Below are 57671 nucleotides of genomic sequence, written 5' to 3' on the forward strand. Positions count from 1 at the left end.
TTGGAAAAAACGGTCAAATTGACCACCACTTTCCAGTCTAAATTGACCACCGATTTCGGTGCAAACTGACCACCTAATTCCAGTCCAAATTGACCACCTAAAATTTAGGATAAATTAGACATTAAAAACAGTTACTTTTTTTCATGTTGTTAGCCCATACATTCGTACAAAAAATACGGATTATGGCAAACAAAGTAACAGACATGAGTAAGATTAGAAAAGTAATTAAATTTCACTGTAGTGGTAAGAGTAAATTGTTTATTAGCATTTACTTATCACTTTCAAGAAATACGGTAAAGAAATATATTTCTTTATTTGAACTTCTAGGCTTAAGTTTTGAAGCTATTGATGCCAAAACAGATGCCGAACTTGAAGTTTTATTTTCACAGAATACTGTTGAAAGCATAGATCCTAGACTACAAAAGCTTCATGATTTTTTTCCACAAATGGAACGCGAACTCAAGAAAGTTGGTGTTACCGTCCAGCACATGTGGGAGCGATATATTGCTATACACCCTGATGGTTTTAAGAGTTCTCAATTTAGACATCACTTTAAAATATGGGGTAAACGCGTTAATCCAGTAATGCACATGAATCACAAAGCAGGTGATAAAATGTATGTGGATTATGCTGGAAAAACACTTTCTATTGTTGATAAAGATACAGGAGAGATTAAAGAAGTTCAGTTTTTTGTTGCCATACTAGGCGCAAGTCAACACACGTATGCAGAAGCTTCAATGAGTCAACAAAAAGAAGATTTTGTGACTTCGGTAGAGAATGCTATGCGTTTTTTTGAAGGTGTTCCTGCGGCAATTGTTCCCGATAATCTAAAGTCAGCCGTAATTAAGAGTAGTCGTTTTGAACCTACAATTAATGAAACCTTAGCCGATTTAGCAGAGCATTACGAAACTACCATATTACCTGCAAGAGCTTACAAACCAAGAGATAAATCATTGGTAGAAGGAGCTGTAAAAATCTTGTATCGAAGAATTTATGTACATCTAAAACAAAAACAGTTCTATAGTTTGGAAGAATTAAATCAACAAATATGGGATTTATTAGATGTTCATAATCACAAAAAGCTCACAGGAAGACCGTATTCTCGCTATGAATTATTTATAGAAGATGAGAAGCAAAAACTACGTCCATTACCTCAAGAACGTTTTGAAATCAAGTACCAATCCTTCGCTACAGTAATGCAGAACGGTCATGCATTATTAAGTCAAGACAAGAGTTATTACAGTGTTCCGTACCAATACGTGAGAAAAAAAGTAAAACTTTTGTATACCAAAACTTCGGTTGAAATCTTCTACAAATACAACCGAATCGCTATTCATCCCAGAAATTACAAACCTTACCATTACACAACTATTGCTGAACATTTAGCTAGCACGCATCAGTTTGTTGCTGATTGGAGTGCTAGTCGTTTTATTGATTGGGCAAACAGTATTGACCAAGCTGTAGCGGATTATATTATCCAAATTATCGAAAGTAGAAATCATCCAGAGCAAGCATATAAAAGTTGTTTAGGAATACTAAACTTTGAGAAGAAAGTAGGAAAACAACGATTAATCAACGCTTGTAAACGTGCACTCGATTTTAGGATTTACAGTTTTAAAGCCATCCAAAACATTTTAGAAAACAACTTAGACAACGCTGAGAATGAGCAAGAAGAAGAATTTGAATTACCAAATCACAACAACATCAGAGGAAAAAACTATTACAAATAAATTAAAATCAAATACTTATGAATGAAATCACCACAACCAAAATGAAACAAATGAAGCTTTATGGCATGCATAACGCTTTTAAAACCGCTATTGAAAGTGGAAAAACAGATCATTACACGCTAGACCAATTTATCGCAATGCTCATTGATGCTGAATGGGATGAAAGACACAATCGTCGCATTGAAAGAAGTATTAAAAACGCTCGATTCCATTACAAATCTAATATTGAAAATATCAATTTTGATGCTTCACGCAATCTGGATAGAAACGTGGTGTTGAGATTAGCTGCATGCGATTTTGTTGAGAAAAATCAGAATGTATTAATCACAGGAAGTACAGGAGTAGGTAAAAGTTTTTTAGGAACCGCATTAGGTTATCAAGCTTGCATCCAAGGATATAAAGTCAGTTATTATAACACATCTAAGTTATTCGCTAAGTTAAAAATGGCTAAAGCCGATGGTTCTTATCTGAGAGAATTAGCCAAAATAGAACGACAAGACGTCATTATATTAGACGATTTTGGACTTCAAGCGTTAGATAGTCAAAACCGAATTACACTTTTGGAAATCATTGAAGATAGACACAATAATGGTTCTATAATCGTAACTTCTCAAATACCAGTACAAGGTTGGTACGATATAATCGGAGAAAAAACCATAGCTGATGCCATTTTAGACCGACTCATACATCAATCCCATCGCATTGAATTACTAGGCGAATCCATGAGAAAGAAAAGAGGAATTAACAAAGAGTAATTTTAGTATATTTGAATCACAAATTAACACAAGAAAAAATGTAGTTTTTAATGAAAAATGGAGGTGGTCATTTTGCTCCGAAATTAGGTGGTCATTTTGAATTGGAATCAGGTGGTCACTTTAAATTGGAATTGGGTGGTCAATATCACTGGAATTTGCATTAACTAAAAGTATAGAAAAACTATACCATATGTTTTTTTAAAAAAAGAACAGGGAATAGTAGGAAAAGGAAAAGGGATTTTAGCGTTTATTTTATTTCGATTTATTTTTTTGGAATTTCACTTAAACCAATACTTTTTAAAAATTCTTCATTTTCTTTTCTAACAATTTCAATGTATTTCTTTTCAGAAATTACGTTGGTGAGATCTTGTTTCGAAATTTTAATTTTCGAATCTTTTAAAATTTGACTCACAACAAAAGTTACTTTGTCGTCTTGTAATTCCATTATTAACCCAGGCAGTCCGTCATATCCTTTTGGTCCAAATGATATTGGAATTTCAGGATAAAACCAAGCAACTATTTCCTTTTCTTTAATTACATCGTTTATTAATGTTCTTTTTATTGTTGTTGCTTTATAACAAGGTTTATTATCAATCATTTTACTTTCATTATGAATTGTCCAGTCATAGCGAGTTGTATCATTTATAAAATATTTTTTTTCTGCAAAATAATTTATTTTAATTTTTAAGTTTTTCTCCGTATTGATGTAAAAGTCACTACTTCCGCAGAATGATTTGGCTAATCTTTTAATTTTTTCATCTTCATACAATTTGTCTTTAAAATAAAAAAAAGATTCATTTCTGTTTATGTCTAGCTGAAATTCAGTAATTTTTATTGCTTGATCTAAACCTTTATAAATATAATTAACTTTACTATTTTTTATTACTTCTTCACCTTCAATTGAGCCATAAGTTGGGTATGTTTTATATATAATGGAATAATTTTCTTGTGAGTAACAAAAACGAGTTAATAAAATAATTATTAGGATTTTTTGATTAATTTTTTTCATTTTCTATTTTTTCTATTTTTCTGGGAACACTCTTTTTAAAAACGAATTTTCCCACAGAATATTATAATTTTCCCAAGTTAAATTCAACAAAAGTGTAGTTACTTTTATTCTCAAAATTAGGTTTAATAGTTGCAATCAAGTTTTGAGAAAAAGAAATAACAGGAAATAATAGGAAAAGGATTAGGGATTTTGGTGTTTAAAAACGCGTAAATAGTTAAAATCTGTTTAATTTTTTTTTAGTTTGTTTTTCAATTACTTTTTCAAGCTCATTTATGTAAACGTCATTTATGTCGGATTTTGTATTAAGCTCAATTTTATTCACTATCCAAGTTCTCTTTGCTTCCGATAATTCTAAAACCAACCCAGGTAAACTTGGGTATTTATTTGGACAATAGGGTAGCGGAATTTCAGGACAATACCAAGCAATAACTTTATAAGCATGATCTTTACCTCTTGCGTGAAACTTCCATTCTGTTTCTGCTTTGTAGCATGTATACCCAGAAATTACTTTGGTCTCGTTAGTGTATTTCCAAACAAAATTACTTGAATCATATTTTATTACATACTCATATTCGCTATTTATTTCGCCTATCTCATGACTAACTCCTTTAGCTTTATCTGTGTAGAATATAATATGTCCATAAAAATTACCTAATATTAAATTATAATTATTAATATCAATAGCATCACTCGGTAATTTTTTCAGGCCTTTAAAACAAGACACACTGTCTTTGTAGTGTAGTTCAAATGTAAAGTTTTCAGCCATTTTAATTTTTTCAAGTTCAAACTGATATTGCCATAAACTTTTTCTTTTTAATTCCTCTGTTGCTTCAGATTCGTTATAAAAAGTACTATAAGTGATTTTTCCTTCGTTTGTTATTTTTTGACTAAAACTAAATAGGCTCAAAAATAAAAAAAATTGTGTTGTTTTCATTTATTATAATAAGGAGCCCTAGGGCTCCTTTATTTACATTCAGCATTATTAATTATTCGATTGATAGTTTCTTTTTCTTAACAGTGTCTCTGAATCGAGGGTTGTCACAGTTACTTTGGTCATAGCAGTAATCTACAAAATCCATCCATTGTGAATTTGTTGGGTCAGGTCCGACAACTTGTCCATCTGCCCATTGGTTACATTGGTCACAATCTGTTAAAACTGTTTCATCAATTAGTTTTTTATCCTCAATCTCATTCGCCATACCAGCAAATGAGAATGCTACTAGTGCTACTGCACTAAAAATCATTTTTTTACTCACGAATTATTATTGTTTTTTTAGTGTTCATGAATCTTCGATTTTATTCTTTAAATTTTTAAAATTAATACTTTGTTTTGGTTAACCAAAACAAAAGATGAGAGAAAAAAAACGATTTTTCGCATAATTCATTGTAATTTACAATTATTTAACACGCTAAAAGCTACAAAAAATAGAATGATTTAATATTGAGGTTGTTAGAATAATTGTAGTTTTAGTAATTAATTTTGATTGACTAAATCTTCCATTGCTTTGTTGAAAATTGTGGTCATTTCTTCTTCAGAAATTGTTTTTTCAGTAGGTATTTTTATATCAGGCATTGAATTGAATTTTTGAATTTTTTTTAAATAAAACTTGATTTTTGAATTTTTTTGATTTGCTTCAAATACTAAACCAGGTAATCCATAGAAAATATCTGGACCATATGGATAAGGAAATTCAGGGCAAAACCAAGCTATTAATTCAATTATACCTTTTCCTCTAAAATCATCAAAAGGGAAGCTGGTTTTAGCTTTATAACATAAAAAACCGCTTATTATTTTCGATTCTTTAGTGATTTCCCAATTATAATGATCTATCCTTTTTTTAACAAAGTAAATATCTCCAAGTAGTTCTGTTTTATGAATAACATTGCTTTTTTTATTATCGTAATAACGAGTGCCATCCCCACCACCCATAGTTATTGCCCTTTTGTTAAAGTTAGGGGTGTTTACTTTTTCAATATACATAAAAGAAGCAATATTTTCATTTATTAATAATTGATATTCAACTAATTCAAAAGATTTATTCATATCAATAATATTGTTTTTAATAGTAATATCTTTGAGATTATTTAACTCTTCTTCGTTTGGGGTTGTTATTTTTCCATATGTAAATTCAAGTTTCTGAGAAAAAACACTTAGGGAAAATAAGTATAAAATTATTATTAAATTATAGCTTTTCATTCTTAATTTTAAAAAATTTTACTTTAGGCTTTTCATATCGAAAAGCCTAAAGTTTTTAATTATTAACCAACAAAAACTGGAGCTAATAGTATAGCTCCATTATTGTTTGCATCTACACAAGTATTATAATAAAATGTATATGCTTCAGCAAATTGTGATGAAGACATTGTATTTCCATAATAGTTTGATTCTGCAACGGTAGAAGCCATAGCATATGAACTACAATTTGTTTTTACAACAATTTTTTCTTCTTTCTCTTCCACTTCATTCGCCATACCAGCAAATGAGAATGCTACTAGCGCAACTGCACTAAAAATCATTTTTTTCATTCTTTAAATTTTTAAAATTAATACTTTGTTTTTGGTATACCAATGGCGAATTTGGTATAAAAAATTTCAAAAACAAAATTTCAATTTCACATTTAACTAAAAGTATAGAAAAACTATACCAGTTTGTGGCGCTAACAATAGTTCTTGTATTTTCATTTCTTTTAAAAAGCTTTTTGCAAGGAAAAGAAGAAAGAATTTTTGTATTTAGTTAATCTTGAAACATTTCTTCTTCTAATTTTTTAATTAAAGAGGTATATTCCTCGTAAGACAAAATTTTAATTTTATCTGGAAAGTATATTTCTTTCGGACAATCTTTTACAATTTTAGTCGCAGAATAAACTTCAAAACCTTGTTGAAGAAAAAGAATAACACCGGGTAATCCTCCAATACCGTCTGGTCCATAAGAATATGGTAAATTCGGACAATACCAAGCGATTATATCAAATGAGTTTTTACCATCAGTTGTGTACTTAGAAGTTGCTTTAAAGCATTTTAGATTATTAATAATTTTAGATTCATTATGCAATTGCCATATAGGAAATTCTTCCTCTATTAGAAAACTATTTTTCTTTGCTACAAATTCACTGTTTTCGGTATATTTTTTATTATTGTGTATGTAAATAATTGCATCATCTGGAACATAAGCTGTTCTATTTAAAATCTCTTCGCTAGTTAATTTATTCGTTTGTTCAAAAACTGATACTTCTTTGGTAAAAATTAACTCAAATTTTAAATTTTCTAAATACTTATTTGTACGTCTAATTTCTTCTGCATTTGATGTAAATTCAGGTATAATTCTTTCCATCCTATAGGTAATACAAATTTTTTCTTGTGAATTTGCACTTATAAAGAAAAGTATAAAAATTATTTTTTTGATCATTTTTTTAAGTTTTAAAAGAGTTGAGACGCAATTTGCATCTCAACTCTTCGATTGTTTTATGGTTCTAATGAAACAGTTCTACTTCTACATGCGTGATAAACCTTTTGAGCTTCTACCGCAGCTTTAGTTTCATTCATACCATCTGCAATTAATTTGTCTTTTGCAGCCTTATATTCTTTTTGACATTCTTAAACTGTACCGTCATTCGCCATACCAGCAAATGAGAATGCTACTAGTGCTACTGCACTGAAAATCATTTTTTTCAATTCTTTAAATTTTTAAAATTAATATTTTGTTTTTGGTATACCAATGGCGAATTTGGTATAAAAAATTTCAAAAACAAAATTTTGATTTCACATTTAACTAAAAGTATAGAAAAACTATGTCACTTGGTATGGTTAAACATAACCCCTTCGTTTGACTTCTCTTAAAATTGTAGTTTCGTTAATTTCAAGTGCTTTTTTAATTTTACTAATTCGCTTATTTATACTTACCTCTGTTAGTTGAAGTTCATTAGCAATTTCCTTAATTTTATAACCATTAGCTAAACAGGTAATGATGGTTCTATTGGTTTCATTAGCAAGGGTTTCATAACCCCATATTTCATTAACTTTGTTATCTACAGAAGAACTTCTAAAAATTTCTCCTTGCCATATTTTTTCAAAAGCAGCTATATAATCTTCAGCTTTCATATCGCTTTTTACAGCAATTCCATCAGGTTTTAAGTTTTGTACTAAGTCAAAAAGAGTAAAGTTTTCAAGAATAGCAGTATTTATAAATGTTTTGCAATTTGGCATTTCTTGATTGAGATATTTACATAAATCACTTCCATTATGTATATCTTTTTCGGCGTATCCAGGCATAGAAATGTCAATTACCGCAAAATCAAAAGTGCTATTTTTCAATTTTTTACGTTCAATTTCATTGACAGCTTCTTTGCAATTTATAACTGTTGTAAAAGAGTGTTTTTTATTCTTAAATGCGGTTTCAAAAAAGAATTTAAATGGCTCAAATATAGATGCGTGATCGTCTGCGATAAGTATCTTCATTACATGGGGGAATAAGCGCGAAAGTTAATTAAAGAAATTTAGAAGTGTTAACTATCTATTTGATTTTAACAAAAAGTATAGAAAAACTATATCAGCTATAATTAATGATTTCATTTTTTTAAGTTAAATTTCTTTAATCCATGTTCCTGATTTTAAGTTTGGAGTTTAAAGTTGACTTTTGAACTTGCCCTTGTATTTGATTTTCTAAATCTTCGTAATTACAATTTCCACACGTCTATCAAATTGGCTGCCTTTACCTAAGGGTTGGGTGTTGCCGTAGCCTTTGAAGGTCATTCTTGATTTGTTTATGCGTTTAAAACTAAAGTATTTGTATACTGATTGTGCTCTGTTTTTTGAAAGTTCTCGTTTTTTGGTATCTCTATCAATGGCTTCTTTTTGAAAACTTGGCGTACAACACACGTGACCTTGAATTTCAAATTCAATGTTTTTGTATTTCATTAAAAGTTTGCCAACCCTATCTAATTCTTGTTTCGCTTTATGGGTTAATTTACTACTTCCTCTATCAAATAAAACTCTTTCTAAGTAAATACGATCACCTACAACAGGGTCTTTTGGAATAGTACTGTAAACACCAGGAATTCTTAACTCTTCAATCGTGGTTGGTTTAAAATTCACTACTACGTCAACACGTCTGTTTTTGGAACGCGCTTCAGGAACATTTTCTTGTAAATCTTCATCCAACATAATCCTTCCTTTTCCTTCCAAAGTAATAATAATTTTACTTTTGATGCCACGCTCCACAAGTTTGTCTTTAACCGTGTTGGCTCTTCGTGTTGATAAAACAAAATTGTATTCGTCTTTTCCTCGGTCATCACAATAACCAAAGATTTCAACTGTTTCTACACGAGAAGTGTCAATTTTCTTAACGAATGCAACAACCGATTCAATTTGAGCGTCTTTTAAATTGAATTTATCAAATTCAAAATAGATGGAATGTACTTCTTCTTCTTGACTAAAAGCAAAAAAGGAAACAAAACAAAAAAGTAAAGATGTGAATTTTTTCATGTGTTTATTTTTTCAAAAGCGAGCTGTAGTCTGTTTTGTTAGCTAAAACGGATTGTGCTCTTTTAATTTCTAGATTATTTTCTGCAAAAAATTGATATAATCCTTCACGATATTGGTAACGAATCAGCAATTCTTCTTGTAAAAGACGCATGATTTCTGTTTTATTTTTGGATACTTCTTCGTCTTCACTTTTCAATAAAGCTTGTTTTAAAGCGTCATATTGGGTTGCAATTACACCGTCAATTTTTTCTTTTTTAGCTTTTTCCAACACGGTTTTAAGAGCCACTTCCGTTTCGGTCTCTAAATTGTATTTCTCTTGCTTAATAAAGGTTTTAAACGCAGTAAAATCAGCTTCAGTGATGGTTGGAATTCCTGTTCTATTGGGATTTTGGAAATATAAATTGGTAACAAAATCAAAAATAGCGTCATTTTTTACCAATGCATCCGTAGTTGGACTGGTTTTAGTTGCTTCCAAAGCGATGTCAGGCAATACGCCACCACCATCTTGAACGGTTCTGCCGCCTTTGGTTTTGAAAGAGTTGAATTCGTTTTGTTGAATTTTTATTGCTTTTCCATCTTTGTCTTTTCTGGTGTAATCCAAGGCTTGAATACATCTTCCAGAAGGGGTATAATAACGCGAAATGGTTACTTTTACCTGTGTTCCGTAAGATAAATTCAACGGTCTTTGTACCAATCCTTTTCCGAAACTTCTACTGCCCAATACAACTGCTCTGTCTAGATCTTGTAACGCGCCAGCCACAATTTCTGAAGCCGAAGCACTTTTTCCATCTACAATCACTACAATTGGAATTTCTAAATCTAACGGTTCGCGCGTCGTTTTGTAAATATTATTGTGTTTTGGGTTCTTTGATTTGGTAGTTACAATGGTTTCGTTTTTTGGAACAAAAAGATTGCAAATATTTACTGCTTCGTGTAACAATCCACCTGGATTTCCCCTTAAGTCTAAAATGATTTTAGTAGCTCCTTTTCCTTTTAAATCTAAAAAGGCAGCTTTGGTTTCAGCGCTGGCTTTTTCAGTAAATTTAGAAAGCACAATATAACCCGAATTGTCTGCTAAAAGCGAATAAAAAGGAACGGCTTTAATTTCTACTTCGTCCAAAATTAAATTGGTCTTGCTTTTTTTGCCTTGACGGATATATTCCAAAACCACAACACTTTTCTTAGCACCGCGAAGCAACTGAGAAGCATCTTCTTTGTAGTCTTTCAAGCTCACATCGCCAATTTGTATGATTTCATCACCTGCTTTTAATCCTGCTTTGTCGGCAGGAAATCCTTTGTAGATTTCTTTTAAAAATAAACGACCTTCTTTGCGTTGAACCATGGCGCCAATTCCAGTATATTCTCCCGTATTGTTGATTTTGAATTTCAAAACGTCTTGCTCATTGAAAAAGACGGTATATGGATCCAATTCTGAAAGCATGTTTTTTAAAGCCACATCCATTAATTCACCAGGATTGGTCTCATCAACGTAGTTTTGGTTCACGGTTTTAAAAGCAGCTGTAAAAATTTCGATTTGTTTGGCAATTTCAAAAAAATCGTTTTTGAAACTTACGGCTGTAAATAGAAATAGGGTAGCCAATATAGGAAGGAATACTTTTCTTTTGAAGAACAATTTCATAGTATTTAAAAATTGATTTCTAATATTTTACGAATGTAAAGAATAATGCGCAAAAATTAAACCAATATTTCGGTTTACTTCAGATTTGCTACAAATTTTTCGAAAAGTTGTACGGTTTTTTCATTAATTTCCTGAAAACTCAGGCGATCTTTACTTTGGTAAAGCAACATAAAAACATGATTTTTTTCTATGTTATCATGTAATAAATGTTTGTTTAATCGATAAGCTTCACGAAGTAAGCGTTTGAAATAGTTTCTATCAACCGCTTTTTTAAAATGTTTTTTAGAAACCGAAACGCCAATCTGCATTTTTTCTTTTCCATCAGGATTTTCCACAAAAACCAAACGCAACGGATATTTAGAAACTGATTTTCCTTGCGAAAAGAGTAAATCTATCGCGGTTTTGCTTTTTAGTTTTTCGTGTTTTGGGTAATCAAATGCCATGGCGCAAAGGTATAAAAAAAGCCATCGTTTTTTGCGATGGCTTTTTATTGGTAATTTTTGATTTATTTTTTCTCGTAAACGTTGTTCTCTAAATTCACATCAGCCATTAATTCGGATGGATCAATAACCAAAGCCACAATAGCACTTTTGGCTTTATTAATCTCAAAACTGAATGTTGGATACGCCCAATCCCAAGGTTTTAAGACCGTTCTTTCTAATGGATATGGATTTTCTTTTTCCCAACGCATCAATGGATTTGGAATGTAGAAAGTTTCTTGCGTTCCGTCTTCATAAACCACTAAAACATCAATTGGCATTGGCATTCTTCCAATTCGTTCCAATGTAATTTTTGTTTTTCCAGAAACTTCTTCAATGGCTTTGATTCCGTAATCGATGGTGTTGGTCGTTTGTGTCCAATCCAACAAATACCAATCCAAATTGGCGCCAGATACTTTTTCAGCCGAACGCTTGATATCGTTTGGTGTTGGATGTGTAAATTTGAAATCGTGATAATAACGCTTGATGGTTTTCATTAAATTTTCAGCTCCAATAACATAGCCTAATTGCGCCAAAAAGATTTCTCCTTTGCTATACGCCGAAATGCCATACGCCATATTTAAATCAAAACGATCCGCATGAGTAGAAAGCGGTTGTTCTTTACCTGATTTTACTAAATAACGGTAATTGTTGTAAGCACTTTCAAAAGGATTGTTTCCATCTTCTTTTGAAGGCAATACTTTTTGCATGGCTAAATTGGAAATGAAAGACGTAAATCCTTCGTCCATCCATTCGTGTTTGGATTCATTGGTTGCCAATAAATGTTGGAACCACATATGAGCCAATTCGTGAGCCGTTACACCAACTAAACTTGGAAAACTTCTGTTGCCTGTAATCAAAGTACACATGGCATATTCCATTCCGCCGTCGCCACCTTGAATAACTGAATATTGTTTGTACGGATATTCGCCAATAGCAGCATTAAAATATTCCAATAATTCCGCGGTTTTAGCTGGAAGATTTTTCCAATTTTGAATGTCTTTCACGTTTTTCTTGTAGAAGAAATGCAATTCAACATTATTTGGACCTAAAATTTTATCGTGAATGTATTCATTATCAGCTCCCCAAGCGAAATCGTGAACATTTGGTGCCACAAAATGCCAAGTCAAGGTTTTGGTTTTCTTTGGATGCACCACTTTTACGCCTTCATCTTCGTAACCGTGACCAATTTCGTTTTTGTTTTGTAAATAACCCGTTCCACCGATAGTGTAGTTTTTATCAATCGTGATTTTTACATCAAAATTTCCCCAAACACCGTGAAACTCTCTTCCAATGTAAGGATCAGCATGCCAACCTTCGAAGTCGTATTCCGCCATTTTTGGAAACCATTGCGACATCGATAACGCCACGCCTTCTTCCGAATTTCTTCCCGAACGACGCACTTGTAAAGGCACTTGACCGTCAAAAGTTAAAGTGAAAGTCGTTTTTTGTTTTGGTAAAATAGGTTCGTTTAGGGTAACTTCTAAAATAGTTCCAACGCTTCTAGTTTTAGCAGCCACACCATTTTGTTTGAAATCTGAAATTTTTAAATAGCCAATTTCATTTGGTTTCAAAGTGCTAATTCTACTTTCTTTTACTTCTTTGTCAGCCACTTTAAAGGTTCTGACCATACGTTTGTCAGGATCAGAAATGGCTTGTAAACGCGCATCCATTTCGCTTCCCGGTTGGAACGCATTGAAATACAAATGGTAAAATACTTTGTGTAACGTATCTGCAGAATTATTGGTATAAATTAATTCTTGTTTTCCTTTGTATTGGAAGTTGTTAACGTTCATATCCACGTCCATTTTGTAATCGACATGTTGTTGCCAATAACCTGGATTGGGATTGTTTTGTGCAAAAATTCCCAATGAAAAACAAAGGGAAAGCAATAGGATTTTTTTCATAATGTTATAAATTAAAAATGCCATTCCAAAAACAATTTTTCAGAATGACATTTTAGTATAATTGTAATTACTTCGCCATTTTTTCTGCCAATAACAAGGCATTGTAAGCATTCACGATTCTTCCAGACTTAGAAATATCAGAGAATTTTACTTTTTGTTTTGTTTCGCCAACCAATACTTCATTTTTCATTGGTGTGCCGCTTTCCATGATAATTTGTTTTACTTGAACCGCAGTCAAACTTGGATAGTACGAACGAATTAAAGTTGCCACACCAGCCACATTTGGAGAAGCCATTGAGGTTCCTTGTAAATATTCGTAAGTGTTTAATGGCGTTGTTGCGTAAATTTTATCACCAGGAGCAAAAATATCTACATTGTTTTTTCCGTAGTTAGAAAAACTAGCTACCATTTTTGAACCGTAACTTGGTGAAAGTGCGCCAATGATTAATACGTTTTTAGCGTATTCTGGAGAGTTATCATACGTATCGTTTGGATATTTATTAGTTACATCTAAATCGTATGATTCATTTCCAGCAGCAATTACTACCAAAACATCTTTAGATTCTGCATATTTGATGGCATCTATAACCCATTCTTTGTTTTGAGAAAAGTATTTTCCAAACGAACCGTTGATTACTTTGGCACCATTATCTACCGCATAACGAATGGCTAACGCAATGTCTTTGTCATACTCATCACCATTTGGAACGGCTCTTAAAGTCATGATTTGGGCATTATTTGTTACACCATCGCCACCTAAATTATTGCCTCTAAGTTGTGCTACAATTCCAGCTACGTGAGTTCCGTGTTTCGCTTCTTTTGGCTCTGGACCAATCACGTTGTTGTTTCCGTATTTAGTATCTGTAATATCATTTGGATTATCACCCACAATAGAACGACCATCAAAATCAACATTCAAATTGTAGTTCAATTGACCATACACATAGTCTTTGAAACTTTCCATTTCTTTGTCAAATTCTTTTTTGGTTGTTTGCGATAAAACTTGTGTAAAAACTGCTTTTGGTTGGGCTAAACTAGTTTCGGTATCAGGAATGTTTTTTACTTCTTCCAAAGTGAAATCGCTCTTTTTGAAATATTCTGTTAGCGCTTTTTCAGCATTTAAAATGAAATCCAATTGTTGTTTTGGACCCATTAATTCTTTTCTTTCTTTTTCTAGCTCAGCTTTCGCTTTTTCATAATCAGGAGTTCCTGGACCTTTTTTTACGATACGCGTCATTTCTAATTGCTCATGAACAGCATCACCTAAGAAGTTCCAACCGTGAATATCGTCAATGTAACCGTTTTTGTCGTCGTCAATTCCGTTTCCAGGAATTTCTTTGGTATTGGTCCAAATTACCGCTTTTAAATCTTCATGATTGATATCCACACCAGAATCTACAATTCCAACGATTACTTTTTGTCCTTTTTTACCTTTTAGTAACTCAGCATACGCTTTGTCCACGCTCATTCCTGGAACCGTATCTTTTACAAAATCCAAGTGGCTCCAACGTTGCAAATCGTTTTCTGCTAATGGTGTAATTTTTAAAGGTAATTGGTCAACGTTTTCTACTGATGTAGCAATGACTTTTGGAGTTCCACAGCTTACAAGAGCAAAAATTAAACCTAAACTTAGATATAAGGGTCTAAAAATTCTTTTCATTTGTATGTTTTTTAATTTTATTATTAGTCAATATTACGATTAATCTGTTACAGTTTTCTCCAACTTAACATTATTTTAGAATTTCTGAGCAAGTAAAAACCTCTTTCAAACGCACGCCTTTTTCGGTTCTTTCTACAGTGATAATTTCATTGTGAGCGTCGTGTTCCAAAAACAAAAAGTAATTATTATCGGCAGCGGCGTTCATGAATTTTGTTTTTTCATCCAATGTCAACAATGGTCGAGTATCGTAACCCATTACATATGGAATTGGAATATGACCAGCGGTTGCTAATAAATCACCACAAAAAACAATGGTTTTTCCTTTGTAATTAATGTGCGGAATCATTTGTTTTTCGGTATGTCCATCAGCGTAAAAAATATCAAAACCTAATTCATTAGAAAATCCAAAATCACTATCCGGTCGATTGATGAAGTGCAATTGCCCACTTTCTTGCATTGGAATTAAATTTTCGTGAAGAAATGATGCTTTTTCACGAGCGTTGGGTTGGGTAGCCCATTTCCAATGATTTTCATTCGTCCAAAATTTTGCATTTTTGAAAGCAACTTCATAACCCGTTTTATCTTTATTCCAATTCACACTTCCACCACAATGGTCAAAATGCAAGTGCGTCATAAACACATCGGTAATATCATCGCGATGAAAACCAGCATTTTTTAAGGATTTATCTAACGAATGATCACCCCAAAGCGAATAGTAACCGAAAAATTTCTCCGATTGTTTGTTGCCCATTCCTGTATCAATCAACGTTAGTCGGTTTCCGTCTTCAATTAATAAGCATCTTGCAGCAATGTCAATTAAGTTATTTTCGTCAGCTGGATTGGTTTTATTCCAAAGTGTTTTGGGTACCACACCAAACATGGCGCCACCATCTAATTTGAAATTTCCAGCTTCAATAGGATGTAATTTCATACTTCAAACAATTTTCAGCCAAATTACGAAATTTACTATAAATAGAAACTATCAAACTATAAGTTATAAAAATGTTAGGAAATCTTGCAAAAAGTTTTTTATCATGTATCTTTGTCGTTAATTTAGACAAAATCAAAATAGACATGATAAAAGTATCAGACACAGCAAGTAAAAAAATCATCAGCATGATGCAAGAAGATGGTTTTGATGCTGCCCAAGATTACGTTCGAGTAGGCGTAAAGAGTGGTGGCTGCTCCGGTTTGTCTTATGATTTAAAGTTTGACAATACCATAGGAGAAAACGATAAAGTATTTGAAGATAATAATGTAAAAATTGCCGTAGAGAAAAAGAGTTTTCTTTATTTGGCCGGAACTATATTAGAATTTTCAGGTGGTTTAAACGGAAAAGGATTTGTTTTTAACAATCCAAATGCACAAAGAACGTGTGGATGTGGAGAGAGTTTCTCGCTGTAAACGAATCAAAAAAATTCAAAGAATCAAAAAAATCCAAAAAAGGTATTATTAAAAAAATCTAAAAAATGGCAAAGTACAATTCATTTGAAGAAATGGAGGTTTATCAAAAAGCGCTTCAATTTGGAGTTAAAGTTTACAAACTAACATTAACAAATGAAAAAATTGCTAAAGATTATGGATTAAAAGACCAATTGCAAAGAGCGGCTTTATCTATTTCTAATAATATTGCCGAAGGATTTGAAAGAGAGACTAAAAAAGAGTTAATTAGATTTTTATATTTTTCAAAAGGTTCTGCAGGCGAATGTAGAAATATGTTTAATTTTTTACAATTACTTGAATATATTAACGAAGAAAATTTCTATAATCACAGAAATGATGTTTTAGAAATTTCAAAACAATTAGGAAATTATATTAAATATTTAAAAAACCTGGAAAAGCAAAATAAAAAGTCGTAACGATATATTTTTGGTTTTTTAGATTTTTTAGATTTTTTAAATAAAACATATGAGCAAATACACTGAAGACGACTTAAAAGTCGAATTAGAAAATAAAGAATACGAATACGGATTTTATACCGAATTGGACTCGGAAACGTTTCCTATTGGGTTAAATGAAGACATTGTTCGTGCGATTTCAAAGAAAAAAGAAGAGCCCGAATGGATGACTGAATGGCGTTTGGAAGCTTTTCGTGCTTGGTTAGAAATGATTGAGCCAGAATGGGCAAACGTGCGTTATGAAAAGCCTGATTTTCAAGCGATTTCCTATTATTCGGCACCTAAAAAAGCCGATCCGAATAAAAAATTAGAAGACGTTGACCCAGAACTTTTGGCGATGTACAAAAAGTTAGGAATTTCGGTTGATGAACAAAAGAAAATGAATAACGTAGCGATTGATATCGTGGTAGATTCGGTTTCTGTAGCAACGACTTTTAAGAAAACATTAAACGAAAAAGGTATTATTTTCTGTTCTATTTCTGAAGCGATTAAAGAACATCCAGAGTTGGTTCGTAAATATTTAGGAACAATCGTTCCACAGAAAGATAATTTCTATGCCGCTTTAAATTCAGCGGTTTTTTCTGATGGAAGTTTCTGTTATATTCCAAAAGGCGTTCGTTGTCCAATGGAATTATCAACCTATTTCCGTATCAATCAAGGTGGAACAGGTCAGTTTGAAAGAACGTTACTAATTGCTGATGAAGGAAGTTACGTTTCGTATTTAGAAGGTTGTACGGCTCCAAGTCGTGATGAAAATCAATTGCACGCTGCCGTTGTTGAACTAATCGCATTGGAAAATGCAGAAATCAAATATTCAACTGTTCAAAACTGGTATCCTGGAAACAAAGAAGGAAAAGGTGGTGTTTACAACTTCGTAACCAAAAGAGGTTTGTGTGAGAAAAACGCAAAAATTTCTTGGACACAAGTTGAAACAGGTTCGGCTATTACATGGAAATACCCATCAGTTGTTTTGAAAGGCGATAATTCAATTGGCGAATTTTACTCCATTGCGGTTACCAACAATTATCAGCAAGCTGATACAGGAACTAAGATGATTCACTTGGGTAAAAATTCTAAATCAACCATTATTTCCAAAGGAATTTCAGCAGGAAAATCACAAAACAGTTATAGAGGATTAGTGCAAATAGGAGCAAGAGCAGAAAACGCTCGTAACTTCTCACAATGTGATTCTCTTTTAATGGGAAATAATTGTGGCGCACACACGTTTCCTTATATCGAAAGTAAAAATGCTTCGGCAAAAATCGAACACGAAGCAACTACTTCAAAAATTGGAGAAGATCAAGTGTTCTATTGCAACCAACGCGGCATCCCAACCGAAAAAGCAATTGCCTTAATCGTAAACGGTTTCAGTAAAGAAGTATTGAACAAATTACCAATGGAATTTGCAGTAGAAGCTCAGAAGTTGTTGGAAATTTCGTTAGAAGGTTCAGTAGGATAATCATTTTTAAAATTAGAATAAATAACACATTTACAAAATGTTACAGATAAAAAACTTACACGCTTCGGTAGAAGACAAAGACATATTAAAAGGAATCAACCTTGAAATTAAAGCAGGAGAAGTTCATGCGATTATGGGGCCAAACGGTGCTGGAAAATCAACCTTATCTTCTATTATTGCTGGAAACGAAAATTACGAAGTTTCTCAAGGAGAAATCTTTTTAGATGGAGAAGAAATTTCAGAATTAGCTCCAGAAGAAAGAGCGCACAAGGGTGTTTTCTTATCGTTTCAATATCCAGTGGAAATTCCAGGAGTTTCGGTAACGAATTTCATCAAAACGGCAATTAACGAAAGCAGAAAAGCCAACGGAAAAGAGGAAATGCCAGCTAACGAAATGTTGAAGTTAATCCGTGAAAAATCGGAATTATTGGAAATGGACAGAAAATTCTTGTCGCGTTCGTTAAACGAAGGTTTTTCAGGTGGTGAGAAGAAACGTAATGAAATCTTCCAAATGGCAATGTTAGAACCAAAAATCGCAATTCTGGACGAAACTGATTCAGGTTTGGATATCGATGCTTTACGAATTGTTGCCAACGGTGTAAACAAATTGAAAAACGAAAACAACGCGGTGTTAGTCATTACGCACTACCAACGTTTGTTAGAATATATCGTTCCAGATTACGTTCACGTATTAATGGACGGAAAAATCGTAAAAACAGGAGGAGCAGATTTAGCTTTAGAGTTAGAAGAAAAAGGTTACGATTGGATTAAAAACGAGTTGGTTTAACTGTTTGTAGTTTATTGTTTATTGTTCTTGCAACTATAAACTAAAAACCATAAACCATAAACATTAAATATGGAATTAAAAGATAAAATGATAGCTTCCTTCATGGCTTTTGAAGAAAAAATCAAAGACAATGAAGATTTGCACGAAGTTCGAAATCACGCCATAAAAAATTTCGAAAACAAAGGTTTCCCTACTAAAAAAGAGGAAGCTTGGAAATATACATCGTTAAATTCGATTTTAAAAAATGATTTTTCGGTTTTCCCAAAGAAAGAAAATACGATAGAATTTAAAGATGTAAAAAAGTATTTCTTACATGAAATTGACACGTACAAAGTAGTTTTCATTGACGGAATTTTCAGTTCGTTTTTGTCTTCAACTACGCATGATGGTCTAGATGTTTGCTTGATGTCTTCGGCATTAACAAAACCGAAATACAAAATGGTAATTGATACCTATTTTAATCAAATTGCCAATAAAGAAGAAAGTTTAACTTCTCTAAATACTGCATTTTCGTTGGAAGGTGCTTATATCAACATTCCAAAAAGTAAAGTGGTTGAAAAACCAATCGAAATCATCTATTTTTCAACTGGAAATGAAGCGGCTTTAATGGTGCAACCTCGAAATTTGGTCATTGTTGGAGAAAACGCTCACGTGCAAATCGTAGAACGTCATCAGAGTTTAAATAGCAATCCCGTTTTAACGAATTCGGTTACCGAAATTTTCGCTCAGAAACGCGCGATTGTAGATTATTACAAAGTACAAAACGATGTGCAAACCGCTAATTTGATTGACAATACATACATTGCCCAAAAGCAAGAGAGTAGAGTAGCAGTGCATACGTTTTCTTTTGGTGGAAACATCACAAGAAATAACTTGAATTTCTATCATCAAGGTGAAAGAATTGATTCAACGTTAAAAGGAATTACCATTATTGGCGATAAACAACACGTAGATCATTATACTTTGGTACAACACGCAACACCAAATTGCGAAAGCCACCAAAACTATAAAACGATTTTACACGATAGTTCCACCGGAGTTTTCAATGGAAAAATCTATGTAGAAAAAGAAGCTCAAAAAACCGATGCTTTCCAACAAAATAACAACATTTTAATTGGCGATAAAGCCACTATCAACGCAAAACCACAATTGGAAATCTTTGCCGATGATGTAAAATGTTCGCACGGTTGTACGATTGGACAATTAGATGAAAGCGCTATGTTCTACATGCAACAACGCGGAATTCCGAAAAAAGAAGCGAAAGCCTTGTTGATGTATGCCTTTACAAGCGAAGTAACAAACAGTGTAAAGATTCCTGAATTAAAAGCAAAAATCGCAAGAATTATTGCTGAAAAATTAGGAGTGAATATGGGATTTGATTTGTAGCATCAAACCACAAATACACCAAGTAATACACAAAGAGCGCAAGGTTTTCTACTTTGCGCTCTTTTTTATATTATAAGACTGATTTGATTGTTTCTGTTCAATCAACTAAGAATTTCCTTATCTTTATTCAAATTTTAATTTATGGAAAAATCCCATTTTTCAGAAATACTACTTCAAAAACTCCATCAAAAAGAGTTTTTAAACGAAAATGACTTGGAGGAAATTGTGATTTATCAAAAGAAAGGCATTTTTTCGTTGCGAAGCGAATTACTTTTGATGATTTACTTTTCGGTAATCCTATTTACTTCTGGAATTGGAGTAATTGTGTATAACAACATCGATTCTATTGGGCATTTAGCAATTCTATCGGCTAATTTTATTTTGATGTTGGTTTGCTTTTATTTTAGTTTTAAAAAAGCAAAAGGTTATGCCAATGATGAGGTCGTATTTGAAAATCCGTTGTATGATTATTTGGTTTTAACCGGAAGTTTGTTGGCTTGTATTTTTTTGGGTTACATCAATTTTCAATACCAAATTTTTGACGAATCGTATGCTTATGTTTCTTTGATTTCGGCTTTGCTTTGCTTTTTTGTTGCGTATTATTTTGATAATCGAATTGTGCTTTCTCTTGCTATTACTAGTTTGGCAGCATTCATTGGAATTTCTATATCACCAAAAAGTATATTTCAAAATGAAATCTATTCTAGTTTACAATTAACGTATTCTGGATTGGTTTTAGGAATTGGTTTGCTAGTTTGGATGGAACACAGTTTAAAAACCAAAATCAAAGCACATTTTCACTTTGTTTATGCTACGTTTGCTTTGCACTTGTTGGGCGTTTGTATTATGGCTGGTTTACTTTCGGAACATTGGTTTGTTTTTATTCCAATTTTAATTGGATTTGTCTATTTTTTCTACAAATTTAGTTATCGTGTTTTAGCTACGTCACTTTTTGCATTTATGCTGTTGTATGGTTATTTTGGCGTGAATATTTTGATTGGTAAATTCCTGTTCTATATTGATTTTGGATTTTTTCATCAATTAGTAATTATGGTTTCTCCATTTTATGTAATAGCCAGTATTTATTTCTTTATCCGATTAGTGAAACAATTTAATGCCGAAAAGAATGCAAGCGTACAATAAATCCGAATTAGAAAACTATTTTTTGGCCGAAGAAGCGAAAAAATTATTCCAAAAGAAATTTCTTTCTAAAGCGCAATTACAAATAGTAAGTGCTCAATTAGCCCAATTGAAATCCAATTCCAATATTTTCTTTCGAATCGGGTTTTTTCTATTGGGAAACTTTCTGCTTTCATCTGTAATTAGTGCTATTTCGGTGATTTTACTTCAGTTAATTACAGAGCAATATCAAATCATGTTCTTTTTTTACGCTATTGTGGCTTACATTGGATTGGAAGTTTTGGTAAGAATGAAATTTTTCCGACACGGATTAGATGATGCTTTCTTGCTTTCCGCCCAAATATCACTTTTAATTGGCATTGGCATTCTTACGGAAGCTTTTTTGCCGGTTTTAATAACAATGTTGGTTCTAGGCGTATTTTTTGCTATTCGATTCATCAATACCATTTCGGCTTTATTGGCTTTTATAGGTTTGGTTGGCATTTTTTTCAATGTAATTGTTGAACATGATGTTATGCCCAAGTTTTATCTGTCGTTTGTTGGATTACTACTTGCGATTATAGTTTACTTTTTTGTAGTTCATTTAAGTAAAAACCAAAATTATTATCCGTATTTTAAAACTTTTGATACCCTTCGAGTAGCCAGTTTGCTTTTAGGTTATTTGTCGATGAATTATTTAGTAGTTCGTGAGTTATCTGAATCTTTAATGAATTTAACCATTACCAATACTTCCGATGTTCCGTTCGCAATTGTTTTTTATGTGCTCACGTTTTTAATTCCGTTGCTTTATTTCTTTTTGGGAATCAAGTGGAAAGACAAATTAGTTTTATATTCAGGATTATTAACGCTGGCATTTGGATTTTACTCCATTCGCCATTATTACTATTTCTTCCCAATAGAATACGTAATGGTCATCAGCGGAATTTTACTTTTTGGATTAGCGTATTTGATTATCCAACAATTAAAAAACAAAACAGAAGGCGTAACTTTCCAACCCGATAGAGATTCCGACAATTCGTTGTTGTTAAACACGCAAGCCGTTTTATCATTAGCTAATGCAACTACTCCAGCGCCAACACAATCCAACCCAATGGAATTTGGCGGCGGCGGTTTTAGTGGAGGTGGAGCGGGAGAGCAATTTTAATTCGATTTTAACCTTTATTTATTCCAATTATAAACAATCAAATCGTAAATTTGTCCTCAAATAGAATGAAAATGTTTGATGTTCAAAAAGTAAGAGCTGATTTTCCCATTTTATCGCAAAAAGTAAATGGTAAACCCTTGGTGTATTTTGATAACGGAGCTACTTCGCAAAAACCGCAAGTGGTTATCGATGCTATTTCTAAATATTATAGCGAAATCAACGCCAATATTCATCGCGGTGTTCACACGTTGAGTCAACTGGCTACAGTTGCATATGAAACTTCACGAAACACGATTCAAGATCACTTAAACGCCAAACACAATCACGAAATCATTTTTACTTCAGGAACTACTTTCGGAATTAATTTGGTAGCAAATGGTTTTTCAAGTTTGCTAAAAGCAGGCGATGAGGTGATGGTTTCGGCTTTGGAACATCACAGCAACATTGTGCCTTGGCAATTTTTATGTGAAAAAACAGGAGCGAAGTTGGTCGTAATTCCAATGAATGAAAAAGGAGAATTAGTAATTTCAGCATTCGACAACTTACTTTCCGAAAAAACTAAAATCGTAACCGTAAATCACATTTCAAACGCCTTAGGAACGGTTAACCCAATTGAATACATCATCAAAAAAGCACATGGAGTAGGAGCGGCCGTTTTAATTGACGGAGCACAAGCAACACCACATTTACGTCCAGATGTACAAGCATTGGATTGTGATTTTTATGTGTTTTCAGGACATAAAGTTTGCGGACCAACAGGCGTTGGAATTTTATATGGAAAAGAAGAATGGTTGCGAAAATTACCACCGTATCAAGGCGGAGGCGAAATGATTGCTGAAGTTACTTTCGAAAAAACTACTTATGCTGATTTACCGCATAAATTTGAAGCCGGAACGCCTAATATTTCTGGTGGAATTGTTCTTGGAACCGCAATTGATTATATGAATTCGATAGGTTTTGATAATATTGCCACTTACGAACACGAATTATTAGTCTACGGAACTAAAAGATTACAAGAAATCGAAGGTGTAACGATTTACGGAACTACAGAAAACAAAACTTCAGTAATTTCGTTTAATATTGAAGGGATTCATCCGTATGACATTGGCACAATTATAGATAAGTTAGGTATAGCGGTTAGAACTGGTCATCATTGTGCCCAACCTATCATGAATTTTTTCAATATTCCAGGAACGATAAGAGCGAGTTTTGCGTTTTATAATACCAAAGAAGAAATTGATATCTTTGTAGAAGCGGTTAAAAAAGCACAAATGATGTTATCTTAAAAAATGAAAATTATGAAAGCAGTTACTTTATTTATCACAAGTGTGGTTTTTTTCTTGGGTTGTAATTGCAAAAAAGCAACATCAATGACAAATTACACCATTAATGACCCTATGACAAATTCACAGGAATTACCAATATTAATTTATGATTCACACACGAGAGGTTTTTATAAATTGATTACAATCGAAAAAGGTAAAATTTCTGTTTTAACAACTAGAGAAGGGCAACCTATCACTAAAGTATTAAGCGCTTCTGAATTAGAGGAGTTAAAAAGTCTAGTGACTAAGTTGGATTTAAATAAAATTCCAACATTAGAAGCGCCAACCGAAAAGCGTTTTTATGATGGTGCACCCATAACAAACTTGGAAGTAATTAAAGCGAATCAAAGCTATAAAACAACTGATTTCGATGGTGGATTTCCGCCGGCTTACATTGAGGAATTGGTAAATAAAATTTTAGAAATTGCAGATAAAGTAGAATAAGATGACCATAAAAGCCATACAAGAAGATATTGTAGACGAGTTTTCAATGTTTGACGACTGGATGCAACGCTACGAATACATTATTGAATTAGGAAAATCACTTCCTTTGATTGATGAACAATACAAAGTAGACGAAAACATCATCAAAGGTTGCCAATCCAAAGTTTGGGTTCACGGTAAAGAACAAGACGGAAAAATCGTTTTTACAGCCGATAGTGATGCGATTTTAACTAAAGGAATTATAGCGATTTTAATTCGTGCTTTTTCTAACCAATCACCAAAGGATATCTTAGAAGCCAATACGGATTTTATTGACGAAATTGGATTAAAAGAACATTTATCACCAACAAGAGCTAATGGGTTGGTTTCAATGATAAAACAAATAAAAATGTATGCTTTAGCCTTTCAAGCAAAGCAATAATTAGTCTCAGTTTGCAGTTTTCTAATTGCTCTGAGACTGAAAACTGAGACTGAAAACTTAATAATATGGAAGAATTTAACGATACAATCAACTTAGGCGAAAACGTAGTCAAAGTTTTAAAAGGAATTTACGACCCAGAAATTCCAGTAGATATTTACGAATTAGGTTTAATCTATGACGTGATGATTAATGAAGATAACGATGTGAAAATCTTAATGACATTAACCTCGCCAAACTGTCCAGTAGCAGAAACGTTACCAATGGAAGTAGAAGAGAAAGTAAAATCTATTGATGAGGTAAAATCTTGTGAAGTAGAAATTACTTTTGATCCGCCTTGGAGCAAAGATTTAATGAGCGAAGAAGCAAAATTAGAATTAGGTATGTTGTAAAATAGTTAGCAGTCGCAGTCACAGTGAGCAGTTTATGAGCTTCTTACTGAAAACTGCGACTGAAAACTGCGACTGAAAACTGCGACTAAGATATGGACGAAATAGTAAACAAAGTAGCGCAAAGTTCGTTGATGGTTTTCGATTTAGAAGATTACTTTCCGGACAATCATGTGGTAGATTTAGATATTTCCCAATGGTTATTAGAAGGTTTTATTCTGAAAGAATCCGATTTTAGAACCCAATTAAAACACACTGATTTTTCAATTTACCAAGATAAATATGTAGCCTTATGTTGTTCCACAGATGCTGTTTTGCCTGCTTGGGCATTCACTTTGGTTACGGTTCATTTGGCACCATTTGCTCTAAAAGTAATTCATGGCTCAAAAAAGGCTGCTATTATAGAATGGTACCAAGATATTTTGAATAAATTAGACTACACAGATTATTTTCAAAAACCAGTCATCTTAAAAGGGTGTTCCAAAAAACCAGTTCCCAACGAAGTTTATACATTGGCAATTCAAAAATTAATGAAAGTTTCCAAAAGTGTTATGTTTGGTGAGGCTTGTTCGGCTGTTCCTTTGTTTAAAAATAAATAAATATCTTTGTGCCTTTAATTTTAAAACTTGAAGGATGAAAAGGTTTTTATTTTTAACATTATTTGTTACTGTGACAACTATTGCGCAAGAAACAACTATTGATACTACAAAACATTGGTCAAGAAAAGGTGTTTTCACGCTTTTAGCCAATCAATCGTCTTTTGATAATTGGTTAGCTGGTGGTCAGAATAACTTTGCTGGAAATGCCAATATTAATTACGATTTCAATTATAAAAATGGCGATTGGAATTGGGATAATAAAATTATCGCAGCTTATGGTTTAACCAAAATTAAAGGTGCGGATACTCAAAAAACAGATGACAGAATTGAGTTTAATTCCTTATTAGGTAAAAAAGCATCTGGAAATTGGTTTTATTCTGCTTTTTTCAATTTCAAAACTCAGATGGATACAGGTTTAGATCCAGCGACTAGAACCACTAAAATTTCTCATTTCTTTTCACCAGCATTTTTTCAATTAGGGCCTGGTATGTTATGGAAAAAAAGTGATAATTTGAAAGTAAATTTTGCTCCAGCAACGTCAAGAGTAATTTTAGTTCATGATCATTTTACCGAATTTGGACCTTCTTTTGGTGTAGAGCAAGGAGAAACAACTCGTTTTGAATTTGGAGCAGCAATAAATGGGTACTATAAATTCCAAATCATGGAAAATGTCTCTGTTGAAAATATTTTAAACTTATATTCCAATTATTTAGATGAGGCAAAAAATGTTGATATTGATTACCAATTGAACATTGTAATGAAAATCAATAAATATTTATCTACCAATTTTGCTTTCCAGACCATTTATGATGATAACGCTTTTAAAGGTTTTCAAACCCGTCAAGTGATTGGTGTAGGATTCAATGCTAACTTTTAATCAGAACTGGCTTATAACACAAAAAAGACCTCAATTGAGGTCTTTTTTTTATTCGTTTTCAACAGCATCTTTGTAATCAGGATACAAAAACTTGTTATATGGAAATCTCGTAATATGAATTTCCCTAACGGCTTCGTATACTTTTTCTCTGAACTCTTCAAAATTAGCTTTTTCAGTTGCAGAAATGAATAAGGTATTTTTATCACCTAATTTGCTCATCCAAGTGTTTTTCCAATCTTCCAAAGTGTAATGCTTGGTTGTTTTTTCAATAGTAATATCGTTTTCATCGTATTGTAACGATTGGTAAGCATCAATTTTGTTAAAAACCATGATGGTTGGTTTGTCAGCACTTTTAATGTCTTGTAAAATTTGGTTTACCGATTCAATATGATCTTCGAAGTCGGGATGTGAAATATCAACCACATGAAGCAACAAATCGGCTTCTCTAACTTCATCTAATGTACTTTTAAACGATTCAACTAGTTGCGTTGGTAATTTTCTAATAAATCCAACGGTATCGCTTAAAAGAAATGGTAAATTCTTAATTACTGTTTTTCTAACAGTTGTATCAAGAGTTGCAAATAATTTGTTTTCTACAAACACATCACTTTTTCCAACAGCATTCATTAAAGTTGATTTTCCAACATTGGTATAACCAACTAAAGCTACACGAACCATAGCGCCACGATTGCTTCGTTGCGTTGCCATTTGTTTGTCAATTACTTTAATTTTATCTTTTAGCAAGGATATTCTATCACGCACAATACGACGGTCAGTTTCAATTTCCGTTTCTCCAGGACCGCGCATTCCAATTCCTCCTTTTTGGCGCTCTAAGTGTGTCCACATTCCAGTTAAACGTGGAAGTAAATATTGACATTGCGCCAATTCTACTTGCGTTCTTGCATAGGATGTTTCAGCTCTTTGAGCAAAAATATCCAAAATAAGATTGGTTCTGTCCAAAACCTTACAATCTAACTCTTTGGTAATATTTTTGGATTGCGAAGGTGTTAATTCGTCATCAAAAATTACGGTTTTGATGTCGTTGTCCTTGATGAAGTATTTAATTTCTTCCAATTTTCCGGTTCCGACAAAGGTTTTTGGATTGGGCTTATCCATTTTTTGAGAAAAACGTTTAATAACCGTACCTCCAGCGGTATAAGTAAGGAATTCCAACTCATCAAGATATTCTTTGAGTTTTTCTTCACTTTGGTTTTGCGTTACAATTCCAATTACTATTGATTTTTCAAAGTCAATAACTTCTTTCTCTAACATAATCGTTCTTTATATAGTACAAAGGTAGCGAAATAGTAATCATAAAAAAAGCGACTCAATTGAGTCGCTTTAGTTTATAAAAAGTAATGCAATTAGTTAATTACAATATTGTCAATTTGCATTGTCGTTGTTGGTCCACTTGTTCCGTTTCCAACATATTCAAACACGAAATAACCGTTTCCAGTAATTCCTGCTGGAATATTGTAAACACCACTCGCAGTAAAATCTGTTGGATAACCAGAAGGTAATCCTGGAGAAATAGTAAAGTTTGATGTGATATCTACTAAAGTTGCAGAAGTTATTTGACTTCCTGGTGTATAATTAGTTGTATAGTAAACTTTCAAAACATTTCCATTTGCAAAACCTGCTTTTGTTTCAAAAGACAAAGTATTTGCTGCGGTCATATTTACTGGAACGATGAATAAACTTCTATTTGCTTCAGGAGTTCCACCAAAAGATGACATTTGAATATAAGTATTTCCACCAAATATTTTTCTTTCCCAATATCTACTTCCTACAGCAGCATCGTTGATGTATTTAGGGAAGTTTCTTTGGTTTGTTGTGGTATAAGATGTAAAAGGCTCATTCAATGTGGCATCAAAATTTAATGCATTACCAACTATTGGAGGGAAAAAGTCAATATCTAATCTAGGATTAGTCAATTTAACATCATTAAGTGTTCTAACCATAAATTGGAATGTAGATCCAAATTTTGTTAGAACGCCTCTAATTTTTCCACTTCCTTCTGGAATGGCGTTTGCTGAAAAAGTAGCGAACGAACTTACTCTCACAATAATTTTATTACCAAATTCATCAGTAATTTCATGATTTGTTGCGCCACCTGGACTTGGTAGACTTTCGTCAAAATAAGTTTTCCCTAGTGATGCATCAGTAAATTGAACATTATCAAACTCAATTAGCTTGTTCAAGTTAGCGTTATTTAATGCTTGAGTAATTGTAATATTGTTTACAATCTCATCTTCATTTACTTTTTCACAAGAGCGTAAGATAATATCTTGGTATTCTACACCCGAAATACGACCAACACCACCATTGAAAGAAGATCCAATTACCGTACTATTGTTCTGAACGTTGTAAAAACGATTGTCCATTTTAATATATACTTTTCTTCCTGGTTCAAATCTATTATATAGATTGTATGAATCAACAGGAACACTAAAACCTACTCCGCCATCAGTAGCAATCATAGAGATTGATTTAAAGAAATTCCCTCCTTCATCACTAGAAGTTATGTAAGCTTCAATAAAGTCGTCACCTTCTTCATTGTTAGGGTACTCTGTTGCAGTTGCAGTTGCTGAACTTGTAATTGTATTTACTTGTACATTTGCATCAATGGTTACACACTCGTTAGATAAATCAGGTGTACCGTAGTCATCGCCATTTACACAACTTACTAAAGTTGCAAAAAAAGCAGGGATTAATAAAAATTTAATATTTTTCATAGCTATTAATTTTCAAAAACTTTAATATTATCTAATTGGTAAGTAGTGGTTACCCCAGCTCTGCTTCCAGTATATTTAAAAGCGATTCTAACATTTTCACTGTTGTAAGCGCTTAAATCTATATTGCCGCTATTTAAAAATACATCCTCTTGACCTGAAACAGGTAAAATAGGATTTAATTCTGTCCAAGTAGCAGTTGTTAAACCCGCCTGAGTACCGTCATAATCTTCAGAAATAAAAACAGTTAGAGCAGCTCCTTGCCAAAAACGAATTTTAGTATCAAATGAAAACAATTCGCTTTCAGTAGTAGTTAAATCTAAAGCAGGTGTAATTAGCCATGCTTCGTCATTTGTGCCATTTGCAGAAAAGAATGATGAAAATTCAGCATATTTATTTGAACTAAAAATTCTTGCATGCCATAATCTAGTACTTGTAGTGTTGAAATTCAACCAACCTTCAATACTAATTGGCACTTCTGTTGAGCCACTACCTGTAGTTGATGTTTCAAATCCTTCACTTAAAATCAATTGTTTGATAGGTGGAATATCAAAATCATCTTCTTTCACACAACTTGTTAAAACACTTGAAGAAAGTGCTAACAAGAAAACGATTTTTAAAATGTTATTTTTCATATTGCAATTTTTTAGAAATTAATGTAGAAGTTAACGAAGTACGTTCTTCCAAAACCATAGAAATACTTAGGACCAAAGCTTGGAGTTCCGTTAGCTAAATCTTGTTGTAAATCAGGGAAAGTTGCCTTTCTTGATTGTTCGAAACCTCCAGTTTTGTATTCTACATCAAATATGTTGTTGATAGAAGCGAAGAAACCAAATGTATCTCTAGTTTTACGACTGATTCTCCATGATTTACCACCAATTAAATTCACAAGCATAAAGCTATCAAATTTTTCTTGTTTTAGCAAATCTCTTACTGATTGGTTATTTGCACCAGGAAAAGAAACACCTGTGTTATCATCAATTGTAAAATTATCTGTTCTTAAAATATTTGAAGCATCAATATACGAATCAGCTAAATAATTGGCATTAGCTCCAATCCACCAGAAATTTGGGTTACGGTATTCTAAACCAACAGAATATGCTTGTTGAGGTATTCCTGCTTGTCTCAAGCCTTTGATGTAATTGGTTCCAAAATCAGTAACTGGGTTTTGACCAATAGCGGCTAGGTTATCATCGTTTGTTCTTAATCGTGCATTATCAGAGAAAATATATTGTCCGTAAGATGCAGCAGCAGTTGCTTTAATGGTTGAAGTAATTTGGTATTCTAAACCAAGTTCAAGACCCATATTTTGTTTGTCAATTCCTGTTACGACTTCACTTACGAATGAATCCTCATCTCCACCAGCATCACCAATACTTTCAGCATAGAAGAAAGAAATTTCTGTTGCGTCTTTGATTTTGGTATAGAAACCAGTTAAGCGCGCTTTTAATTTTGGCGCTCTAATGATGTAACTTGCATCAGCACTAACAATAGACTCACTAACTAAATCAGTAGTAATATTGTTGTTTAAACGTGCGTTTGAAAAGGTATTTCTTAAGTTTGGCGCTTGTGTCATGTAAAGACCATTAAAATCTAATAAATGACGACCAGTTAATTTATATGTTAATCCTCCTTTGAATCCAAAATTTTCAAAAATGGCCTTATCACCTTTTCCAAAAGAATTATCAGCATAAATACCGTTTCTATATAAACCTTCTCTTTGGTATTCTGATCTTGAGAACGATTGTGCTAAATAAAAATCCGCTTTATCATAAGTAAATTTAAACTGCGTAAAACCGTCGATTGTAGTAGCAAATAAGTTATAGTTATAACCGTATTTATCGCCTTCTCCAACTTGTCTATTTGGATTGTTTAAGTCAGGTTGTGCTGCATTTCCAGCAAAGAAAGGATCAATGTCTAGGAAATATTGACCACCCATTAAGTCTAATAGGTTTTGGAAATTATTAGATTTTAATCTTCTAAAGTTTGCTCCTGCATTAATTGTTAAATTATCAGAAACATTAGAGTTTAAGATAGTATTAGCGCTCCATAATTTATCATCTGTTCTATCTTCATATAAAGCATAAACACTTCTTCCTGGGTTAGCGCTGTTTTGGTTTGCTATATACATGGCGTTCCAATCAATTTGAGAACGAGATCTAAAAATATTAGCATAAGTTTGAAACTCATCAGGAGATAATCCGCCAGCTAAATTACTGAAAAAACTAGGTAAGTTTTGGTAGTAAGTTGGATCAGGATTATTTGCATTTTGGAAGTCTAAACGCGAGTTTCCAATTGAACCTGTTTGGAAAGCAACATTGGTGTTCAAAGAAGTTCTATCTGTAATTTTCCAGAAATGAGATAACATGTTGATTGGCTCAGCAATGTCCTTATCTCTTGAATTTCTTTTTTTACCATCTTGCCAACCCCAATATGAGTTGTAACGAACTCCCATTATATTATTTACTTCTTCAGTATTTGGTGAGTTTTTACCTCTACTGTTTTGTGCGTAAATAGAGGTAAAATTTAAACTGTGTTTGTCATTAAATTTCTTTTCAACACTTGCAAAAAGAGAGTTTGCACCGTAATCAGTTCCTTCGAAGTAACCTTCTTGTGCCCATCTTCTTGAACCCGAAACTACAAACGCCCAACCATTTTTATCTAAACCTGAAGCATGGGTTGCCATAGCTCTCCAGCTGTAATTCGAATTTGTCCCAGAAAAAGTAATACGATTTCCTGGTCTAAAATAAGAAGCTCTTGTATTAATTTCTTGTGTTCCTAAAGCATTACCAAAAGTGTAATCAGAAGGAGCAGAACCCATTGTAAATTCTTGGTTTCTTGTAGCGTCATTTAATCCGCCCCAGTTGCTCCATTGAGGTCTACCATCATATAATTTATTCATTACAATACCATTAATCATCGTAGTACTGTATTGGTTGTCTAAACCTCTAATTCTAAAACGTGCTTGCCCCCAGTTGAAAGCTGCTGTTTGTTGGTATGTGTCTCTTGCAGCTTGTAATAAACCAGAAGTACTTTCCGACCCACTATTATCATCTCCTAAATCATTTTCTGTAATTGTAACCAAACTTAGTTGTAATTCTGAAGCTAAGTCTACTTCTAAAATAATTACTCCTAAATCTAGGGCTTCACCCAAAGTAGGTTCTAAAACTAAGGTTTGTGTTACATAACCAAAAGTTTTAATAACCACAACATCTGATTTTTCGGCAATCGATTGAAAAACAAAGTTACCGCCAAAATCAGTTAAAACCGTTTGATTACTGCTTTGTAAAGTAACGGTTACATTTTGTAAAGGTTTTTGTGTTTTTTGATCAACAACCTTACCTTTTAAGGCAGGATTTTGCTGAGCGAAAACAAAAACAGCTTGTAGCACAAATAAAATGCTTAATACAAGTTTTTTCATAAATGAAATTAAAATTAATAAAAGGTTAATAGTTAAGTAATTAAAACTTAACAGCCTGCAAATGTATAACTTTTAATAATATTATTTACCTTTGGCACCCAATTTGTATTAAAATTGACAGTAACATAACATACATTTTATGAAAATGAAACATTTTTTAGCAAGTTTTGTAATGCTATTCGTTGTAAATCAAGGGTTTACTCAAGCGAAAAACTTCAAAATTCAAACCATTGCTTTTTACAACGTTGAAAATTTATTTGATACCATTAATGATCCAAAAATTAATGACGACGAGTATACGCCAACAAGAGGTTGGACGAATAAAAACTACAGAAAGAAATTAGATAACTTAAGTAGAGTTATTCCTGAAATAGGCACGGGTGAGAATCAAAAGAACGCTCCTGTAGTAATAGGGTTGTGTGAAGTTGAAAATAGAGGTGTTCTTGAAGACTTAATCAAGCATCCTAAAATGGTTCCTCACGGTTATAGTATTATTCATTTCGATTCTCCAGACGGAAGAGGAATTGACACTGCTTTATTATACCAAAGTAAATATTTTACACCAACTAGCTATACTAATGTTCCTTTGTTAATCTATAGAGATGCTGAAGAACAAAAAAAGTCAGATGAAAAAGAAGAAGAAGGTGATGATAAAACCGTTGCCGATACCAAAAGCAAGCGCGTTTATACAAGAGATCAATTATTAGTAACAGGTTATTTAGATGGAGAAGAAATTAGTTTTATCGTAAATCACTGGCCATCGCGTTCAGGTGGAGAGAAAAGAAGTAGCCCTTATCGTGAAGCAGCGGGTCGTTTAAATAGACAAATTATTGACTCGTTATACAAAATCAATCCAAATGCTAAGGTAATTACAATGGGAGATTTGAATGACGGTCCAATGAATAAAAGTGTGAAAAAAGAATTAGGCGCTAAAGGGAAAAAATCAGATGTTAAAGAATTTGGCATTTACAACCCAATGGAAGAAATGTCTAAAAAAGGAATTGGGACATTAGCTTATCGAGATTCTTGGGATCTGTTTGACCAAATGATGTTAACCGAACCATTGGTAAGAAAAGAAGCAACAGGTTGGATGTATTGGAAAGCAGGAGTATATAACAAACCTTTTTTAGTTCAAAAAGAAGGTAGATGGAAAGGATATCCTTTACGAAACTCTAATGGAGTTCCAGGCTTTTCCGATCACTTCCCAGTGTATGTGTATTTGATTAAAGAGGTTAGATAAATAAAAGATAGTAAATTTAAAAAGGTTAGTTGGTAACAAAAATTACAGCTAACCTTTTTTCTTTTTTGTAACTTTACCTTTTAATTTGTAAAAGATGAAAATTCAAAAGCCGTTCAATTTGAACCAATGGATTGAAGAAAACCGCCATTTGTTGCAACCACCCGTTGGAAATAAAACCATTTACGACGAAACATCGGAAGATTATATCGTGATGATTGTGGGCGGACCCAATGCCAGAAAAGATTACCATTACAACGAAACGGAAGAATTATTTTACCAATTGGAAGGTGAAATCACTATTTTCATTCAAGAAGAGGGAGAAAAGAAAGCGATGCAATTAGGTCCAGGTGATATGTATTTACATCCGGCCAAAACACCGCATTCGCCATCAAGAACTGCGGGTTCGGTTGGTTTAGTAATCGAAAGAAAACGCGCTGGAAAAGGATTTACCGATGGTTTACTTTGGTATTGCGATACTTGCAACAACAAATTACACGAAGTCTATTTCGAGTTACACGATATTGAAAAGGATTTTCTACCGCATTTCCAAGAGTTTTACAGTTCTGAAGAAAAAAGAACGTGTCAAAAATGTGGTACTGTAATGGAAACGAATTCGAAGTTTACAAAAAAATAATGCAGTAACACAAAGTTCCACAAAAGTTTTCACAAAGTCTCGCAAAGGAATCTGTGAAAATCAAGGAAATTAGAAGCGAAAAAAACAATTTAAAGATTTAGTCTTTGTGTTCTTTGTGCCTTCATTGTGAATCTTTGTGGTTAAAATTTTAAAATACAATAACATCTGCCGAGTTAAAATATATTTTTTACCTTTGCATAAATCTAACAAAAACCGAATAAAAAGTTATAAAATGATATCAGAAGCAGCAGTTCAATTTGGTATGCAAGAAGCATTGCAACAACTAGGAATTAAAGAAATTAACGAAGGAACGTCAACAGGTTCAAAATGGTTTTCTAACGGAAAAATCATTGAATCGTATTCACCAGCAACAGGTGAGTTAATTGGAAAAGTAAAATCTTCAACCAAAGAAGATTATGAAACCGCAATGCAAGCAGCAACTGAAGCTTTCAAGACTTGGCGTTTGATGCCAGCTCCAAAAAGAGGAGAAATTGTGCGTCAAATGGGAGAAGAATTACGTAAACATAAAGAAGCGTTAGGGAAATTAGTGTCTTTTGAAATGGGTAAATCGTATCAAGAAGGTCTTGGAGAAGTTCAGGAAATGATTGACATCTGTGATTTTGCAGTAGGTTTATCACGTCAATTACACGGATTAACGATGCATTCAGAACGTCCAATGCACAGAATGTATGAGCAATGGCATCCGTTTGGAGTGGTTGGAATCATTTCTGCTTTCAACTTCCCAGTAGCGGTTTGGTCTTGGAACACGATGTTAGCTTGGATTTGTGGTGATGTTTGTATTTGGAAACCAAGTTCAAAAACGCCTTTATGTGGTGTGGCTTGTCAAAATATTATTCAAACGGTATTAGAAAGAAACAATTTACCAGAAGGAATCAGTTGTTTAGTGGTTGGTAACGAGTCTGGAGATTTAATCAATAACGACAAACGTATTCCATTAGTATCGTTTACAGGTTCTACCAGAATTGGTCGTCACGTATCAAAAACGGTGGCTGAGCGTTTTGGAAATACTATCTTAGAATTAGGTGGAAACAACGCGATTATCGTTTCTAAAGAAGCCGATTTATCAATGGTATTGGTAGGAGCCGTATTTGGAGCAGTAGGAACAGCGGGGCAACGTTGTACATCAACTCGTAGATTGATTGTTCACGAAAGTGTGTACGATAAAACATTAGACGTATTAGCAAAAGCTTATGCACAGTTAAAAATTGGAAATCCATTAGATGCTAACAATCACGTGGGACCACTTATTGATAAAGGTGCGGTTCAAGATTACTTAAACGCTATCGAAAAAGCAAAAGCAGAAGGCGGAAGAGTAATTGTAGAAGGTGGCGTTTTAGAAGGAAAAGGATACGAAAGCGGTTGTTACGTAAAACCATGTATCATTGAAGCTAAAAACGAGTTCGAAATCGTGCAACACGAAACTTTTGCTCCAGTTTTATATGTAATGAAATACAGTACAATTGAAGAAGCTATCGAAATGCAAAATGCAGTTCCTCAAGGATTATCGTCTTCTATCTTTACTAACAACATGAGAGAAATGGAATTATTCCTTTCGGCTGCGGGTTCTGATTGTGGTATTGCTAACGTAAACATTGGAACTTCTGGTGCTGAAATTGGTGGTGCTTTTGGTGGTGAAAAAGAAACTGGCGGTGGCCGTGAATCAGGTTCTGATGCATGGAAAGCTTACATGAGAAGACAAACTAACACCATTAACTACGGAACAGATTTACCGTTAGCTCAAGGTATTCAATTTGATTTGTAATAGTAAGTGATTAGTGAAAAGTAATTAGTGACTAGTTACTTTTTGGATATATAAAAACCCTGCAATTGCAGGGTTTTTTGTTGTTCTATTTTGCGGGCACGGAAAAAATTTCCGCGCTATCGAGGTTTTTTAATTTCTACCGTGACATTTTTTATATTTTAACCCACTTAAACAAAAACATGGATCATTTCTTTGTATTTTCTTTGAAGTAAACTCAGCTACTTTTTCCTTATAAATCTCTTTGTAATAAGTTTTGTCAATATATTGTGCCCAACTTTCATCTAATGCAATATAATCACCATCATATTTTTCAATACCTTTTTTAAGGTGAAATCCTAAATAACACATTTCATTGTCAGCCTTATAGAATTTACTAAATTTAATCCTTCTTTTTATGTAATCGGTAAAATCATCAGGCTTTGGTAAATATTTTAGTAAAATTTCTAAATCGAAAATATTTACAGACACCGGAAGTTCTTCAGTTTTATTTCCTAATAAAATATGAACTTGATGCGAAATGCCTGGATAATTATCGAGTACAATTGTTACAATATGTACATCAGAAAGTTTGCTAATTTTATCTTCAAAATTTTCATATTCAGTTAAGAAAATAAAGTTTGAATTATCGATTAAACATTGTTTACAAATATTTCCTTGTTCGTAAGCATCTTGAACCGCTTTTTTGAAATCATCTTTTATTGATTCAATATTTCCTTGTTTTGAAAGAGCTGTTAATTTTTTAGATTTAATCTGAAATATTATAGCTTTATCATTATGTAATGCCAAAACATCTATATCTGAAACCGTTTCAGTTTTGTTTTTTTTTATAATAACATTTTGATAAATATTAGATTTCCCAAAAACTGGTTCTAACATTTTTGTTGTTAATTCTTCTGCAATATCACCTCTGTTCTTTAGGGCTATTTTTTTATAATTAGCATCTTGAAGCATCCAATAAAAAGGACTTTCATATAATGATTCTGAAATTGAAAATGAACTTGGAATAAAATAGCAGTCATCTTTTATTTTGATGATTGGTTTTTCAGAAAATATATTAAAATCTCCTAAATAATTAAAATCTGTATTGTTTTTTAATGAAATATCAGTAGTTAGACAATTTAAAATGTTTTCAAAATGAGGATCGTTTTTGGTGATTTCAATTTTGGATAAACAAAAAATATTTAATACTTGCTCATAGTCAGAAATGGCTTTTAACAATTTTCTATTATTTAGTTTATTTTGCAAATTATCTTTGATGTTGTCATAAAATTTTTCAAATAAGTCTACATCAAATTCTTTATTTGCTAAAAACCATTCTTTGTCATATTTATATTTTTCGCTTGAAAGTTTTTTATATTGAACATCATAAGCGCCAGTTCCAGAATAAATCATTGTTTCTTGAAGGAAAGGACCATTTGAAAACATTTCATAAATGTCTAGTTTCTCGAGAGGATTAATATTTTTTAATCCTTCTAAAAAAGTAAAATGGAGATTATCCATTAATGTATAAACCTCTTCAAAATTGTTTTGTAATTCGTCTTCGCTTTCAATAAATTTATCTTTTTTGATATTTTTTAGCCACAAACCAATTAAAAATGATAATTCTTTATCGTTTAAATGTTCTCTAACATTTTTTGAAAACAAATTATCTATAGTACCACAAAAATCTCTTAATACAATTAATGATAAAATATAAATAAAAGAATATGATTTTGTTAGCTCGTTAAGTCTGTTTAAAATATCTTTTTTACTCATTTTTGGTGTAAAATTTGGCTAACTTGTTTAAAGACGATATAAAGTAGCGCATATACACTTAAATATAGATAGATTGGCGCTACTCAAAAGCGTATAGGTGTTTCAAATATAGCTATATATTTTTATTAATTGCATTCCGTGCCCACAATTCACTTCCAAAACTCACTCCTCCACAAGCTCCAAATCCACCATAATATGACCAGTATATTTAGAGCCAGCTATTTCAAAAAAAGCTTTTTTAGACAAATCAATTTCGCGACCTTTAGTAAACGGGCCACGATCGTTGATGGTAACTATAACTGATTTTTGATTTTTGGGATTCGTCACTTTTACTTTTGTGCCAAATTTTAAAGTTTTGTGTGCGGCAGTTAGTTTGTTGTTGTCAAATTTTTGTCCGCTGGCGGTTCTTCTACCGTTAAACTTATCGTGGTAATAAGAAGCGTGTACGTTGGTTTTAAAGGGTTTTAATGCAACGGCTAGTGTGTCAACCAAAATACTATCTTTGGGTTGAATACTGTCCAAAAAAACAGCTTTTCTGTTTAGTTTCTCAGGAAACGAAACAGAAAAGCTGCTAGCTATAGTGAGCAGAAATAAAAGCGCTATGGAATACATGTAATATTTCACAAGAATGAATTTCTGCAAGTAAAACAAAAGTGGTGCCAAAAACTAGTTGAACCAACTAGCCCAAGGCAAACGCGATAAAATTAAAACCAAACCAATGGTATAGAAAACCGCAATTTTCTTGTATTTCCCATTGTGACTTTCTTCTTTTTTGTGTTTTGACCAGCCAATAGTAATCACTGCCAAAGCAATAATATTAATTAGTGGATGCTCCAAAGAAGTTAAACGTAAATCTTTGTCACCCATATTTCCTAAGGCATCAAAACCAAGTGGTGAAACAAAGTACAAGATGAATCCAATTAACAATTGCATGTGCGATAAAATCATCGCAAACAGAGAGATTCTCAAATCTTTAGCAGCGAAAAAACGCTTGCTAACTAAACCTGAAATAGCATTAACGGCTGCAAAAAACAAAACAGCTAATACAATATAAGCAAAAACAGAATGCGCGGTTTGAAGTGCTGTGTACATAAAATTAGTTTTAAAGTTGATTCTTACAAAGATATAAAAATTATTTACGAAAAAACCAAATATGTTGGGAAGTGGTTTAAACCAATAAAATCAAACTAACGCGTATTCGTATCCAAAAACTGCTGAATCAAGAAAGAAGTAGAACTGTCGTGAGAACTTACGGTGTTACTTTTAATCTCATCCAAAATAGTAGTAGCCAATTTTTTGCCCAATTCAACGCCCCATTGGTCATAACTATAAATGTTCCAAATGATGCCTTGAACGAAAATTTTGTGTTCGTAAAGCGCCAATAATTTACCTAAACTTTCAGGTGTTAATTGGTCAATTAAAAGGGTGTTGGACGGTTTATTTCCTTCGAATACTTTGTATGGAATTACTTTTTCATTGGAAGAAGTAGCTTGGTTTCGAATAGCTTCTTCCGAAATTCCCATTAATAAGGCTTCAGTTTGTGCGAAGAAATTGGACATTAATTTTTGATGATGCAACAATTCTCCATGCAATGATTGCTTAAATCCAATAAAATCAACTGGAATTAATTTGGTTCCTTGATGCAACAATTGGAAGAAAGCGTGTTGCGAATTACTTCCAGGTTCGCCCCAAATAATCGTTCCTGTTTGGTAATCTACAGGATTTCCGTTTCTATCAACACTTTTTCCGTTACTTTCCATAACGGCTTGTTGCAAATACGGAACTAATTTTTGTAAATACTGCGAATAGGGAATAATAGCTTCAGTTTCAGCACCAAAAAAGTTGTTGTGCCAAACACTAATCAATGCTAAAATTACGGGTAAGTTCTCATGAAATTTAGCAGTTTGAAAGTGCGAATCCATTTTTTGAGCTCCCAATAACAATTGTTCAAAATTGGAATAACCAATACTCAAAACCAAAGATAATCCAACCGCACTCCACAAAGAAAAACGACCACCAACCCAATCCCACATAGGGAAAATGTTGGTTTCATGAATGCCAAATTCCGTTGTTTTTTCGATATTCGTAGAAACGGCCACAAAATGTTGGGCAATAGCTTCTTGATTTCCAAACTGCAAAAACCATTTCTTGATAGTTTCCGCATTGGAAAGTGTTTCTTGCGTTGTAAATGTTTTAGAAACTACCACAAATAATGTAGTTTCAGGATTCAATTTTTTTAGAATTTCTGCAACATGATCACCATCGATATTGGATACAAAATGCACATTCAAATGATTCTTGTAAAATTGTAGTGCTTCCACTGCCATAGCCGGACCTAAATCGGAGCCACCAATGCCAATATTTACAATATCGGTAAAAGGTAAGTTGGTAAATCCTTTCTTTTCGCCCGAAATGATGCTTTCAGAAAATGTTTTAATTTTATTTTTAACTGCTGCAATTTCAGGGATGATATTTTCAGTAGTTCTTAATGCAGTATGTAAAACCGCTCTACCTTCAGTTTCATTGATTTTTTCACCTTGAAATTGCATTTGGATGGCTTTTTTTAGATCGGTTTCTTCAGCTAATTCCAATAATAATTGGAAAGTTTCTTCGGTGATTTTATTCTTCGAATAATCCAATAAAAAATCTTCCCATTGCAAATGAAACGCATTTACACGGTTTGGATTTTCAACAAAAAGCGATTGCAAACTTCGGTTTTGTAAAAGTTTGTAGTGGGATTGTAATTTTTCCCACGATTTCGTTTTCGTTGGATTGATTGAAGGTAATGCCATTTAGTTTTTGAATGTTACTTTTAAAATACTGTCTAATTCCTGCTTAAATGGTTTTATATGTTCCACATATTTTTTTCTGTCAGCTTCATCCATGGGTTCTGCATTAGGTAATTGTAAGCGAAGCGGATCCACTTGCACGCCATTTTTCCAAAAACGGTAGCAAACGTGCGGACCTGTTGCTAAACCAGTACTTCCTACTAAGCCAATAGTTTGTCCTTGCGTTACATATTGACCGTTTCTTACCAAAATTTTTGACATGTGTAAATATTGTGTAGAATAGGTGCTGTTGTGTTTTACTTTAACATAATTTCCGTTTCCTGCTGTATAACCTGTTCGTTCTACGGTTCCTGAAGCGGTTGTTTTAATTGGTGTTCCATGAGCTGCTGCATAATCGGTTCCGTTATGTGCTTTCCATCTTCCTTGAACAGGATGAAAACGACGTGGTGAAAATCTGGAAGAAATTCTAAAATAATCTAGAGGTGCTTTTAAGAACATACTTTTTAAAGCCTTTCCTTCTTCATCGTAATAGCTGGCTTCTTTCTGGTTGTCTTTTAATTTATAAGGAAATGCGTAAAAATCTTTTCCTCTATGTTGAAAATAAGTCGATTCAATGCGGTCAATTCCCACATAAATAGAATCTTCGATAAATTTTTCATAAAGGGTAACAGCAAATTTATCGTCTTTCTGAATCTTGAAGAAGTCAATAGAATAGGCATAAACGTTAGCTAATTTGGGTGCTAAACCAGCACTTACTCCAGCTTTTTCTAGCGTAACAGATAAGGAGCCTTCAATTTCAGCTGCAATAGTTCTTTTTTTGATGGTAACAGGTTTTTCTTTATTTTGAACACTAACACCATTACGTAAATCAATGACAGTATAATGTATTTGATCTTTTATGTATACAAATTGTTGTAGTTTTTTAGGATTGTTTTTGTCGAAAAATAAAAGATACGGTTTGCCTGCTTTAATTCCTCTTAAGTTGAAAGAATCTTTTACTTTTTCAGTTAATTGATGCACATTCATACTATCTGGTAACTGATAATTTTGCAGCATTTTACCAAAAGTATCACCTGATTTTATGGTGTCTTTAACAACTTTGAATTCGTTGAAAATAATTCCAAATTCTTTTATAATCGGTTCCACAACTATTGGCGCTTCAGTAGTTGTTTCCTTTTCTTCTTTTTTATTACAAGAAATAAATATGCTTAATGATACTAGTAGAACTAAATATTTCAATTTTTTGTCTTTTTCAAATTTTACAATCCTTCACCCCAGTTTTCAATTTCTTCTTTGGTCCATAGTTCTGGAAAGAAAATTCGTTTTTGGTATTTGGGTAACATGTATTTTTTCCAATCACTTCCACCAGTTGCTTCATGATTTCCTGGCGTACTTTCTATGTATTTTTTGGCTGTGTTGAAATGTCCCATTACCCAAGTAATATTAATGGTATAATCTAAATGACGCATAGCCGCAACAAGTTCAGGATTTTTTTGGTCTACTTCAGGAATTTCTTTGAATTTACGCCATAAATTAATGGTGTTGTATTCTTCCATAAACGTTAGGAAAGTAGCCTTGTATTTTTTTTCAAAAGCTTGAATTAAATAGGATTTCTCTCCTGTTTTATGATCTTTTCCAGCAGCTTGCCAATACAAATGTTCGAAAGCGTGTTCGTATGGCGTATTTCTATCAATTGTTGCTCTAAAGCGATTATCGATTAGGTTAATCAAATCAGTAGAAGCAAATTCAATTAAACGGTATTGCGCACTTTGGAAGCCGCTTGCTGGTGTTAGTGTGTTTCTAAATTTCAAATATTGATCCACTTCCATGCCATCAGTCATAATGTTGAATGATGTGGTTAACATATCAAAATAACGACTAATTCTTCCAAGTTTTTCAGTAAAATAGGGAGTTGAAGGTTTTTCGGTATGACACAATTGGTCAATTTCCCACAAAATCATTTTGAAAATCAACTCATTCACTTGATGGTACATGATAAAAACCATTTCATCAGGTAAAGTGGTGCGCTGAATTTGCAAGTTCAACAAAGCATCGGTTTGTATATAATCCCAATAGGTTATTGGTTTTGACCATAACAAACCTTCTAAGTGTGTTGCTGTACTTTGGTTAATTGCTTTGAATTTGTCATCTAATTGTTGCAATTGGCCTTGCAAATCTTGCGTCATTTCCATTATTCTACTTTTACTTTAAACGAATGTTTTAAACCTTTGAAAGCTTCTAAATCGGCTTTTAAAGAACCAACGGCTAAACTTGCTTTTAAACGAACTGGAATTTTATTATCATCATCTGAAATCCAAACGGTTAAGCTTTCCTCTTCTTTAAAAACACGACCCGCTTGTACATAAGGTCTAAAAACCATACATGAAATTTTTCCAAATTTAGTTTTTATATCTTCTCTACCAATAAATTTTAACTTAAACTTTGTGGTTTCATTGTCAAAAAACATGTCGATTGCAATGGATTCACCTACGTTAAGTTTGTCAATTTTTGGATGATTACGAAGATAGTAAAACGAAGATACAATATCTTGAACATTTTCGGGTACTGAAAACGTTTTTTCTGTTTTGTGCTTGTAGTCTTTCACTAAAACCGTGTTGTTTTTTTGATCAAAAAAGCCTTCTTGATTTTTAGTGTAACCTCCCTCGTCAATTTTTCTGATGAAATGATAGGGTTTTCCAGTTTCTTTATCGAAATAACTTTGGTAATCGTCTTCCACTTTAAAGAAGAATTTTGCCATACCAACGGTCCAGCCTTTTCCAACAACATGATGGACTTTTTTATTGTTTTTTACGGCTTCTTTAATTTCAACTGATGCATAACCGGCATTGATAACGCCATAGTGAATGCGAAGTTTGAACCATTCACCAGTAGTAAAAGCGTCTTCCTTTTTTACAAAAGAATTGGTAGTAATAAATACCAAAAGTAAAAGTGCTATTCTTTTCATAATGATCTCTTTTGTAATGAGAATACAATTTCTGTTCCAAAAATACTAAACAAAAAAACCCAGTCAAAATTAATGACTGAGTTTTTATGTTATTAACCAACCAAAAACTATAAATTATGAAAAATTTATTGCTCCACAAGGCAAACTACCTCCTTGTTTTGCGAGTGCAAAGGTATAACTGTTTTTGAATTATTGTTAGTAAAATACAAACTTTAACATTTTTTTATCAAAAATAGCGGTTTTTGCACCCTGTTGGTTGATGATTGTTTAATGAAAATTCAATTTTATAGTGTTCCTCTCAAAGCTTGCTCACGTTCAATCGATTCAAAAAGGGCTTTAAAGTTACCTGCGCCAAAGCCTTTGGCACCCATTCTTTGAATAATTTCGAAGAAAAGGGTTGGACGATCTTCAATTGGCTTAGTGAAAATTTGTAACAAATAACCTTCTTCATCAGCATCAATCATGATTCCAAGTTTTTGCAATTCGTTGATATCTTCTTTAAATTTCGACATATGATCTTTCAAACGCTCTGGAATGGCATCGTAATACGCTTGTGGTGGCGTACTTAAAAACTCAATTCCTCGTGCTCGCATTTCTGCTACTGTTTTTATGATATCATCAGTTGCAACAGCTATATGTTGTACGCCTTCATCTTCATAAAAGTCTAAATATTCTTCGATTTGAGAACGTTTTTTTCCATGAGCAGGCTCGTTAATAGGGAATTTGATTCTTCCATTTCCATTACTCATTACTTTAGACATCAATGCTGAATATTCTGTAGTAATTTGTTTGTCGTCGAATGAAAGGAAATTTACAAACCCCATTACATCTTCAAACCATTTAACAGCTTCATTCATTCTATTCCAGCCTGTATTTCCAACCATATGATCGATATACTTTAATCCTACTGGTTCTGGATTGTAGTCTGATTTCCATTCGCTATACCCTGGTAAAAAGATGCCGTTATAATTTTTGCGTTCAACAAATACAAAAACGGTTTCACCATAAGCGCCATAAATACCTGCACGTACTACTTCTCCGTTTTCATCTTTTTCAACCACTGGTTCAAAGTAAGATTTAGCACCACGTTTTGTAGTTTCCTCGTATGATTTTCTAGCGTCTTCCACCCAAAGAGCAATTACTTTTACGCCATCACCATGTTTTTTTACATGCTCGCCAATAGGAGAATCACTTTTTAATGCAGTAGTTAATACCAAGCGAATTTTATCTTGTTTCAAAACATAAGAAGCTCTGTCTTTTACTCCAGTTTCTAAACCAGCATAGGCTAATGATTGAAAGCCAAATGCTGTTTTGTAAAAGTGAGCCGCTTGTTTAGCATTACCTACATAAAGCTCTACATAATCTGTTCCTAACAAAGGTAAGAAGTCTTGTGCTCCTTCAAATATTTTTTCTAATCCGTATTCTACTGATTTTATTTCTGTACTCATAATTTCTGTTTTTTTTAATTGATAACTTCAACTGAATCGATGATTGTAGAATCGGATTCTATATAAAAATCCTCAAAATCCTCAAAATCATCTTCATAAATTATTGTGTTTTCGTAGTTTCTCTGGTTTTTTACTTCATCAAAGATTTCTTTGAATTTGTCAGCAAAATTTATTTGGTAAACAAACAAAGCGAAAGCAAAAATCAGAATATACAATCCGTTTAAGGAAACTGAAATAATGTTTAATATTTTACCAATAGTTACATTTTTGTAGCTCTGTACTGAAAATTCATCAGGGTGTTTTTGATATTCATTAGAGCTGTTGATTGCTAAAACCAAACCAATAATACTCATGACTAATGCTGCAATTATAAAAAATCCGCAACAACATCCTAAAAACAGTGTTACTAAACTTATAATTCCTAAAATTAAAGAAGCCGGATCAGCTGAAAGTTTTCTTTTGTTCATTAATATTTTTTTAATTAAATTATTCTAACCAAGACAAATAGTAGTTGTCATCGGCAATTTTCATAGCTTCTTCTGTAACCATTAACGGTTTGAAAGTATCTACCATTACGGCTAACTCTTGTGTTTCTGTTTTTCCAATACTTCTTTCTGCTGCTCCAGGGTGTGGTCCGTGTGGAATTCCCGCTGGATGCAATGAAATATGCCCAGCTTCAATATCATTCCTACTCATGAAATCACCATCAACATAATACAACACTTCATCTGAATCTATATTACTGTGATTGTATGGAGCTGGAATTGCTTCAGGATGGTAATCGTATAAACGCGGAACAAACGAACAAATCACGAAAGCATCGGTTTCAAAAGTTTGATGTACTGGTGGCGGTTGATGAATTCTTCCAGTTATAGGCTCAAAATCATGAATGGATAAAGCATACGGATAGTTGAAACCATCATAACCTACTACATCAAAAGGATGCGTAGCGTAAACCATTTCAATAATTTCGTCTTTTTTCTTGACTTTGATTATGAAATCTCCTTTTTCATTGTACGTTTCTAGTTCTTCAGGTCTACGAATATCTCTTTCGCAAAAAGGGGAATGTTCCAATAGTTGTCCAAACCAATTACGGTATCTTTTTGGTGTGTAAATTGGTCGATGCGATTCTACTATGAACAAACGATTGTCTTCCGTGTCAAAATCTATTTTGTAGATAATTCCTCTAGGAATAATTAAATAATCACCGTATTTGAAATCTAAATTTCCATAAATAGTTCGCAATTTTCCAGAACCTTTATGAATAAATAGCATTTCATCGGAATCAGTATTTTTATAAAAATAATCGGTTGTAGATTGTTTAGGTGCTGCTAATGCAATATGACAATCGCTATTGGTCAATACAATTTTTCTACTTTCTAAGAAATCATTTTCTGGACTCACTTGAAATCCTCTCAATCGGTAGGATTGAATGTTGTTTTCTTTGGCAATTTTTGGAGCCACGCTATATTGGGCACGAATGGCTTTTACTTGTGTTGGACGATGTTCGTGATACGAGTTGGTTGACATACCATCAAAACCAACGGTACCAAAAAGCTGCTCGTAATACAAATCACCATTGGGTTTACGAAACTGAATGTGTCGCTTGTGTGGAATTTTTCCTAATTTATGATAAAACGGCATAGTGTTTTGTTTTTAAGTTTATAGATACACTGAAAAGTTTCAGTATTGACTAACCATAACAAAATCAACTCATTCCGGATTTCTCTTGATGAGGTATTTGAGAAGGATAAGTAAGTTGTCCCACTTTTTCATTAGACAAATATCGTAATTTTTTTTGATTTTTTAAAACCAAAAGCCCAAACTAATCCAAGTGAAGTGATTGCGAGTTTCAGGTGACCATGAATGTTTAATTTCTAATGGGCCAATAAGGGAATCAAAACCATATCCAAAACCGTAGCCTGTGTATCTGGGTTTGTTAATCCAATTATCCACAGACTCAAAAATTCTATTACCAATGTTGGCAAAATTACCAGTAAAGTTAATGTGATGTTTTCTGTAGATTTCATAATCTATGGTCGAGCTAACTTTTACGTAACTATCACCAACAACACTAATAAAATCATAACCATAGAAGGGACGAAAGTTGTTTAAATTGGCAAAACCATAACCACCAAGCGCAAAATCAAAATAATTTACCGACTGTTCCCCAATAGAAAATCCGCCTTCTGTTTGAAGTTTTAAGGTGAATTTTTTATAAAAAGTTTTTGCAACTCCAAAATCAGCTTTGGCAATGGTAAATCTTTCAAAATCGTTACTGTAATTTGAAGAATATATGAATGATTTTAAATCACCATTAAAATACCAACCCTTCTTTGGAAAATACTTTTTATCAAAGGAGTCATATTTCATGTAGCCATAAATTGAAAAATAATCACTGTTTTCAAATATGGGTCTTGTATTTTCTAGAGTTTCTGAAGAAATTTTCAGATGTTTAAGTTCAATTCCTGCGCCAATAGAAAATTTTTGAGCAAAAATAGTTTGCATATAGGCTTGATTGGTAAAATCAGAGTAATCAATATTAATTGAATTTAATTCGAGATCAGAAAATGTAACGCCGTTGTTAAAATCATTTTGAACATTTCTATTAAAACCTGTATATCTAGAATTGAATCCAAAACTCCAATAAAACCCATTATCTATGTAGTAATTTAAGTTGTAACGAATATTGTCTCCAACTACGAAATCAAGCGATATAACATCGTTTTTTGCAAAAATCTTATTCTTAGTAAAATTTATTAAAAGACCACTTTTGAAAAGTTCGTCATAATGCAGTCCGAGTTTTAAAAACGTAGTGCTTTTCTTTTCTTTTAAATCCAAAATTAGTTTTTCGCCGTCTTCATTTCTTTCAAAATCATAATAAATGGATTGAAAACTCTGAGAAGCATTCAAATTATTCATGCCTTTTTCAAAGGTTGCAAAACTTATTTTGTTATCAGGTTTAAATTTTAATTTACCAATTACATAGGAACGAGTAAAATTCGTTAAGTTGTTAATTTGAATGTGTTTTATATAGATGGAATCAACATTTTTTACTTGAAAATTTCTTGGTTCAATATGATTTTTTTCTTGAATGTATTTAATTTTTTGTAAATCATCTATTAACTTGTTTGCTGCATTAACTCCTTTGCTAACAATAGCTTTTCCTCTATCAAAGGAAACCACAGTAAAACCTTTAATGTCAGGTTTGATGTATAAATCGGTTTGGCCAATTTTATTTCCCATTTTTTCAATCATGTTGTAATTGGCAATTTGGGTAAGCATTCCGGTAGCTCCTTTTAGTTCTTCTCTAGATTTTAATCCATCTTGTACATCTACGCCAATGATAATTGTTGCGCCCAATCTTCTTACTTCTTCTATTGGATAGTTATTTACTACTCCGCCATCAATTAGAAGTTCGCCATCAATTTCTACTGGGTTGTATAGTGTTGGTAAGGCACCGCTTGCTAACATGCTTTGCGGAAGCACTCCTCTGTTAAGAATGATTTCTTTACCTGTTTCTATGTTTGTAGCAATACAGAAAAAAGGAATGGGTAAATCGTTAAAATTTTTAATATGACTTACGTGTTTGGTTAACCTTGAAAGTAAGTTGTAGTTATACATTCCTTTAGAAAGTGCAGAAGGAAGTCCGAGTTTAAAACCATCAAACGGAAGGGTTAGTGCGTAAATTTCATCATTTCTTTTTTGGTAGAAATTTTTAGAATCACGCGGCGTAAAATCTTGTAAAAGTGCATCAACATCAACATGAGAAAAAATAGAATCCAATTGTTTTCCTGAATAACCCGATGCATATAATCCGCCAATTACAGCGCCCATACTGGTTCCGCCAATGTAATCAATCTTTATTCCTAACGAATCAATTACTTTAAGCACGCCAATATGCGCCAAACCTTTGGCACCTCCACCACTCAGAACTAGTCCAATTTTTGGAGTTTTATCTGGGTTCACAGGTTCTTGTCCTAAGCTGATTTGGGTAAAAATTAGTAGGCTTATCAACAAGAAAAGTTTTTTCATTAGGTTTTTGAGTTATTTTCTTTGTAAAAGTCGGAAATTTTTTTGGCTTTTGAAAGTCCAATTATCGCAGCTATCTCATTTTCAGTAGCATTTTGCAATCTTTTAACACTTTTAAAATGTTTCATTAATGTAATCATCGTTTTTTCGCCAATGCCAGGAATGCTCTCTAAGCTGTTTGTCAAAGCTGATTTACTTCGTTTATCACGATGATGCGTGATTCCAAATCGATGCGCTTCGTTTCGTAAGAATTGAATAATTTTCAAAGTTTCCGATTTTTTATCCAAGTACAACGGTGCCGAATCACCAGGATAATAAATTTCTTCCAAACGTTTTGCAATTCCAATAATGGCAATTTTTCCACGCAAACCTAAATCATCCAAACTTTTTAGAGCCGAAGATAACTGTCCTTTTCCGCCATCAATAATAATCAATTGTGGTAAGGATTGATTTTCGTCTAACATCCGTTTGTATCTTCGATACACCACTTCTTCCATCGAAGCGAAATCATTTGGACCTTCAACGGTTTTGATATTAAAATTGCGGTAATCTTTCTTACTCGGTTTCCCGTCTTTAAACACTACACAAGCCGCAACGGGATTAGTTCCTTGAATGTTTGAATTATCAAAACATTCAATATGCCTTGGTTCCTCAGACAAGCGTAAATCTTTCTTCATTTGTGCCATAATGCGATTCGTGTGTCGATCTGGATCTACAATTTGAATCTGCTTCAATTGGTCTAATCTATAAAACTTCGCATTACGCTCTGATAAATCTAGAATTTGTTTTTTATCGCCTAATTGTGGTACGGTGACTTTGATGTTTTCGCCCAAATCAATTGGAAAAGGAACTACAATTTCTCGTGCATTTAAATGGAAACGTTCACGCAATTCTACAATCGCTAATTCTAATAATTCTTCGTTAGTTTCGTCTAATTTTTTCTTTAATTCCAAAGTATGGGAACGTACAATAGCTCCATGCGAAATCTGTAAAAAATTCACATACGCCATCGTTTCATCAGAAACAATAGAAAACACATCCAAATTAGAAATTTTCGGATTCAAAATAGTAGAACGCGATTGATAATTTTCTAAAATCGCTATTTTTTCTTTGATTTTTTGCGCTTCTTCAAATTTCATTTCCATCGCCAAATCAGCCATTAATTTCTTGAAATCTTTCAAACTTTCTTTGAAATTTCCTTTTAAAATTTGACGAATTTTTTCGATTTGAGATTGATAGTCTTCCAAAGATTGATACCCTTCACATGGGCCTTTGCAATTGCCAATATGATATTCTAAACAGACTTTAAATTTACCTGAATCGATATTCGCTTTTGATAAATCATAATTGCAAGTTCGTAATGGATACAACTCTTTAATCAAATCCAAAATTGTGTGAACAGTTTTAAAACTGGTATAAGGTCCAAAATACTCTGAACCATCTTTTATCATTTTTCTAGTAGAAAATATTCTTGGAAATCGTTCGTTTTTGATGCAAATCCAAGGATAGGTTTTATCATCGCGAAGCAACACATTATAGCGCGGTTGTAACTTTTTTATCAGATTATTTTCTAATAACAAAGCGTCGGTTTCTGTAGGAACAACAATGTGTTTTATGGCAACAATTTTCTTAACTAAAACCGATGTTTTATAATTGTCGTGGTTCTTAGTAAAATATGATTGGACACGTTTTTTTAAGTTTTTGGCCTTTCCAACATATAAAATCTTCCCATCTTTATCATAATATTGATACACACCCGGATTATCAGGCAAGGTTTGGATTTGAAGTTCTAATGGTGTTTGCATTTTTTTGGAAAAGGGTAAAGAACAAAGATAAGAGATTTGTTTTAATTGGCACACGGATGATACGGATGCATTACAACGCTGATTTTATCAGATTTTATAAACTTTGTGAAATTTTCAATTTCTTAAATCTGTGTTCCAATAAAATCTTGATTTTTGAACTTGATTTTGTTCTTGTTCTTGAACTTTTCGTATTTTTAACACCTTAGAATCAAACCAATGACAGCATCTAAACCGCTTACGATACTTAAAGAAACCATTTTAGCTGGCGAAAGTAAGACCATTAATATGGAAATTGCCAAGTTGCATACCATGAATAAATTAAAAATTCCAATCATTGTGGAACGTTCAAAAACAGATGGACCAACGGTTTTGTTTTGCGCTGGATTGCACGGTGATGAAATTAACGGAACTGAAATCGTTCGTCAGTTAATTGTTCAAAAAATCAACAAGCCAAAAATTGGAACCATTATTTGTATTCCTATCATCAATATTTTTGGCTTTGTGAACAAAACACGCGAATTTCCAGATGGTCGAGATTTGAATCGTGTTTTCCCAGGAAGTAAAACAGGTTCTTTGGCGAGTAGATTTGCTTATCATATTCTGAAAGAAATAATTCCGCATGTAGATTATACAATCGATTTTCATGCTGGCGGTGCCAGTCGATTTAATGCACCACAAATTCGAATTGTTCCAGAAAATCAAGAGTTGAAACAACTTTCGGATATTTTTAATGCACCATTTACTTTGTATTCCAAAAATATTTCTGGTTCTTTTCGAAGTGCTTGCGATAAATTAGGTGTGAAAATGTTGCTTTTTGAAGGTGGAAAATCTTTGGATTTAAATGATGCCATTACGCAGGAAGCTATTGAAGGAACCAAACGATTTTTAGCGCATTTGGACATGTTGAATCCAAGAAAAAAAGTGATTTTTTCCGAGCGAAAACCCATTTATATTGAAAAATCGAGTTGGCTACGTGCCAAGTTTTCGGGCATGTTTCATGGTGTTGCTGTAATTGGAGCTTTTGTTAAGAAAGGGGATTTATTGGCAACCATTTCTGATCCTTACGGAAAAGTAGAACACAAAGTAAAAGCGCCACATGAAGGTTATTTAATTAACGTAAATGATGCGCCATTTGTTTATCAAGGTGACGCCATTTATCATATTTCGACTCATCTAGAAAAAGAAAGCTAACAATTATCATGTTTTTTAGGAAAAAGTGTTGGTAAATTTGCCTAAAAATAGATTATGCAGTACTGGAAAAAATTATCACAATTAGAGCGAAAAAACAGAATTCAACAAGCACTTCAGGAAAATATTAGCTTTACAAAGGACATTTCATTAGGCTTTCCCGCATCCAAATTAGACGGAAAAGTGTTTTATGATGATGCTCCGTTTCTAGCTGACGCACCCACATTACAAACCTATGTTGCCAATCCGAATAACATTGGATGTCATACTTTTGGTGCATCTGAAAGTGTATTTTCTGGAACGCAAGAAATTGAGCGTGAAGTTTTAAACGTTATTGCAGTTGATATTTTTAAAGCCAAACCCAATGAATTTGATGGTTATATTGCTCCAGGCGGAACCGAAGCGAATATTCAAGCGATTTGGGTTTTTAGAAATGAATTCATGCATCAATATGACGCTAAATTGGAAGAAATTGCCATTTTAGCATCGGAAGACACCCATTATTCTATTCCAAAAGCTTCCAATTTATTACAAATTGATTGGTTGAAAATTCCAGTTGGTTTTGAAAATCGTGAAATTGATGCAGTTGCATTGGGTACTATAATTTTGGAAGCTAAAAATAAAGGAAAAAAATACTTTATTGCGGTTTCAAATCTTGGAACAACGATGTTTGGTTCGGTAGATAATCCAGAAGTTTATATTTCGGCTTTGGAAAATCAGCAAGTAATGTATCGTTTGCATATTGATGGCGCTTATGGTGGTTTTGTGTATCCGTTTAGTAATCGGGATTCAGGAATTAATTTTAATAATCCCAAAATTAGTTCTATTACGATTGATGCTCACAAAATGTTACAAGCACCTTACGGAACAGGAATTTACATTTGTAGAAAAGGTTTAATCGAAAACACATTAACCAAAGAAGCTGAATACGTAGAAGGAATGGACTTAACCCTTTGCGGTAGTCGTTCTGGAGCCAATGCCGTTGCGGTTTGGATGATTTTGTTTACCTATGGCGGACATGGTTGGTTTGAAAAAGTGAGTATTTTACAAATGCGAACCCAATTTTTATGTCAGGAATTGGATAAATTGGGAGTAAAATACTTCAGAGAACCTTTTATGAATATTGTTACTATTGATTCTAGTGATTTACCAAAAACCTTAGCTGAAAAATACCGTTTGGTTCCTCAACAACATCAAGGCGATAATAAATGGTACAAAATTGTGGTGATGGATCACGTAGAAGTCGAACATTTAACTAGCTTTGTAATGGAATTGAAAGCTGTTGGAAATGGATAAGAAATCGTTAAGGCAAAAGGCAAAAGGGGAAAGGCAAAAGTTATCTCAAGAGGAAATCGAAGACAAAAGCTTGGCTATTGCTAACCAATTGTTGCGCATGGATATCTGGGATAAATTGTATTACCATTTGTTTTTAACTATCGAAGAGCAAAAAGAAATTAATACGGAATACATGCTGCAAATTTTAGCGGGAAAAGATAAAGAAATCGTCATTTCGAAGTGTGAGTTTGAAACCTTAGGCATGACCCATTTTTTATTAACCGATAATACAAAAATCAAGAAAAACAATTACAACGTTCCCGAACCTGTTGATGGCATTGAAGTTCCTGACGTAAAAATTGATGTGGTTTTTGTGCCACTTTTAGCTTACGACAAACAAGGAAATAGAGTAGGCTACGGAAAAGGTTTCTACGATAATTTTCTAAGCAAATGTAAGCCTGAAACCATTAAAATTGGATTGTCGTTTTTTCCGCCAGAAGAAAAAATTGATGATGTTTTTGAAAGTGATGTGAAACTAGATTTTTGTGTGACTCCTGATGAGGTTATTTCTTTTTAAAATAGAAAATCAATTCAAACAATCCATAAATTGCGAGGTGAACAAAAAGGACAAATAAAGGATAAAGTAACATTGGTAGTGAGCCACCACCACTAAAATTATTGACATCAAGAAACATATACAGAAACCAAGAAGTATAAATAAGAAGAATTACTAAATTGAATTTGTAAAATTGTCGTTTTGTAATTTGCGTTTGTATTCCAAAATAGAGAATTGCTACTAAAAAACAGCAATAGAGAAAAACAAACTCATTATCTAATGGAAACATCTTACTCTTTTAGATGATCTTATTCCTCACTACCAGCAAACGCTCTTTTATTAAATACAATCAGAATTCCAACACCAGTAGAAATCGCTACATCGGCTACGTTGAAAATAGCATTGAAGAATGTAAAGTGTTTGCCGCCCCAAACAGGCAACCAAGAAGGTAAATTGCCTTCCCAAATAGGAAAATAGAACATATCTACAACTTCACCATAAAACCAAGTGCCATAAGGTTCTGCAGCAAAAGCTGTTGCCACTTGATTGTAACTGTCGTTAAAAATAACACCATAAAAAACCGAATCAATAATATTACCAACAGCTCCGGCTAAAATCAATGCAATTGCGGTAATTAGAAAGTTGGAAAGTTTTTTTCTAACGGAATCCCACAACCACCAACTAATACCAAAAACAGCAACAATTCTAAATAAAGTCAAGAAAAGTTTACCATAATCACCAGGAATTACTGCACCCCAAGCCATGCCTTCGTTCTCAATAAAATGAATACGAAACCATTCAAAAACCTTTACTTCTTCGCCCAAATAGAAGTTGGTTTTAATATAAATTTTAGAAATTTGATCTATTAAAAGTACGAGTACAACTAGTAATGAAGCCTTTTTCAGTGACATTTTTTGGTTTTTGAATTGCAAAAATAAGCAAAAATAAAGAACAAATTCAAAAATCAAGAGCAAGAACAATTTCAATCTCAAAAATCAAGAACAATTCCAAAAATTCAATTAAATGCCATAATCTGAAAATCTAAATTCTAAATCTTTATCTTTTTTCTTTTTTTGGAACACAGATTGAAGAAATTGAAGTAATCAAAAAAATCTTTGTGCCTTTGCGTCTTTGCGAGCAAAAATTATAGCACAGCGTTTCACAAAAAAAATCCAAACCCCAAAATGTATCAAAACAAATTGGAATTTGGAATTTAAAATTTGGTATTTGGTAATTAGCGTTGTAAATTCTTCGCTTCAATACTCATAGTAGCATGAGGAACGATTTTTAAACGCTCTTTATTAATTAATTTACCGGTTACTTTACAAACCCCGTAGGTTTTGTTTTCAATACGAATCAACGCATTTTTTAAATCGCGAATGAATTTCTCTTGACGAATTGCCAATTGTGAATTCGCTTCTTTGCTCATGGTTTCGCTTCCTTCTTCAAATGCTTTGAACGTTGGAGATGTATCATCTGTTCCGTTGTTTAAATCATTCATATAAGCGCTTTTGATAAGCTCTAAATCGTTTTTCGCTTTTTCTAGTTTAGCTAAAATTAATTCTTTGAATTCTGCTAAATCTGCATCTGAATATTTTAATTTTTCCTCTACCATAATTCCGTTATTTAGAAATTAATACTCTTGTTTGTAACTCATCAAACTCAATTTCCGTACCATTTTCTAATTGGTCTACAAAAATAAGTTCTTTAGTAAGCGTTTCTGATTTGATGTAACTTTCATTTGCTTTAACTGCTTTTTCAATTGTGTCGTTTTTTAACAATTGAACGTGTATTTTGTCTGTTACTTCAAAACCAGAATCTTTTCGGATATTTTGAATTCGATTCACAAGTTCTCTGGCAATTCCTTCATTACGCAATTCTTCTGAAATGGTAATGTCTAACGCTACCGTAATTCCGTTTGCATTAGCTACTAACCAACCCGGAATATCTTGTGAAGAAATCTCCACGTCTTCGGATGTTAAATTAATACTTTTTCCTGATATTTCAATGGTTAACACATTTTCTTTGTCTAATTGATTGATTTGTTCTTGAGAAAAATTCTGTATCTCTTTGGAAATCAATCCCATATCTTTTCCGAAACGCGGTCCTAATGCTTTAAAATTAGGCTTAATTTGCTTCACTAAAACGCCCGAAGCATCGTCTAATAACTCAATTTCCTTTACGTTTACTTCCGCTTTAATCAAATCAGAAATGGCTTCAATTTCTGCTTTAAAATTCTTGTCAAGTACTGGAATCATTACTCTTTGTAACGGTTGGCGTACTTTAATCATCTCCTTTTTACGAAGCGATAAAACCAATGAAGAAACCGTTTGTGCTTTCCCCATTTTGCTTTCTAATGATTTATCAACAAAGTTTTCAACCATTTTTGGAAACTCGGCCAAATGTACGCTTTCAAACGACTCAGAACCTGTAGCTTGTGTTAAATCTCTGTAAAGTTTATCCATAAAGAACGGCGCAATTGGAGCCGAAAGCTTCGCAATAGTCACCAAACAGGTATAAAGTGTTTGATACGCCGCAATTTTATCTTGTGCATATTCGCCTTTCCAGAATCTTCTTCTACACAAACGAACGTACCAGTTACTCAAGTTTTCTTGAACGAAATCGGATATAGCACGAGCCGCTTTTGTTGGTTCGTAATCTGCATACGCTTCATCTACCAATTGAATTAAGGTATGTAATTCCGATAAAATCCAACGGTCGATTTCTGGTCTTTCGTTTAATGGAACTTCGGCTTCATTGTATTTGAAACCATCGATATTGGCATATAAAGCAAAGAACGAATACGTATTATAAAGTGTTCCAAAGAATTTTCTTCTTACTTCAGCAACACCTTCGATATCAAACTTTAAGTTGTCCCAAGGATTTGCATTCGAAATCATGTACCAACGTGTAGCATCTGGACCATATTCTGCCAAAGTAGTAAATGGATCCACCGCATTTCCTAAACGTTTCGACATTTTTTGTCCGTTTTTGTCCAAAACTAATCCGTTGGATACAACGTTTTTATATGCAATTTTATCGAAAACCAATGTTCCAATCGCGTGTAACGTATAAAACCATCCACGAGTTTGATCTACACCTTCTGCAATAAAATCGGCTGGGAAGGCTTTATTTTCGTCGATTAATTCTTTGTTTTCAAATGGATAATGCCATTGAGCATAAGGCATCGCGCCTGAATCGAACCAAACGTCAATTAAGTCTGTTTCGCGTTTCATTGGTTTTCCTGATGGCGAAACTAAAACGATATCATCAACAATATTTTTATGTAAATCAACCAAATCATAATTAGATTCTGCCATATTTCCGATTTCGAATCCTTTAAATGGATTTTCCATCATTAAACCAGCTGCAATGGATTTTTCGATTTCATTGTATAATTCCTCTACTGAACCTATACAGATTGTTTCAGTTCCTTCGTCATTTCTCCATAATGGTAAAGGAATTCCCCAATATCTTGAACGTGATAAGTTCCAATCATTCGCATTTTTCAACCAATTTCCG

At 33.0% G+C, this 57671-nt stretch carries 53 protein-coding genes (1 of these 53 running past the window's edge); 21 read left to right on the forward strand and 32 right to left on the reverse strand.

Features of this window, described 5'->3' with window-relative positions:
- Positions 1 to 182 precede the first annotated feature (182 nt).
- Together istA and istB are read left to right on the forward strand one after the other, a co-directional pair.
- Complete coding sequence (gene istA / locus DPN68_RS03975; protein ID WP_113988360.1) at positions 183 to 1730, forward strand: IS21 family transposase; 1548 nt, start codon at positions 183 to 185, stop codon at positions 1728 to 1730.
- A gap of 17 nt (positions 1731 to 1747) precedes the next feature.
- On the forward strand, positions 1748 to 2485 hold the full coding sequence (gene istB, locus DPN68_RS03980; protein ID WP_113988361.1) for an IS21-like element helper ATPase IstB: 738 nt from the start codon (positions 1748 to 1750) through the stop codon (positions 2483 to 2485).
- Positions 2486 to 2747: 262 nt separating this feature from the next.
- Here the strand turns inward: istB and DPN68_RS03985 are convergent, their stop codons facing one another.
- The 13 genes from DPN68_RS03985 to DPN68_RS04045 all read right to left on the reverse strand — a co-directional run bounded on the left by DPN68_RS03985 (position 2748) and on the right by DPN68_RS04045 (position 15591).
- The gene (locus DPN68_RS03985) at positions 2748 to 3494 is read right to left on the reverse strand and encodes a GLPGLI family protein (protein WP_113988362.1); all 747 of its coding nucleotides are present in this window, start codon (positions 3492 to 3494) and stop codon (positions 2748 to 2750) included.
- A 214-nt stretch (positions 3495 to 3708) separates the two neighbouring features.
- Complete coding sequence (locus DPN68_RS03990) at positions 3709 to 4428, reverse strand: GLPGLI family protein (protein WP_113988363.1); 720 nt, start codon at positions 4426 to 4428, stop codon at positions 3709 to 3711.
- 52 nt (positions 4429 to 4480) lie between these two features.
- Positions 4481 to 4738, reverse strand: coding sequence for a hypothetical protein (locus DPN68_RS03995; RefSeq protein ID WP_113988364.1), 258 nt, complete (start codon positions 4736 to 4738; stop codon positions 4481 to 4483).
- Between the two features lie 230 nt (positions 4739 to 4968).
- Complete coding sequence (locus DPN68_RS04000) at positions 4969 to 5691, reverse strand: GLPGLI family protein (RefSeq protein WP_113988365.1); 723 nt, start codon at positions 5689 to 5691, stop codon at positions 4969 to 4971.
- Positions 5692 to 5753: 62 nt separating this feature from the next.
- Complete coding sequence (locus DPN68_RS04005; protein ID WP_133256561.1) at positions 5754 to 6011, reverse strand: hypothetical protein; 258 nt, start codon at positions 6009 to 6011, stop codon at positions 5754 to 5756.
- Positions 6012 to 6228: 217 nt separating this feature from the next.
- Complete coding sequence (locus DPN68_RS04010; protein ID WP_113988367.1) at positions 6229 to 6900, reverse strand: GLPGLI family protein; 672 nt, start codon at positions 6898 to 6900, stop codon at positions 6229 to 6231.
- A gap of 398 nt (positions 6901 to 7298) precedes the next feature.
- Positions 7299 to 7949: a helix-turn-helix domain-containing protein gene (locus tag DPN68_RS04015; protein WP_113988368.1), complete on the reverse strand. Its 651-nt coding sequence runs from the start codon at positions 7947 to 7949 to the stop codon at positions 7299 to 7301.
- A gap of 204 nt (positions 7950 to 8153) precedes the next feature.
- Complete coding sequence (locus DPN68_RS04020) at positions 8154 to 8975, reverse strand: OmpA family protein (RefSeq protein ID WP_113988369.1); 822 nt, start codon at positions 8973 to 8975, stop codon at positions 8154 to 8156.
- A 4-nt stretch (positions 8976 to 8979) separates the two neighbouring features.
- Positions 8980 to 10614 carry a S41 family peptidase gene (locus DPN68_RS04025; protein WP_113988370.1) on the reverse strand — a complete coding sequence of 545 codons (1635 nt, stop codon included), beginning with the start codon at positions 10612 to 10614 and terminating at the stop codon, positions 8980 to 8982.
- 74 nt (positions 10615 to 10688) lie between these two features.
- Positions 10689 to 11057, reverse strand: coding sequence for a ribonuclease P protein component (gene rnpA, locus DPN68_RS04030; protein ID WP_113988371.1), 369 nt, complete (start codon positions 11055 to 11057; stop codon positions 10689 to 10691).
- A 62-nt stretch (positions 11058 to 11119) separates the two neighbouring features.
- Entirely contained in the window at positions 11120 to 13000 is a 1881-nt protein-coding gene (locus DPN68_RS04035) for a M1 family metallopeptidase (RefSeq protein WP_113988516.1), read from the reverse strand.
- Positions 13001 to 13067: 67 nt separating this feature from the next.
- Positions 13068 to 14660 carry a S8 family peptidase gene (locus DPN68_RS04040; RefSeq protein ID WP_113988372.1) on the reverse strand — a complete coding sequence of 531 codons (1593 nt, stop codon included), beginning with the start codon at positions 14658 to 14660 and terminating at the stop codon, positions 13068 to 13070.
- Between the two features lie 70 nt (positions 14661 to 14730).
- Positions 14731 to 15591 (reverse strand): MBL fold metallo-hydrolase, encoded by an 861-nt coding sequence (locus tag DPN68_RS04045; RefSeq protein ID WP_113988373.1) that lies wholly within the window; start codon positions 15589 to 15591, stop codon positions 14731 to 14733.
- 143 nt (positions 15592 to 15734) lie between these two features.
- Between DPN68_RS04045 and DPN68_RS04050 the strand changes: the two genes are divergently transcribed.
- From DPN68_RS04050 to DPN68_RS04110, 13 genes are all read left to right on the forward strand, one after another.
- A complete protein-coding gene (locus DPN68_RS04050) occupies positions 15735 to 16064 on the forward strand; it encodes a HesB/IscA family protein (RefSeq protein WP_113988517.1) in 330 nt (109 codons plus the stop codon).
- Between the two features lie 65 nt (positions 16065 to 16129).
- The gene (locus DPN68_RS04055) at positions 16130 to 16519 is read left to right on the forward strand and encodes a four helix bundle protein (protein ID WP_113988374.1); all 390 of its coding nucleotides are present in this window, start codon (positions 16130 to 16132) and stop codon (positions 16517 to 16519) included.
- A 49-nt stretch (positions 16520 to 16568) separates the two neighbouring features.
- A complete protein-coding gene (gene sufB, locus DPN68_RS04060; protein WP_113988375.1) occupies positions 16569 to 18017 on the forward strand; it encodes a Fe-S cluster assembly protein SufB in 1449 nt (482 codons plus the stop codon).
- A gap of 37 nt (positions 18018 to 18054) precedes the next feature.
- The gene (gene sufC, locus DPN68_RS04065; protein WP_113988376.1) at positions 18055 to 18804 is read left to right on the forward strand and encodes a Fe-S cluster assembly ATPase SufC; all 750 of its coding nucleotides are present in this window, start codon (positions 18055 to 18057) and stop codon (positions 18802 to 18804) included.
- 69 nt (positions 18805 to 18873) lie between these two features.
- Positions 18874 to 20190, forward strand: coding sequence for a Fe-S cluster assembly protein SufD (gene sufD / locus DPN68_RS04070; protein ID WP_113988377.1), 1317 nt, complete (start codon positions 18874 to 18876; stop codon positions 20188 to 20190).
- Between the two features lie 141 nt (positions 20191 to 20331).
- Entirely contained in the window at positions 20332 to 21333 is a 1002-nt protein-coding gene (locus DPN68_RS04075; RefSeq protein WP_113988378.1) for a DUF2157 domain-containing protein, read from the forward strand.
- On the forward strand, positions 21317 to 22474 hold the full coding sequence (locus DPN68_RS04080; RefSeq protein WP_113988379.1) for a hypothetical protein: 1158 nt from the start codon (positions 21317 to 21319) through the stop codon (positions 22472 to 22474). The genes DPN68_RS04075 and DPN68_RS04080 overlap by 17 nt, the downstream gene beginning before the upstream one ends.
- A gap of 71 nt (positions 22475 to 22545) precedes the next feature.
- Positions 22546 to 23760: an aminotransferase class V-fold PLP-dependent enzyme gene (locus DPN68_RS04085; RefSeq protein ID WP_113988380.1), complete on the forward strand. Its 1215-nt coding sequence runs from the start codon at positions 22546 to 22548 to the stop codon at positions 23758 to 23760.
- 12 nt (positions 23761 to 23772) lie between these two features.
- Positions 23773 to 24243, forward strand: a complete 471-nt coding sequence (locus DPN68_RS04090) for a hypothetical protein (RefSeq protein WP_133256563.1) — start codon at positions 23773 to 23775, stop codon at positions 24241 to 24243.
- 1 nt (position 24244) lies between these two features.
- Positions 24245 to 24664: a SufE family protein gene (locus DPN68_RS04095; RefSeq protein ID WP_113988382.1), complete on the forward strand. Its 420-nt coding sequence runs from the start codon at positions 24245 to 24247 to the stop codon at positions 24662 to 24664.
- Positions 24665 to 24729: 65 nt separating this feature from the next.
- Positions 24730 to 25053, forward strand: coding sequence for an SUF system Fe-S cluster assembly protein (locus DPN68_RS04100; protein WP_113988383.1), 324 nt, complete (start codon positions 24730 to 24732; stop codon positions 25051 to 25053).
- Between the two features lie 92 nt (positions 25054 to 25145).
- Positions 25146 to 25649: a DUF2480 family protein gene (locus DPN68_RS04105; RefSeq protein WP_113988384.1), complete on the forward strand. Its 504-nt coding sequence runs from the start codon at positions 25146 to 25148 to the stop codon at positions 25647 to 25649.
- A gap of 34 nt (positions 25650 to 25683) precedes the next feature.
- Positions 25684 to 26526, forward strand: a complete 843-nt coding sequence (locus DPN68_RS04110) for a DUF3078 domain-containing protein (RefSeq protein ID WP_113988385.1) — start codon at positions 25684 to 25686, stop codon at positions 26524 to 26526.
- A gap of 48 nt (positions 26527 to 26574) precedes the next feature.
- On the opposite strand, the gene hflX is transcribed toward DPN68_RS04110, so the two are convergent.
- The 4 genes from hflX to DPN68_RS04130 all read right to left on the reverse strand — a co-directional run bounded on the left by hflX (position 26575) and on the right by DPN68_RS04130 (position 32679).
- A complete protein-coding gene (gene hflX / locus DPN68_RS04115) occupies positions 26575 to 27798 on the reverse strand; it encodes a GTPase HflX (protein WP_113988386.1) in 1224 nt (407 codons plus the stop codon).
- 92 nt (positions 27799 to 27890) lie between these two features.
- A complete protein-coding gene (locus DPN68_RS04120) occupies positions 27891 to 29261 on the reverse strand; it encodes a DUF5689 domain-containing protein (RefSeq protein WP_113988387.1) in 1371 nt (456 codons plus the stop codon).
- A gap of 5 nt (positions 29262 to 29266) precedes the next feature.
- Entirely contained in the window at positions 29267 to 29893 is a 627-nt protein-coding gene (locus tag DPN68_RS04125) for a choice-of-anchor J domain-containing protein (RefSeq protein WP_113988388.1), read from the reverse strand.
- A gap of 11 nt (positions 29894 to 29904) precedes the next feature.
- Entirely contained in the window at positions 29905 to 32679 is a 2775-nt protein-coding gene (locus DPN68_RS04130; RefSeq protein WP_113988389.1) for a carboxypeptidase-like regulatory domain-containing protein, read from the reverse strand.
- 139 nt (positions 32680 to 32818) lie between these two features.
- Between DPN68_RS04130 and DPN68_RS04135 the strand changes: the two genes are divergently transcribed.
- The 3 genes from DPN68_RS04135 (at position 32819) to amaB (ending at position 36336) form a co-directional block, all read left to right on the forward strand.
- Positions 32819 to 33919, forward strand: coding sequence for an endonuclease/exonuclease/phosphatase family protein (locus DPN68_RS04135; protein WP_113988390.1), 1101 nt, complete (start codon positions 32819 to 32821; stop codon positions 33917 to 33919).
- Between the two features lie 94 nt (positions 33920 to 34013).
- Complete coding sequence (locus DPN68_RS04140) at positions 34014 to 34553, forward strand: 3-hydroxyanthranilate 3,4-dioxygenase (protein WP_113988391.1); 540 nt, start codon at positions 34014 to 34016, stop codon at positions 34551 to 34553.
- A gap of 232 nt (positions 34554 to 34785) precedes the next feature.
- Positions 34786 to 36336 carry an L-piperidine-6-carboxylate dehydrogenase gene (gene amaB, locus DPN68_RS04145; RefSeq protein WP_394336422.1) on the forward strand — a complete coding sequence of 517 codons (1551 nt, stop codon included), beginning with the start codon at positions 34786 to 34788 and terminating at the stop codon, positions 36334 to 36336.
- Between the two features lie 129 nt (positions 36337 to 36465).
- On the opposite strand, the gene DPN68_RS13275 is transcribed toward amaB, so the two are convergent.
- The 12 genes from DPN68_RS13275 to uvrC all read right to left on the reverse strand — a co-directional run bounded on the left by DPN68_RS13275 (position 36466) and on the right by uvrC (position 51130).
- Entirely contained in the window at positions 36466 to 38091 is a 1626-nt protein-coding gene (locus tag DPN68_RS13275) for an SEC-C metal-binding domain-containing protein (protein WP_204673658.1), read from the reverse strand.
- Positions 38092 to 38253: 162 nt separating this feature from the next.
- Positions 38254 to 38715 (reverse strand): septal ring lytic transglycosylase RlpA family protein, encoded by a 462-nt coding sequence (locus tag DPN68_RS04155; RefSeq protein ID WP_239987006.1) that lies wholly within the window; start codon positions 38713 to 38715, stop codon positions 38254 to 38256.
- A gap of 42 nt (positions 38716 to 38757) precedes the next feature.
- Entirely contained in the window at positions 38758 to 39183 is a 426-nt protein-coding gene (locus DPN68_RS04160) for a hypothetical protein (protein WP_113988393.1), read from the reverse strand.
- 95 nt (positions 39184 to 39278) lie between these two features.
- Complete coding sequence (pgi, locus tag DPN68_RS04165) at positions 39279 to 40883, reverse strand: glucose-6-phosphate isomerase (RefSeq protein ID WP_113988394.1); 1605 nt, start codon at positions 40881 to 40883, stop codon at positions 39279 to 39281.
- The gene (locus DPN68_RS04170; RefSeq protein ID WP_113988395.1) at positions 40884 to 42119 is read right to left on the reverse strand and encodes a peptidoglycan DD-metalloendopeptidase family protein; all 1236 of its coding nucleotides are present in this window, start codon (positions 42117 to 42119) and stop codon (positions 40884 to 40886) included.
- A gap of 20 nt (positions 42120 to 42139) precedes the next feature.
- Positions 42140 to 43072 carry a tryptophan 2,3-dioxygenase family protein gene (locus tag DPN68_RS04175; RefSeq protein ID WP_162298394.1) on the reverse strand — a complete coding sequence of 311 codons (933 nt, stop codon included), beginning with the start codon at positions 43070 to 43072 and terminating at the stop codon, positions 42140 to 42142.
- Complete coding sequence (locus DPN68_RS04180) at positions 43072 to 43845, reverse strand: DUF3108 domain-containing protein (protein ID WP_113988396.1); 774 nt, start codon at positions 43843 to 43845, stop codon at positions 43072 to 43074. The genes DPN68_RS04175 and DPN68_RS04180 overlap by 1 nt, the downstream gene beginning before the upstream one ends.
- Before the next feature lie 284 nt (positions 43846 to 44129).
- Complete coding sequence (hppD, locus tag DPN68_RS04185; protein ID WP_113988397.1) at positions 44130 to 45293, reverse strand: 4-hydroxyphenylpyruvate dioxygenase; 1164 nt, start codon at positions 45291 to 45293, stop codon at positions 44130 to 44132.
- 14 nt (positions 45294 to 45307) lie between these two features.
- Complete coding sequence (locus DPN68_RS04190; protein ID WP_113988398.1) at positions 45308 to 45760, reverse strand: CCC motif membrane protein; 453 nt, start codon at positions 45758 to 45760, stop codon at positions 45308 to 45310.
- 19 nt (positions 45761 to 45779) lie between these two features.
- Positions 45780 to 46937, reverse strand: a complete 1158-nt coding sequence (locus DPN68_RS04195) for a homogentisate 1,2-dioxygenase (protein WP_113988399.1) — start codon at positions 46935 to 46937, stop codon at positions 45780 to 45782.
- Between the two features lie 162 nt (positions 46938 to 47099).
- A complete protein-coding gene (locus tag DPN68_RS04200; protein ID WP_113988400.1) occupies positions 47100 to 49328 on the reverse strand; it encodes a patatin-like phospholipase family protein in 2229 nt (742 codons plus the stop codon).
- Positions 49328 to 51130 carry an excinuclease ABC subunit UvrC gene (uvrC, locus tag DPN68_RS04205; protein ID WP_113988401.1) on the reverse strand — a complete coding sequence of 601 codons (1803 nt, stop codon included), beginning with the start codon at positions 51128 to 51130 and terminating at the stop codon, positions 49328 to 49330. Before uvrC ends, DPN68_RS04200 begins: the two co-directional genes overlap by 1 nt.
- 216 nt (positions 51131 to 51346) lie before the next feature.
- Between uvrC and DPN68_RS04215 the strand changes: the two genes are divergently transcribed.
- The 3 genes from DPN68_RS04215 to DPN68_RS04225 are packed head-to-tail and all read left to right on the forward strand — an operon-like array spanning position 51347 to position 54170.
- Positions 51347 to 52321: a succinylglutamate desuccinylase/aspartoacylase family protein gene (locus DPN68_RS04215; RefSeq protein WP_113988403.1), complete on the forward strand. Its 975-nt coding sequence runs from the start codon at positions 51347 to 51349 to the stop codon at positions 52319 to 52321.
- 54 nt (positions 52322 to 52375) lie between these two features.
- The gene (locus tag DPN68_RS04220) at positions 52376 to 53614 is read left to right on the forward strand and encodes a pyridoxal-dependent decarboxylase (protein ID WP_113988404.1); all 1239 of its coding nucleotides are present in this window, start codon (positions 52376 to 52378) and stop codon (positions 53612 to 53614) included.
- The gene (locus DPN68_RS04225) at positions 53607 to 54170 is read left to right on the forward strand and encodes a 5-formyltetrahydrofolate cyclo-ligase (protein WP_113988405.1); all 564 of its coding nucleotides are present in this window, start codon (positions 53607 to 53609) and stop codon (positions 54168 to 54170) included. Before DPN68_RS04220 ends, DPN68_RS04225 begins: the two co-directional genes overlap by 8 nt.
- 287 nt (positions 54171 to 54457) lie before the next feature.
- Here DPN68_RS04225 and DPN68_RS04235 read toward each other — a convergent pair whose 3' ends face one another.
- From DPN68_RS04235 to ileS, 3 genes are all read right to left on the reverse strand, one after another.
- On the reverse strand, positions 54458 to 55060 hold the full coding sequence (locus tag DPN68_RS04235) for a lipoprotein signal peptidase (RefSeq protein WP_113988407.1): 603 nt from the start codon (positions 55058 to 55060) through the stop codon (positions 54458 to 54460).
- Between the two features lie 323 nt (positions 55061 to 55383).
- Entirely contained in the window at positions 55384 to 55764 is a 381-nt protein-coding gene (locus DPN68_RS04240; protein WP_113988408.1) for a TraR/DksA family transcriptional regulator, read from the reverse strand.
- Between the two features lie 7 nt (positions 55765 to 55771).
- Positions 55772 to 57671, reverse strand: the 3' portion of a protein-coding gene (gene ileS, locus DPN68_RS04245; protein ID WP_113988409.1) for an isoleucine--tRNA ligase. 1520 nt of this gene lie beyond the right edge of the window; only the last 1900 of its 3420 coding nucleotides appear in the window; the start codon falls outside the window, past its right edge; the stop codon is at positions 55772 to 55774.

Source organism: Flavobacterium tibetense (assembly GCF_003293845.1).
GTDB lineage: Bacteria > Bacteroidota > Bacteroidia > Flavobacteriales > Flavobacteriaceae > Flavobacterium > Flavobacterium tibetense.

Coding starts and splice junctions, on each gene's coding strand:
- istA (WP_113988360.1), top strand. CDS start 183: ATGGCAAACAAAGTAACAGACATGAGTAAGATTAGAAAAGTAATTAAA.
- istB (WP_113988361.1), top strand. CDS start 1,748: ATGAATGAAATCACCACAACCAAAATGAAACAAATGAAGCTTTATGGC.
- DPN68_RS03985 (WP_113988362.1), bottom strand. CDS start 3,494: ATGAAAAAAATTAATCAAAAAATCCTAATAATTATTTTATTAACTCGT.
- DPN68_RS03990 (WP_113988363.1), bottom strand. CDS start 4,428: ATGAAAACAACACAATTTTTTTTATTTTTGAGCCTATTTAGTTTTAGT.
- DPN68_RS03995 (WP_113988364.1), bottom strand. CDS start 4,738: ATGATTTTTAGTGCAGTAGCACTAGTAGCATTCTCATTTGCTGGTATG.
- DPN68_RS04000 (WP_113988365.1), bottom strand. CDS start 5,691: ATGAAAAGCTATAATTTAATAATAATTTTATACTTATTTTCCCTAAGT.
- DPN68_RS04005 (WP_133256561.1), bottom strand. CDS start 6,011: ATGATTTTTAGTGCAGTTGCGCTAGTAGCATTCTCATTTGCTGGTATG.
- DPN68_RS04010 (WP_113988367.1), bottom strand. CDS start 6,900: ATGATCAAAAAAATAATTTTTATACTTTTCTTTATAAGTGCAAATTCA.
- DPN68_RS04015 (WP_113988368.1), bottom strand. CDS start 7,949: ATGAAGATACTTATCGCAGACGATCACGCATCTATATTTGAGCCATTT.
- DPN68_RS04020 (WP_113988369.1), bottom strand. CDS start 8,975: ATGAAAAAATTCACATCTTTACTTTTTTGTTTTGTTTCCTTTTTTGCT.
- DPN68_RS04025 (WP_113988370.1), bottom strand. CDS start 10,614: ATGAAATTGTTCTTCAAAAGAAAAGTATTCCTTCCTATATTGGCTACC.
- rnpA (WP_113988371.1), bottom strand. CDS start 11,057: ATGGCATTTGATTACCCAAAACACGAAAAACTAAAAAGCAAAACCGCG.
- DPN68_RS04035 (WP_113988516.1), bottom strand. CDS start 13,000: ATGAAAAAAATCCTATTGCTTTCCCTTTGTTTTTCATTGGGAATTTTT.
- DPN68_RS04040 (WP_113988372.1), bottom strand. CDS start 14,660: ATGAAAAGAATTTTTAGACCCTTATATCTAAGTTTAGGTTTAATTTTT.
- DPN68_RS04045 (WP_113988373.1), bottom strand. CDS start 15,591: ATGAAATTACATCCTATTGAAGCTGGAAATTTCAAATTAGATGGTGGC.
- DPN68_RS04050 (WP_113988517.1), top strand. CDS start 15,735: ATGATAAAAGTATCAGACACAGCAAGTAAAAAAATCATCAGCATGATG.
- DPN68_RS04055 (WP_113988374.1), top strand. CDS start 16,130: ATGGCAAAGTACAATTCATTTGAAGAAATGGAGGTTTATCAAAAAGCG.
- sufB (WP_113988375.1), top strand. CDS start 16,569: ATGAGCAAATACACTGAAGACGACTTAAAAGTCGAATTAGAAAATAAA.
- sufC (WP_113988376.1), top strand. CDS start 18,055: ATGTTACAGATAAAAAACTTACACGCTTCGGTAGAAGACAAAGACATA.
- sufD (WP_113988377.1), top strand. CDS start 18,874: ATGGAATTAAAAGATAAAATGATAGCTTCCTTCATGGCTTTTGAAGAA.
- DPN68_RS04075 (WP_113988378.1), top strand. CDS start 20,332: ATGGAAAAATCCCATTTTTCAGAAATACTACTTCAAAAACTCCATCAA.
- DPN68_RS04080 (WP_113988379.1), top strand. CDS start 21,317: ATGCAAGCGTACAATAAATCCGAATTAGAAAACTATTTTTTGGCCGAA.
- DPN68_RS04085 (WP_113988380.1), top strand. CDS start 22,546: ATGTTTGATGTTCAAAAAGTAAGAGCTGATTTTCCCATTTTATCGCAA.
- DPN68_RS04090 (WP_133256563.1), top strand. CDS start 23,773: ATGAAAGCAGTTACTTTATTTATCACAAGTGTGGTTTTTTTCTTGGGT.
- DPN68_RS04095 (WP_113988382.1), top strand. CDS start 24,245: ATGACCATAAAAGCCATACAAGAAGATATTGTAGACGAGTTTTCAATG.
- DPN68_RS04100 (WP_113988383.1), top strand. CDS start 24,730: ATGGAAGAATTTAACGATACAATCAACTTAGGCGAAAACGTAGTCAAA.
- DPN68_RS04105 (WP_113988384.1), top strand. CDS start 25,146: ATGGACGAAATAGTAAACAAAGTAGCGCAAAGTTCGTTGATGGTTTTC.
- DPN68_RS04110 (WP_113988385.1), top strand. CDS start 25,684: ATGAAAAGGTTTTTATTTTTAACATTATTTGTTACTGTGACAACTATT.
- hflX (WP_113988386.1), bottom strand. CDS start 27,798: ATGTTAGAGAAAGAAGTTATTGACTTTGAAAAATCAATAGTAATTGGA.
- DPN68_RS04120 (WP_113988387.1), bottom strand. CDS start 29,261: ATGAAAAATATTAAATTTTTATTAATCCCTGCTTTTTTTGCAACTTTA.
- DPN68_RS04125 (WP_113988388.1), bottom strand. CDS start 29,893: ATGAAAAATAACATTTTAAAAATCGTTTTCTTGTTAGCACTTTCTTCA.
- DPN68_RS04130 (WP_113988389.1), bottom strand. CDS start 32,679: ATGAAAAAACTTGTATTAAGCATTTTATTTGTGCTACAAGCTGTTTTT.
- DPN68_RS04135 (WP_113988390.1), top strand. CDS start 32,819: ATGAAAATGAAACATTTTTTAGCAAGTTTTGTAATGCTATTCGTTGTA.
- DPN68_RS04140 (WP_113988391.1), top strand. CDS start 34,014: ATGAAAATTCAAAAGCCGTTCAATTTGAACCAATGGATTGAAGAAAAC.
- amaB (WP_394336422.1), top strand. CDS start 34,786: ATGATATCAGAAGCAGCAGTTCAATTTGGTATGCAAGAAGCATTGCAA.
- DPN68_RS13275 (WP_204673658.1), bottom strand. CDS start 38,091: ATGAGTAAAAAAGATATTTTAAACAGACTTAACGAGCTAACAAAATCA.
- DPN68_RS04160 (WP_113988393.1), bottom strand. CDS start 39,183: ATGTACACAGCACTTCAAACCGCGCATTCTGTTTTTGCTTATATTGTA.
- pgi (WP_113988394.1), bottom strand. CDS start 40,883: ATGGCATTACCTTCAATCAATCCAACGAAAACGAAATCGTGGGAAAAA.
- DPN68_RS04175 (WP_162298394.1), bottom strand. CDS start 43,072: ATGGAAATGACGCAAGATTTGCAAGGCCAATTGCAACAATTAGATGAC.
- DPN68_RS04180 (WP_113988396.1), bottom strand. CDS start 43,845: ATGAAAAGAATAGCACTTTTACTTTTGGTATTTATTACTACCAATTCT.
- hppD (WP_113988397.1), bottom strand. CDS start 45,293: ATGAGTACAGAAATAAAATCAGTAGAATACGGATTAGAAAAAATATTT.
- DPN68_RS04190 (WP_113988398.1), bottom strand. CDS start 45,760: ATGAACAAAAGAAAACTTTCAGCTGATCCGGCTTCTTTAATTTTAGGA.
- DPN68_RS04195 (WP_113988399.1), bottom strand. CDS start 46,937: ATGCCGTTTTATCATAAATTAGGAAAAATTCCACACAAGCGACACATT.
- DPN68_RS04200 (WP_113988400.1), bottom strand. CDS start 49,328: ATGAAAAAACTTTTCTTGTTGATAAGCCTACTAATTTTTACCCAAATC.
- uvrC (WP_113988401.1), bottom strand. CDS start 51,130: ATGCAAACACCATTAGAACTTCAAATCCAAACCTTGCCTGATAATCCG.
- DPN68_RS04215 (WP_113988403.1), top strand. CDS start 51,347: ATGACAGCATCTAAACCGCTTACGATACTTAAAGAAACCATTTTAGCT.
- DPN68_RS04220 (WP_113988404.1), top strand. CDS start 52,376: ATGCAGTACTGGAAAAAATTATCACAATTAGAGCGAAAAAACAGAATT.
- DPN68_RS04225 (WP_113988405.1), top strand. CDS start 53,607: ATGGATAAGAAATCGTTAAGGCAAAAGGCAAAAGGGGAAAGGCAAAAG.
- DPN68_RS04235 (WP_113988407.1), bottom strand. CDS start 55,060: ATGTCACTGAAAAAGGCTTCATTACTAGTTGTACTCGTACTTTTAATA.
- DPN68_RS04240 (WP_113988408.1), bottom strand. CDS start 55,764: ATGGTAGAGGAAAAATTAAAATATTCAGATGCAGATTTAGCAGAATTC.